33 protein-coding genes (1 of these 33 running past the window's edge) are annotated in these 41476 nt (G+C 42.2%); 6 read left to right on the top strand and 27 right to left on the bottom strand.

Going from position 1 to position 41476, the window contains the following annotated elements; genetic code table 11:
- Window positions 1-96: 96 nt before the first annotated feature.
- From ACFO3D_RS14930 to ACFO3D_RS14910, 5 genes are all read right to left on the bottom strand, one after another.
- Window positions 97-672 carry a GNAT family N-acetyltransferase gene (locus ACFO3D_RS14930; RefSeq protein WP_390297744.1) on the bottom strand — a complete coding sequence of 192 codons (576 nt, stop codon included), beginning with the start codon at window positions 670-672 and terminating at the stop codon, window positions 97-99.
- A 313-nt stretch (window positions 673-985) separates the two neighbouring features.
- Complete coding sequence (locus ACFO3D_RS14925; RefSeq protein WP_390297741.1) at window positions 986-1159, bottom strand: DUF5320 domain-containing protein; 174 nt, start codon at window positions 1157-1159, stop codon at window positions 986-988.
- 179 nt (window positions 1160-1338) lie between these two features.
- The gene (locus ACFO3D_RS14920; protein WP_390297738.1) at window positions 1339-1785 is read right to left on the bottom strand and encodes a GNAT family N-acetyltransferase; all 447 of its coding nucleotides are present in this window, start codon (window positions 1783-1785) and stop codon (window positions 1339-1341) included.
- A 141-nt stretch (window positions 1786-1926) separates the two neighbouring features.
- Window positions 1927-2496 (bottom strand): DUF2812 domain-containing protein, encoded by a 570-nt coding sequence (locus ACFO3D_RS14915; RefSeq protein ID WP_390297735.1) that lies wholly within the window; start codon window positions 2494-2496, stop codon window positions 1927-1929.
- Entirely contained in the window at window positions 2483-2800 is a 318-nt protein-coding gene (locus tag ACFO3D_RS14910) for a PadR family transcriptional regulator (protein WP_390297732.1), read from the bottom strand. The genes ACFO3D_RS14915 and ACFO3D_RS14910 overlap by 14 nt, the downstream gene beginning before the upstream one ends.
- A gap of 959 nt (window positions 2801-3759) precedes the next feature.
- On the opposite strand from ACFO3D_RS14910, the gene ACFO3D_RS14905 reads away from it, so the two are divergent.
- The 5 genes from ACFO3D_RS14905 to ACFO3D_RS14885 all read left to right on the top strand — a co-directional run bounded on the left by ACFO3D_RS14905 (window position 3760) and on the right by ACFO3D_RS14885 (window position 9369).
- On the top strand, window positions 3760-4503 hold the full coding sequence (locus tag ACFO3D_RS14905) for an SDR family NAD(P)-dependent oxidoreductase (protein ID WP_390297729.1): 744 nt from the start codon (window positions 3760-3762) through the stop codon (window positions 4501-4503).
- Window positions 4504-4661: 158 nt separating this feature from the next.
- The gene (locus ACFO3D_RS14900; protein WP_390297727.1) at window positions 4662-5399 is read left to right on the top strand and encodes an SDR family NAD(P)-dependent oxidoreductase; all 738 of its coding nucleotides are present in this window, start codon (window positions 4662-4664) and stop codon (window positions 5397-5399) included.
- Window positions 5400-5440: 41 nt separating this feature from the next.
- A complete protein-coding gene (locus ACFO3D_RS14895; protein WP_390297724.1) occupies window positions 5441-6211 on the top strand; it encodes an SDR family NAD(P)-dependent oxidoreductase in 771 nt (256 codons plus the stop codon).
- Between the two features lie 1338 nt (window positions 6212-7549).
- Window positions 7550-8404 carry a glycerophosphodiester phosphodiesterase gene (locus ACFO3D_RS14890; protein WP_390297721.1) on the top strand — a complete coding sequence of 285 codons (855 nt, stop codon included), beginning with the start codon at window positions 7550-7552 and terminating at the stop codon, window positions 8402-8404.
- A 23-nt stretch (window positions 8405-8427) separates the two neighbouring features.
- On the top strand, window positions 8428-9369 hold the full coding sequence (locus ACFO3D_RS14885) for a metallophosphoesterase (RefSeq protein ID WP_390297718.1): 942 nt from the start codon (window positions 8428-8430) through the stop codon (window positions 9367-9369).
- 211 nt (window positions 9370-9580) lie between these two features.
- Here ACFO3D_RS14885 and rlmD read toward each other — a convergent pair whose 3' ends face one another.
- From rlmD to ACFO3D_RS14805, 16 genes are all read right to left on the bottom strand, one after another.
- On the bottom strand, window positions 9581-10957 hold the full coding sequence (rlmD, locus tag ACFO3D_RS14880) for a 23S rRNA (uracil(1939)-C(5))-methyltransferase RlmD (RefSeq protein ID WP_390297715.1): 1377 nt from the start codon (window positions 10955-10957) through the stop codon (window positions 9581-9583).
- Between the two features lie 111 nt (window positions 10958-11068).
- Window positions 11069-11977, bottom strand: coding sequence for a diacylglycerol kinase (locus ACFO3D_RS14875; protein ID WP_390297712.1), 909 nt, complete (start codon window positions 11975-11977; stop codon window positions 11069-11071).
- Window positions 11978-12124: 147 nt separating this feature from the next.
- A complete protein-coding gene (gatB, locus tag ACFO3D_RS14870) occupies window positions 12125-13555 on the bottom strand; it encodes an Asp-tRNA(Asn)/Glu-tRNA(Gln) amidotransferase subunit GatB (RefSeq protein ID WP_390297709.1) in 1431 nt (476 codons plus the stop codon).
- Entirely contained in the window at window positions 13555-15021 is a 1467-nt protein-coding gene (gene gatA / locus ACFO3D_RS14865) for an Asp-tRNA(Asn)/Glu-tRNA(Gln) amidotransferase subunit GatA (RefSeq protein ID WP_390297706.1), read from the bottom strand. The genes gatB and gatA overlap by 1 nt, the downstream gene beginning before the upstream one ends.
- A gap of 12 nt (window positions 15022-15033) precedes the next feature.
- A complete protein-coding gene (gene gatC / locus ACFO3D_RS14860; RefSeq protein ID WP_390297703.1) occupies window positions 15034-15324 on the bottom strand; it encodes an Asp-tRNA(Asn)/Glu-tRNA(Gln) amidotransferase subunit GatC in 291 nt (96 codons plus the stop codon).
- 185 nt (window positions 15325-15509) lie between these two features.
- The gene (putP, locus tag ACFO3D_RS14855) at window positions 15510-17030 is read right to left on the bottom strand and encodes a sodium/proline symporter PutP (protein WP_390297700.1); all 1521 of its coding nucleotides are present in this window, start codon (window positions 17028-17030) and stop codon (window positions 15510-15512) included.
- 545 nt (window positions 17031-17575) lie between these two features.
- On the bottom strand, window positions 17576-17710 hold the full coding sequence (locus ACFO3D_RS14850; RefSeq protein WP_390297697.1) for a hypothetical protein: 135 nt from the start codon (window positions 17708-17710) through the stop codon (window positions 17576-17578).
- A 13-nt stretch (window positions 17711-17723) separates the two neighbouring features.
- Entirely contained in the window at window positions 17724-18989 is a 1266-nt protein-coding gene (locus tag ACFO3D_RS14845) for a helix-turn-helix domain-containing protein (RefSeq protein WP_390297694.1), read from the bottom strand.
- A 234-nt stretch (window positions 18990-19223) separates the two neighbouring features.
- Complete coding sequence (pruA, locus tag ACFO3D_RS14840) at window positions 19224-20771, bottom strand: L-glutamate gamma-semialdehyde dehydrogenase (protein WP_390297691.1); 1548 nt, start codon at window positions 20769-20771, stop codon at window positions 19224-19226.
- 140 nt (window positions 20772-20911) lie between these two features.
- Entirely contained in the window at window positions 20912-22183 is a 1272-nt protein-coding gene (locus ACFO3D_RS14835; RefSeq protein WP_390297688.1) for a CamS family sex pheromone protein, read from the bottom strand.
- A 3-nt stretch (window positions 22184-22186) separates the two neighbouring features.
- Window positions 22187-24190, bottom strand: a complete 2004-nt coding sequence (gene ligA / locus ACFO3D_RS14830) for an NAD-dependent DNA ligase LigA (RefSeq protein ID WP_390297685.1) — start codon at window positions 24188-24190, stop codon at window positions 22187-22189.
- A 15-nt stretch (window positions 24191-24205) separates the two neighbouring features.
- Entirely contained in the window at window positions 24206-26422 is a 2217-nt protein-coding gene (gene pcrA / locus ACFO3D_RS14825) for a DNA helicase PcrA (RefSeq protein WP_390297682.1), read from the bottom strand.
- Window positions 26423-26434: 12 nt separating this feature from the next.
- Window positions 26435-27127, bottom strand: a complete 693-nt coding sequence (pcrB, locus tag ACFO3D_RS14820) for a heptaprenylglyceryl phosphate synthase (RefSeq protein WP_390297679.1) — start codon at window positions 27125-27127, stop codon at window positions 26435-26437.
- 1119 nt (window positions 27128-28246) lie between these two features.
- On the bottom strand, window positions 28247-28543 hold the full coding sequence (locus ACFO3D_RS14815; RefSeq protein WP_390297676.1) for a YerC/YecD family TrpR-related protein: 297 nt from the start codon (window positions 28541-28543) through the stop codon (window positions 28247-28249).
- Between the two features lie 19 nt (window positions 28544-28562).
- Window positions 28563-29624 carry a DUF3048 domain-containing protein gene (locus ACFO3D_RS14810; RefSeq protein ID WP_390297672.1) on the bottom strand — a complete coding sequence of 354 codons (1062 nt, stop codon included), beginning with the start codon at window positions 29622-29624 and terminating at the stop codon, window positions 28563-28565.
- Window positions 29625-29669: 45 nt separating this feature from the next.
- A complete protein-coding gene (locus ACFO3D_RS14805) occupies window positions 29670-31412 on the bottom strand; it encodes an adenine deaminase C-terminal domain-containing protein (RefSeq protein WP_390297669.1) in 1743 nt (580 codons plus the stop codon).
- A 220-nt stretch (window positions 31413-31632) separates the two neighbouring features.
- Between ACFO3D_RS14805 and hpaB the strand changes: the two genes are divergently transcribed.
- A complete protein-coding gene (gene hpaB, locus ACFO3D_RS14800; RefSeq protein ID WP_390297667.1) occupies window positions 31633-33066 on the top strand; it encodes a 4-hydroxyphenylacetate 3-monooxygenase, oxygenase component in 1434 nt (477 codons plus the stop codon).
- 510 nt (window positions 33067-33576) lie between these two features.
- Here the strand turns inward: hpaB and purD are convergent.
- From purD to purL, 6 genes are all read right to left on the bottom strand, one after another.
- Window positions 33577-34824: a phosphoribosylamine--glycine ligase gene (gene purD / locus ACFO3D_RS14795; RefSeq protein WP_390297664.1), complete on the bottom strand. Its 1248-nt coding sequence runs from the start codon at window positions 34822-34824 to the stop codon at window positions 33577-33579.
- Between the two features lie 21 nt (window positions 34825-34845).
- A complete protein-coding gene (gene purH, locus ACFO3D_RS14790) occupies window positions 34846-36369 on the bottom strand; it encodes a bifunctional phosphoribosylaminoimidazolecarboxamide formyltransferase/IMP cyclohydrolase (RefSeq protein WP_390297661.1) in 1524 nt (507 codons plus the stop codon).
- A gap of 154 nt (window positions 36370-36523) precedes the next feature.
- Window positions 36524-37090 carry a phosphoribosylglycinamide formyltransferase gene (purN, locus tag ACFO3D_RS14785; RefSeq protein WP_390297658.1) on the bottom strand — a complete coding sequence of 189 codons (567 nt, stop codon included), beginning with the start codon at window positions 37088-37090 and terminating at the stop codon, window positions 36524-36526.
- The gene (gene purM, locus ACFO3D_RS14780) at window positions 37087-38106 is read right to left on the bottom strand and encodes a phosphoribosylformylglycinamidine cyclo-ligase (protein WP_390297655.1); all 1020 of its coding nucleotides are present in this window, start codon (window positions 38104-38106) and stop codon (window positions 37087-37089) included. The genes purN and purM overlap by 4 nt, the downstream gene beginning before the upstream one ends.
- 12 nt (window positions 38107-38118) lie before the next feature.
- The gene (gene purF, locus ACFO3D_RS14775; protein WP_390297652.1) at window positions 38119-39531 is read right to left on the bottom strand and encodes an amidophosphoribosyltransferase; all 1413 of its coding nucleotides are present in this window, start codon (window positions 39529-39531) and stop codon (window positions 38119-38121) included.
- Window positions 39516-41476, bottom strand: partial view of a phosphoribosylformylglycinamidine synthase subunit PurL gene (purL, locus tag ACFO3D_RS14770; RefSeq protein ID WP_390297649.1) — the 3' portion only. 259 nt of this gene lie beyond the right edge of the window; only the last 1961 of its 2220 coding nucleotides appear in the window; its start codon lies off the right edge, out of view; it ends in the stop codon at window positions 39516-39518. The genes purF and purL overlap by 16 nt, the downstream gene beginning before the upstream one ends.

The following is a 41476-nucleotide window of genomic DNA, read 5'->3' as shown; positions in this document are numbered from 1 at the left end:
AGTTGAATACCGAACTCAATCCAGCCAATCAGCTGCATAATAAACTCTAACTTTTGGGGGTAACCACCCTTACTGGTTTGCTCTCTTACTTATTGTTTAAACCAATGCATCTTCCCAATCTTTTCTTAGCAAACCCATAACAAGAATATCATGATTCTTGCCAAACCTAAAAAGCTCTTCTCTTAAAGTACCTTCCAATTGAAATCCACATTTTTCATAAGAGGCAATAGCTCTTTTGTTATAACCGAACACTTGAAGTTTCACTTTATTTACATTCATATAATTAAAAATAAAGTCAAGCAAAACTTTCATTGCATCTGTTCCATAACCTTTTCCTTGATAGTCAGGACCAATAGAGATTCCAACATGACAGGTACCATTGTTCCAGTTAACTAAGTAAACAGCGATAGTTCCGATGAATACTTTTTCATCTTTAAGTTCAATAGCAAACATGTAGTCATCTTTCTCAGAACTAATCTCACCCAGAAACTTCTCATGATCTGCATCAGTTGGCGGGAATGGAATACCATCGTTCATTAGTAGACGACTTTCCATCACGTCCTCAACGTTAGAATAGCTCTCGTAATCCTCTTTTGTAATTTTGCGTAGAGTTACTTTATTACCCGTTAAAAAACCCTTTATATACTTCTTGATCAACTTAGATTCCCCCATTTTTTCAGGGATCGCAGTAAAGGGGTTATTTTTACTGTACCCCTGTAACGTTTTGTTCTTTTATACTTGTAAAAACGTCTACTGCAATGCTCGATAACATAGGCCAATCTCCCTTTTTTTGTGATAATTCAAATATAGGCTGTATTAATGTAATTAGTCAACTTCTATCAGTTTCACATGTTAACCTTTACTCTACAATCTGTCGATTGCGGCATAGCCAAATCAAGGTACCTAAGCTAACGCACCAGTTTCTTTAATAAGCTAAAAACTCCTATTGGTTGTTATTATGGAATTAAACCTAAGTTACATCTACTTACTTTTTAACTTTTTCCAGTTCTTCTTCTAATTGTTCAATTCTTTCCTTTAACTCTCTTTTAGACTCATTTTTAGATTGCGTGTATTTTACTATGAGGAATATCCCAACAATAAAAGCAATAAAAATTATCAAATTCAATATTATTATAATTATGGGCATAAAATCTGCCATAGTGATTTCTCCTCCTTTCATTTTTAGCTCTAAAAATTCATTGATTTTTATTATAAATTATTAAATATAACTGCCAATTAGTGAAAAAGCGTTCCTGACCCTGCTGCAGAAACGGCACCCGATTGATGAAAATCATTCGTTTGTATTTTTATGTAATAATCTAACTCGTCAAACGACACTTAACCCTTTTCCCATTCCATTAAAAATTCTTCCTCGGAAGTCTCTTCATCTAATGTTTCTTCTTTTATTACAAAGCCATTTTTCAAATAGAAATCAACGGCTTTGTTATTTTTCTTATACACTTTTAATTGTATATTTTCCCTTTGTCTTTTTATAAAATCTAACAATCCTTTTCCATATCCTCCACCTTGATACTTAATATCTATAAATAATGCAGCCAAATAATTATTCATCATCGATACGAAGCCGACAACCTCTTTTTCATTACTTACAACATAGGTTTCAGACATTAGGATATACTTTTCTTCCATCTCCGTTTGCTGTGATTCCCAATAATTCTTATCAATAAAGTCGTGTGCTATTAAAGAACCTTCATACCATATTTCTACTAATTTATTGACTTCTGTTTTCTTGTTTGATCTAATATTCACCTTATCATCCCTCACATATAAATCTCATTGCTTTATTCAATTAAATGGCCCTATTACGGCACATGTTTATTCGGTTATCGTGCCCGATTGTGGTAGATACATTATCCTCAATTACTTCTCTGGATTAAAAAAGTTCATACTTAAATCCCTAGCATATTATTTTTCTTTTAACATTGAATACTTTCGATAAGCCCTATAGAAACTGCTGCCAAAGAAAACAACCATAAGTACGGGAAGAGACCTCAAAAGGACAAATGGCGTTTCAAATAAAAGTGCCTTCCAAAACAATGAACCTTTCATACTCCAAAGACCTTCAGTTAAATATAATCCCGAATCCTTGTAAATCGAATAAGAAAAAAACAAACACAGCATACCCAACCAAAATGAATACCCCATTAATCTTTTATAATAATTACCCTTTGATTGGCGGTCCGAGAAGATTTCATTTTGATCATTATCTTCTTTTTGCCAATACTGTTTTCCACCCAGCCGGCACCCCACTATATGGGTCCAACCAAAATCTTCATATATCGCTTTGTATTCCTTGAACTTTTTCTTTGGTAAATAATCTTGATAATCAAGTCGCATAACATATCTATTGTCCGTTTTTTTGAAAGTGTATATCCCCAACCCACTAATATTTGTACAGCAATAGCCCTTTTGCAGTTGCTCGTTCAGCCATTGTTCTTCTTTTTCAATATCAAAAAACATGTTAAACATCTTCATTTGAATCATCCCTTCCATACAAGGATAAAATATGCGATAGCCTTTCTTGTTCCATTTTCAAAATGGCGCTTCCTTCCGCAGTTATCATATAAATTTTTCTCCGGCCCGAATTTCCAACAGGTTCAATCCAACCATGCTTATTCAAGTTTTCAATTGCACCGTATAATGTACCAGCCGCTAAACTAACAGTACCATTACTTATTTTTTCTATCTTCTGCATTACGGCATAGCCATGAAGTGGTTCACGCAACGCCAATAAAATATAATGCATGGTTTCAGACAATGGCAATAATTTATGTTTCATGCTCTCACCCTCTATCCAGTTCAACTATATAGTCTGACTTTATAATAATATAATACAGTTCAACTGAATAGTCAACAGCATTTTTAAAGATTAATCGAAGAAACTTAAAATAAAAACTTTATAAAAAAGCAAAAGTTTAATCCAAAAAAGTCGATTTCCATTACGCGGGAAAATCGACTTTTTTTTGTGTTAATCTTATTCAATTAAATGGCCCTTTTCATGATCAGCGACCATTTGCAGTCTAATTACATGTTTCTCCCACGAATTGTTCAAATGTTATCGTTAGAAGTTTCCGAACTTGTCAAAAGCTGATCCGATATCATGATTAAACACGAATGGTTAGAATAACCGCCTGGAATAAAAGGTCGTTAAAAATTAGCGAAGAACAAACAAAAAAAGCTGACAAAGTCACCTTTTAAATTATTCAGTTAAAATCGAGACTGACAAACAAACCCGAAATAGTTCCAACAAATAATCTTCCATAAAATAGCCCTATACAAAAAGACGCGTTTAAGACAAACGCGCCCGTTTGTTGAATTAGAATTGGATTATTAGCACAATCATCTTTATGTACTAACTTTTCAAAGACTCCAAAACACCGATACCTTAGAATTATAAATCTTGCCCCCCTTTAGCAAAAATCCTCCTAAATAAATTTTATCAAAAATTAATTTATTGAACCATCATGCTGAAAAATCTAAAAAAGTTATTCATTATTATGATCCAACAAAATTCATAATAATTCAGTATAATCCTTACTTAATACGACATATTAGTTCAATGTAAACTAAATTTACAGGAATGATCGAAGTGTTTAGAAAATAATATTATCCTTATTTCGAGATTCTTTAATTGAAAACATTTAACGAAAGATGTACTATTAACTTGTTCACAAATTGTCCACAGTAGATGTACATAATGTGAAAATAAATTTGAAATTTTGAAAGGAGAAATTCAGAATGGGTAAACTAGATGGTAAAGTAGTAATCGTTACAGGGGCAGCACAAGGTATGGGTGCTATGCATGTTCGTAAATTCGTGGAAGAAGGCGCAAAAGTAGCGATCACAGATCTTAACTTTGAAGGTGCACAAAAACTAGCCGATGAATTAGGAGAAAACGCAATCGCTCTTAAATTAGATGTTGCTAGTGAAGATAACTGGGTAGAAGTTGTAGCAAAAACAGAAGAAACATTTGGTCCTATCAATGTGTTAGTAAACAACGCAGGAATTGGTATCTTCAAAACATTAGAAGAACTAACTGTAAAAGACTTTGAATTAACATTTAAAGTAGACGAGCTTGGCGTATTTTTAGGAATGCAAAAAGTGCTTCCTTCGATGAAAAGAGCAGGCGTAGGTTCTATTGTTAACATTTCCTCTGTAGATGGTTTGGTAAGTGCGCCAACGGCTATTGCTTATAGTGCTTCTAAACATGCTGTAACTGGTATGACTAAAGGTGCTGCTACTGAGCTTGGACAATATAACATCCGAGTAAATTCTGTACATCCAGGAATTATCAAAACACCTATGGCTGACCAACCAGATGTTGAAGAATATCTTAGACAACTTGAACAAGATATTCCACTAAGAAGAAGAGCAGAAGTAGAAGAAGTATCTAATTTAGTTGTATACCTTGCTTCTGATGATTCTAGCTACTCTACTGGAGCGCAATTTGTTGTTGATGGCGGAATGATTTCAGATTTATAAGTTTTAACTGAAGAAATACAATTTACTTCTAAGTTTGAACATGTTTCGGGTTCAATATAATTATGAAAAATATATGTAGATATAATTCAACATAAAGTTTTGTAATTTTCAAATCGGTGATCTTTTATAACCCATTAATCGAGAGAGGATGTATGAACATGAGCAAACTACAAGATAAAGTAGCTGTCATAACTGGAGGGGTTTCTGGTATCGGTGCTGCAACAGCACGTTTGTTTGCTTCAGAAGGAGCAAAATTAGTTTTAGTAGATTTTAATGAAGAAAAAGGGGCAGCTTTTGAAGCTGAACTAAAATCTGAAGGCTATGAAGTTGTTTTTGTAAAAGCTGATGTAACGAGTGAAGAAGATGTTAAAAATATTTATGAGACAGCATTAAAAACATTCGGCAAAGTTGATATTCTATTCAACAATGCTGGTATCGGTGCTGTAAAACCAACAGAAGAATTAACTTATGCTGAATGGAGAAGAACAGTAGAAGTTGACTTAGATGGCGTATTCTTAGTGGCACAAGGCGCAATTAAAGAATTCTTGAAAGCAGGCAGCGGTGTTATTGTTAATACTGCTTCTATGTACGGATGGGTTGGCTCACCTGGTAGTGCAGCATACAACGCAGCAAAAGCTGGGGTTATTAACTTAACTCGTTCCCTAGGTTTAGAGTACGCTACTCGCAATATTCGTGTAAACGCACTATGTCCTGGCTTTATCGAAACTCCAATCCTTGGGGAAACAGATAGAGATTATCTAACAAATGCAACACCAATGAAACGTCTAGGTAAGGCAGAAGAAATGGCAAAGGCCGTCTTATTCATGGCTAGTGATGATTCTAGCTTCATGACTGGTAACAGCCTAGTTGTTGATGGTGGATATACAGCACAATAGTTATTATTAGCGGAAATTTCAGAAAAAAGGAGTTTTTTAAAATGAATTTTGATGATAAAGTAATCATTGTTACAGGTGCAGCAGGCGGTATCGGGAAAGAAGTCGTACGAAAATTAGCTAATGCTCAAGCGAAAGTTGTATTAGTTGATTTAAACGAAGACGCAATCAAAGCCGTTAAAACTGAGCTTGGTTTAACAGAAGAAAATAGCTTAGCAGTAAAAGTAGATGTTTCTAATGAAGAAAGTGTTAAGAATTATGTAGATCAAACAATGTCTAAATTTGGTCGCATTGATGGCTTTGTAAATAACGCAGGGGTTGAAGGTCCAGCTAAACCACTTGAAGAAATTACAGAAAAAGAATTTGACTTCGTTTATGGAATTAACGTAAAAGGCGTACTTTTCGGTCTTAAATACGTATTGCCAATTATGAAAGCACAAAAATCCGGTGCCATCGTCAATACTTCATCAGTAGCTGGTTTAATTGGTTCTCCTAGCATGGTATTATATAACTCATCTAAACACGCTGTGATGGGTATTAATAAAGTTGCATCTTTAGAAGCAGCCGCATATAATGTCCGTGTTAACACAGTTAACCCAGGTGTAATTAATACACAAATGATGCGTAAAATTGAATCAAACGTTGCGCCAGATGCAGCAGAAGCAGCACAAGCAGCTTATAACGAAGCAGTACCAATGAAACGCTACGGTGAACCTGAAGAAGTAGCTAACGTAATTGCGTTTTTACTTTCTGACGAAGCTTCTTATGTAAGCTCATCTTCATTCACTGTAGATGGCGCTTTATACAACGTGTAATTAAACGAATAACTAGCACATGAGCGGTTCTATAAGGACCCTTCGAGGTAAAAATCCTCCAAAATGAAACCGCACGAATGTTGATATGACAGCATTCGTGCATTTTGCTTTTCTTATCAGCTTTTGGGACAGCTCCCTAAATTGATTATGAGGTACAAGATTTAACTTATTTTAACTAACCCCCCTTAAGTTACTTTATATACAAGCTCAACAATCTCCTCTAAATTTTATATATTTAATTTTCTTTAAAGGTTCTATTCAAGAAATGACCTCATTGCTAACCAAAGCTAAAACATTTCTTCTACCAACCTGCTAGTTAGTTTTTAAGTATATTTCTTCACAATAGCACTCTCATTTTAACATGAATATCCAACCATCTTACTCGACAATATGGCCCGTTCGTATTGCAGAAGACTGTTCTAATTGAAAATCAGTCAAATTTGTATAACAACCATAACATTTTTGATTCCCAAAATTATGTTTTTTATCTTTATTCACCTGAAGGTTTGAAGTGGTAAACAGTCTGTCATTCAATGGTAAAAACTATGGCGAGGTTGGTACATTTCTGTGGCCGTAATCAATTAGTATTCATGACATCATTATACATCTTTTCTAACTGTTCATTACTTAATTTTGTATTCCCCGTAAATTCTAAGCCGTTGTATTCATACAAATGCTCGGAGCTTTTTTCCTTTGCAAATCTTTCAACTGGCGGTCATAAATTGAGCGTTCGCAATGTCAAAGGGAGAAAAACGATGTGCATAACGTATACAAATAGCCAACTATTGTTTGGAGGATGGAAAGAAGTATCAGAAGACAACTGATATTTACGAGGTCCTCCCTTTATAATGACAAAACTTTATTCCAACTCCGAAAAAACAGTGAAGAAACAGGTGAAAAAAAGGCTTATAGGAAAAAATCGAGAAAAGATAGATAGGTAGGACAAGGGATTACATGAAAAAGACCCCGAATTCGCCAAATGTTTATCTTCACGAAAACAGGGTCGGATTAGCAAATGTTTATTTTCACAGCCAAGAGTTTATTTTAGTTAGATACTTTTTTTTCGAGCCTCACACAGCACTCCACGTGCGTAGAGTGCTGACCGTAGAAAAAAATACTTAATAAAATGTAGCGGTGTTTACCTTAAATTGAAATAAAATTATAATACCCTGATAATAATTGCGCAAATGATACCAGGCAATGGTTCTTTATTCGCCTATTTTTCAGCTTGCGACAATATGCCCAAAATTCATTACAGTCTTTTTGCAATCTATTAATTAGCGCTTTATATTCACTATCTACAATTGAGTTATCAAATTGAAAGGAGTGGTAGTTGATATGAAGCGTTTCTTTTTTATTCTCTCTTTAATGTGCATTCTGATGGCTAGTTTCGCAGTTCCAGTATTTGCGACGGAAAAGGAAGGCTCAATCACCAAGCAAGAGCAGCAACAGATAATTAATGTAGCCCACCGAGGAGCATCTGCACATGCACCGGAGAACACTATGGCAGCATTCCAAAAAGCGGTTGAAATGAAGTCAGATTACATCGAAATCGATGTACAAATGACAGAAGATGAAGAATTAGTGGTTATTCACGACACCACGGTAGATCGCACAACAAACGGTACTGGCGCAGTTGGTGATTTGACCCTAGAAGAAATTCGTATGTTGGATGCCGGCAGTTGGTTTAGTGAAGAATTTGCTGGAGAAAAAATTCCCACATTTGAAGAAGTACTTGATGCCTTTCGTGGAAAAGTAGGAATTTTAATCGAACTAAAATCACCAGGGCTTTATCCTGGTATCGAGGAAGAAGTAGCAGAAACATTAAAGGAACGCAATATGGATCGGGCCAATAATGAAAAGATTATTATCCAATCCTTTAATCATGAATCTATGAAACAATCCAAAGCGCTTTTACCAGAAATTCCTCATGGCGTACTAGCAGGAACTAGCTGGGCAGACGTAACCGATGAGCAATTAGCGGCGTTCGCAACATATGCCGATTATTTTAATCCCAATCAGAACATTGTAACACTAGAGTTAGTCAATCGCGTTCATGTAGCAGGAATGCAAATGATGCCATATACATCAAGATCACAAGAACAAGCCGATCGGCTGTTTCACTTAGGTGTAGATGGAATTATCACGGACTATCCAGAGCATGTGTATAATCACCCAGTTAAAAACAACTAATGAAATTAGGAAGGGAATGAATCATGTTTCCTTCAAAAAAAGTACTTACTAGTAAATTAATTGGTTTTGTAGCCTCTGTTGGACTCGCCGCGCCACTGGTTGCCACCACTCCAGCAGCATCCGTATACGCCAATGGCACCGAACAGCCAAAACTGGAATTTGGAGTTATACCTGATGTACAGTATTGTGATTGTGAAGTTAATGGTACACGCTATTACCGCGACTCTGTTACCAAGCTAATTGACGCATCTCAAACATTAAATCAAGAGAATGTCGATTTTACTGTACAGCTTGGCGACCTTATTGATCGAGATGTAAAGAGTTTCTCTACGATTCTACCAATTTTCAACATAATTGAAGGTCCCAAATATCATGTACTCGGTAACCACGATTTTCCTGTAAAGACGGACGAAGTAATTGACATTCTTGGGATGAAAAACCAATATTATGATTTTAAGTACAAGAATTGGCGCTTTGTTGTTCTTGATACAAATGATCTAAGTTTCTACGCAAATCCAAAAGAATCTGAGAAATACGAAGAGGCCGAGGAAATGTATAGTGATTTAGTAGAAAGTAATGCCATCAATGCGAAAACATGGAACGGTGGTATAAGCACTGAACAGTTAACTTGGCTTCAAACTGTACTAGGTAAAGCGGCAAAACGAAATGAAAAAGTAGTTGTCTTTGGACACATGCCAGTCTATCCAGAAAATATACACAATGTTTGGAATGCCGAAGAAATGATAGATGTGCTGGAGGCTAATGACAATGTCGTTGCCTATTTTAACGGACATAACCATGCTGGCAACTATGGCGCACAAAATGGTATTCACTACGTCAACCTACAAGGTATGGTAGAAACCGAAGACGCCACCGCCTACTCTATTATTCGCATCTATAAAAACCGCTTAGAAATCGATGGCTACGGCCGCGAATCAAGTCGAGTATTGGAGATTCAAGAGTAAAGGTAAAGAGAGGTGAACGGGGACTGACCTCGAGGGTCAGACCCTTAACCTAAAAGACGGGTAATGAGATAAACTCGCCCGAGAGTTGAAGAAATTTTAGTTTATTATTACGTGTCTACGTAACAATCTAAGGCAATAGTTAATTGAAAAAATTGAAATTAAAGCAGATGGGACTCCGAGAATCTTTTATAGATTTCTCGAGCCCAACTGCTTAATCTTTCACCCTTTTTATCAATGCTACACATTCAACGTGGCCAGTCTGCGGGAACATATCTACCGGCTGGAGTTCCTGTGTTGAAAAGCCTCCGTCTTCCAGTATACGAAGGTCGCGTGCCAGTGTGGACGGATTACAGGATACGTAGACAATCCGCTTCGGCTGCATATCAATCATGGCTTTAAGTAATTCCTCATCACAGCCTTTTCTTGGTGGATCGACAACAATTACGTCCGGGTCCAAGCCCTGTGCTTTCCACCATGGCATAACCTTTTCAGCTTGGCCGACAAAGAATTCAGCATTGGTGATACCATTCAACTTGGCGTTCTTTTTTGCATCACTGATTGCTTCCGGGACGACTTCCACACCGTATACTTTTTTTGCCTTTTGTGCCAGAAACAGTGAGATTGTTCCAATTCCGCAGTACGCATCAATTACCGTATCTTTGCTGTCAATCTCCGCATACTCCAGTGCTTTATCATATAAAGTCTTAGTCTGAGTAGGGTTAACCTGGTAAAAGGACTTTGCTGAAATTGCGAATGTTGTATCACCGATTTTATCGTGGATATATTCATCGCCCCAAATCACCTTTGTTTTATCCCCCATGATTACATTGGTACGTTTAGCGTTTATATTGTGAACGACTGATTTAATATGCGGAAATGCCTTTGTTAGTTCTTGAACAAGCTCCTCCTGATGCGGCAGTTTCTCTGTTCTCGTCACGAGTACAACCATAATATCTTTTGTTTCTTCGCCTGTCCGCACCATAATATGCCTTAGTACACCTTTATGGACTTCCTCATTGTATGCCCTGATCCCAAGCCTGTTTGCAATATCTCTGACTTTCTTTACAACATCATTAATCACTTCATTATGTGTCGTGCAGGTCTCTGTATTCTCAATAATCCTGTGGCTCCGCTTCTGATAAAAGCCTGTAATCAGCCTGCCGTTCTTTTCGCCAACCGGGATCTGAACCTTATTCCTATAATGCAATGGGTTGTCCATCCCAATAATCGGGTGAACAGGGACATCTTCAAGATGAGCAATTTTTTTCATAGCATTCTTAACCTGATTTTGCTTCATTTCAAGTTGCAGTTTATAACTCATATGCTGAAGGCCGCAGCCATTACACTGGGTATGACAGACGGGGTCAATCCTCTCCGGGCTATGCTTGGTCAGTTCAAGTAGTTTGCCAAAGCCGAAGTTCTTGTTTACTTTGACAACTTTAACGCTCCCCTCTTCACCTGGTAAAGCGTTTGGGACAAATAATGGATAACCGTTTATTTTACCGACACCATTCCCTTCATGGGTTAGATCCTCAAAGGTCAGATTAATTGTTTCATTTTTTTTCACCGGTGCTGTTTGTTTTCCCATTGGTACCTTCCTTTACGTCCGTTTATGTGTTTATCATCTTATCATATCTTCTGTACAAAATTGAATTTAAATCAATCAACCTTACTGTCTGCAAAAAAAGAAGACTGCTCATCAGCAATCTTCTTTTTCTAAAAACTTGTCGGATACAAACATTTCAATGTGCTGCTGTAGATTTTGAAACTCTCCCGGCATTAATCCACCGAATTCTCCGTCAATATTCAGCTGCATTTTTTCGTCAGTACTTACTTTTACATTCTTTGTCTTTGCGTATATCACATGGCTGTCCTCCAGATGAGCACCGCGTAGTGCGAGGCTTGCCACCCGGATGAATTCAGCCAGATTCATCTTTTTCAAAATAAGCAAATCAAAGTAACCATCATCCAGTTTAGCGTCCGGTGCCAGCTTCTCAAAACCACCAACCGAATTGGTATTGGACACGAGGAAAAGCATGATATCATCGTCTACTACATTTCCGTCATACTCAATCTTTGCTCGGATTGGTTTTAAGGAAGGCAGCATTTCCATACCCTTCATATAATACGCAAGTTGGCCAAGCATTGTTTTCAGTTTGCTTGGAACCTCATATGTCAGCTCGGTCAGCTTTCCGCCACCAGCGATATTCATAAAGTACTGATCATTGACTCTGCCGATATCAAGAAGCCGTGTCTCATCCGAAAGAATGACATCGACAGCCTTTTTTATATCACGCGGAATACACAATGCCCTGGCAAAATCGTTGGTTGTACCAACGGGGATAACGCCAAATTTAGGACGATATTCCTGCTCTGCCAGTCCGTTTATCACTTCATTTATTGTTCCATCGCCACCTGCAGCTACCACCACATCATAGCGACGCTCTACTGCAACCCTTGCTGCATTTATTGCATCACCCTCACACGTGGTCGCATGGGCTGAGGCTTCGTAGCCGGCCGTTTCAAACCACATTAATACATTCGCCAAATCGCGTTTGAACGATTCCCGGCCGGATGTTGGATTATATATTATTCGGGCTCGCTTCATAGTGTCTCCTCCCGCATTGCCTTACATCATAATTTCTTTTTTTATACATCAACGTATATCATAGCCCTTTTTTACCGATTTGAAAAGGGCTTAACGCAAAAATATAGACTACTGTCCCGAACGGGGCAGTAGTCTATATGAAACATTTTATCGTTTGTCCAGTTCGGCGGCAAGGATTTTGTTGACCATAGGAGGGTTTGCCTGTCCTTTGGTCGCTTTCATAACCTGACCGACAAGGAAACCTTTTGCACGGTCTTTTCCGTTCTTATAATCGATGATTGATTGTTCATTCTCATCAAGGATCTTGGTAATGATTTCTGTCAGCTGACCTTCATCAGAAATTTGCACAAGTCCCTTTTCCTTCACGATTTTTTCAGGTTCCCCACCATTTTCCACCAACTCTGCAAAGACTTTCTTGGCGATTTTGGATGATATGGTTCCGTCCTCAATCAGCTTAATCATTTTTGACAGTGATTCTGGTGTAATTGCCACCTGATGCAGCTCTTTATTATGTTTGTTCAGGTATCCTGAAACCTCACCCATCAGCCAGTTCGATGCCTGCTTAATGTCAGCACCATTATCTACTGTTTCCTGGAAAAAATCTGCCATTTCTTTGGAGCTGGTCAGTACCCCTGCATCATATTCTGGTAACCCAAGCTCATTCACATAACGTTCTTTCCGCACATCAGGCAATTCAGGGATTTCCTTACGAATTCGCTCTTTCCAAGCTTCATCAATATAAAGCGGAACAAGGTCGGGTTCCGGGAAATAACGGTAGTCATCGGATCCTTCTTTCACCCGCATCAGGATAGTCTCTTTTGTTTTTTCATCGTAACGGCGGGTTTCCTGAAGGATTTCCCCACCAGATAAAAGAACTTTTTCCTGACGTTTCTCTTCAAATTCGAGTCCTTTTTGGACAAAGTTGAAGGAGTTAAGGTTCTTCAACTCCGTCTTAGTACCAAACGCTTCCTGGCCAATTGGACGGATAGAAAGGTTTGCATCGCATCTTAGTGAGCCTTCTTCCATCTTACAGTCCGAAACGCCTGTATATTGAATAATGTTCTTCAGTTTTTCAAGATAGGCATATGCTTCTTCTGGTGAACTCATATCTGGTTCGGACACTATTTCAATTAATGGAGTACCCTGACGATTAAAATCGACAAGTGAATAGCCGTCATCCATATGATTTAACTTACCGGCATCTTCCTCGAGATGAAGACGGGTAATTCCAATTCGCTTCTTTTGCCCGTTTACCTCGATCTCAATCCAGCCGTTCTCACCAATTGGCTTGTCAAACTGGGAAATCTGATATGCTTTCGGGTTATCCGGATAGAAATAGTTTTTCCGGTCAAATTTGGTGTCAGTCGCAACTTCACAGTTCAGCGCCATGGCGGCTTTCATTGCAAAGTTCACTGCTTCCTCGTTTAAAACCGGCAGTACACCCGGGTAACCAAGGTCAATTGGGTTAACATTGGAGTTTGGTTCGTCGCCAAACGCGTTTGGGCTTGGGCTGAATATCTTAGAGTTTGTTTTTAATTCAACGTGCACTTCAAGTCCGATAATAGTTTCGAAATTCATTAGTTGGCACCTCCTAGCTGAGGTCGTTTTGTATGGTGATCGGTTGCCTGTTCATACGCATAGGCAGCACGGTATACAGTACTTTCGTCAAAGTGCTTCCCTATAATCTGGAGTCCAATCGGGAGACCGTCGCTGGAAAATCCGCATGGTACGGAAATCCCTGGTACCCCAGCCAGGTTTACTGGAATTGTCAAGATATCATTTGCGTACATTGTCAGTGGATCATCCACTTTTTCACCAACTTTAAAAGCAGGTGTCGGAGTAGTCGGTCCTATTACCACATCATAGTCTTCAAATATTTTGTCAAAGTCATTTTTAATCAATGTACGGACTTTTTGTGCCTTTTTATAATATGCATCGTAGTAACCGGAACTCAGTGCGAAGGTACCCAACATAATCCGCCGTTTAACTTCTTCACCGAAACCTTCACTGCGCGACATCTTAAACATATCAATCATGTTTTCTGCTTTTTCGGAGCGAACGCCATAACGCACACCATCAAAGCGAGCAAGGTTTGCGGAAGCTTCTGATGAAGCCAGCAGATAATAGGTCGCTACTGCATATTTGGAATGCGGTAAGGATACCTCTTCCCATTCAGCCCCGAGTGACTTGTAGACTTCAAGTGCATTCATTACAGATTCTTTTACCGCCGGGTCAACACCTTCAGCCAAATATTCTTTTGGAACAGCGATTTTTAGACCTTTCACATCGTTTGTAAGTGCTTCCGTGTAGTTTGGCACGTCTACATTGGCGCTTGTAGAATCCATGCTGTCGTGGCCTGCAATAACTTCCAGTACGCGTGCATTGTCTTCCACATTACGAGTGATGGGGCCAATTTGGTCAAGTGATGATGCAAATGCCACCAGTCCAAAACGGGAAACCCGTCCATATGTAGGCTTCAGTCCAACTACACCACAGAAAGCGGCAGGCTGACGAATGGAGCCTCCTGTATCGGATCCTAGGGAGAATAACACCTCTCCTGCTGCAACTGCAGCTGCTGAACCACCACTTGATCCTCCAGGTACATAATCGGTATTCCACGGGTTACGCGTTGGTGTGTAGCTTGAGTTTTCATTTGATGAACCCATAGCAAATTCGTCCATGTTCAGTTTTCCTATTGTTACAGTGTCAGCAGCGTTAAGTTTGCCTACCACTGTCGCATTGTAGAGGGGGTCCTCAAAATTCTTTAAAAACTGACTGCCGCAAGTGGTGCGAAGCGCTTTGGTTACAATGTTGTCCTTAACACCACTTGGCATCCCGAAAAGACTTGCTGATTTATCATCTGCGTCATCAAGTTCTTTTGCCCTGGAGCGTGCATTTTCTTCATCAAGCGTCAGAAAAGCTTTTACCTTGTCATCGACTTCGTTGATCCGTTCATACGAGGTGTTAACCAGATCTTCAACGGTAATTTCTTTATTATGTAACATTTCCTCTAGTTCTTTAATGGTATGGTCAAATAATGACATGTCGTTTCCTCCCTACTCCAATATGGACGGTACACGGAAATGGCCATCCTGCTTATCTGGAGCATTCTTCAATGCTTCCTCTTTTGATATCCATTCCTTTGGCTTGTCCTCGCGCATAATATTTTTAAGATCAAGCACGTGCGTTGTTGGCTCTACATTCTCGGTATCCAGTTCGTTTAATTGTTCTGCATAATCAATAATGGAGCTAAGCTGGCTTGTAAACATATCAGCTTCTTCCTCGGTAATTGCCAGTCTTGCCAGATGGGCAACATGTTTTACTTGGTCTTTTGAAATATCTGCCATAAATGACACCTCCGTTAAAGTTATATGTTATCCCTTTTTTATTTAAGTTTATTTGTTTAGAGACTTATCTCATATAAATTCTATTTAATAATACCACTATTGATAATAGCAGAAATCGCAGTTCATAAGCAAATAAACGAAAAAACCACTTCTCTCCGATGGGAGGGAAGTGGTTGATAGCAATACTATAGTTTTGATTGTGAAACGGTTTCGTCAAATTCAGCTTCTATCTCTGCGGATGGTTTACCAAATATACTAATCAGAACAGTTACAATCAGGTTAAGGAAGAATCCTGGAACGATTTCGTATAAATCAAAGATTCCGCCCGACAGGAAGTCTCCCCAAATAATAACAGTCACTGCACCAACGATGATACCGGCTAGTGCACCGTTACGGGTAATTCCTTTCCAGAACAACGATAGAATAATGACAGGTCCGAATGCTGCACCGAAGCCGGCCCAGGCATACCCTACGAGCGCCAATACGGAACTATCCGGATTTGTCGCAATCAAAGTTGCAATTAGAGCGATTGCGATTGTTGCAAGCCGGCCAATCCATACAAGCTCTTTATCACTTGCTTGTTTACGGAATATTGCTTTATAGAAGTCTTCGGCAAGTGCTGAAGAAGATACAAGCAACTGTGAGTCAATTGTACTCATGATTGCTGATAAAATTGCAGCCAGAAGTACTCCGGCAACTAAAGGATGGAATAATAGCTGCGAGAATGCAATAAAGATTTTCTCTGGGTCCTCAAGCATTTGTATTCCGTTTTCCGTGATGACATTAATTCCGAACTGACTTAACAGCCCAACATCCTGTGTACTGATGAATGCCAGTCCAACAAAACCGGTGAACACTGCACCATAAAGTCCAAGCACCATCCATGTTGTACCAATAAAACGTGCCTTTGGAACATCCTTCGCCGACCGCAGCGCCATGAAACGGACGATAATATGCGGCTGGCCAAAGTAACCAAGCCCCCAGGCTACTGAGGATATAATTGCCAAAATGCCCACGCCTTCAACCATGTTAAGGTGTGATGGATTAATCTGTCCTACTGCATCAACAGCAGTATCCCAGCCACCCATCTCACTGATTGCAACAATCGGCACTATAATAAGGGCGAGAAACATTAGAATACCTTGAATAAAGTCGGTCCATGAAACCGCTAGGAATCCACCAAGAAGTGTATAAGATACAACAACCAGTGAACCTATCCATAATGCAGATGTGTAGGATAAACCAAATGATGCTTCAAATAGTTTCGCTCCTGCCACCATTCCTGATGAAGTATAAAAGGTGAAGAATAACAAGATGACTAAAGCGGAAATAACCCGTAGTACGTGAGATGTATCTTTAAAACGATTTTCTAGAAAATCCGGCACTGTTACCGAATCATTGGCAACTTCTGTATACACCCGCAGACGTTTCGCAACGAACTGCCAGTTTAAATACGCACCAATAGACAGCCCGATGGCCATCCATGCTGAGGACATCCCACTGGCATAAATCGCGCCCGGCAGCCCCATCAATAGCCAACCACTCATATCAGAAGCACCAGCACTTAATGCTGCAACCCCAGGACCCAGTGTACGACCGCCCAACACATAATCAGATAAATTGTTCGTCCGGAAATACATGAAAAGACCAATTGCAAGCATACCTGCTAAATAAACTATAAACGTAATTAGTGTTTCAGTACCCATCTATTTCTTCCTCCCTTCTGTAAAAAGTGTAATGATCGACAATAAAATTAATATTGGCATGGGTATAAATAACCACGCCCATGTTGCACCCGAAATAGCATATTCTACTTCGTTCATTGGCGCACTCCCCTTTCAGAAAATTATCAATTGAGCTACATTTAAATAATAGCACAAGTATAATCATTCCATATACTATTTGTTTTGACAACAGCGTCAGGTTAATTCTAAAGTTTTAGATTTTTTAAAAATCTGCTCAATCGGTTGATGTGTTAGGTCTGCTTGAGTATTTCAAAATGTGAAATAATTTATTTACTCCAAGTTTCGGACAGGTATAATGAAAGAGATAAATTCCATTTTATGGATATAAGTGTTTTTTTTGGTAGTGCTAAAGGAGTTGTATAACCATAGCTTTTCGAATATTATTTCCGAATTTACACAAAAAAAAGCCTGAAACAGTTTCCACACTTTTTCAGGCAAAGACATTTATCGTAATAGGGTAAAAAAATTACTGCGTCAAACATGAAATTGAATGTATTTCCATTAACTTAGAAAAGGGTATTGCCGACAGAAAGTACTGTAGGTTCTCTGTCCATCGCAGTATCTGCAGGGCCGTCTTGCGCCACAGCAAATCCAGCAACCAAAAGAGTGCCTAAAGCAAAAGTAGCCATTAGCTTTTTCATTTTATCCCCTCCTTTAAATCACAGCAATCTGTTCATACGCCAGATTAGCCATTTTATAATATTTTGCTGCATCTTTATATTTTTTAAATTGCTCATAATGTTTAGCAAGCAAATTAGCATAAACAACAATATTTGCGTAATCCTTATGTTGCTTCAGATACGGTATAAAATTGTCTATCAATAAAACTTCCAGTTTATCATGGTCCTTATTTAACGAATAATGATACGTATGGATTACATAATAGAATAATTTGAATTCATTCTTATCGGAGAACTGATCAATCATAGTTAAGCCATAATCTATTACCTTCCTGGCTTCCTCATAATTGGATATTTCATTATATTCTTTTATCAATGAAGAAATGGCTGCCAGTCTTTCAACCAAATCTACTTCTTCATCATAAATTATTTCTCTATAATGCTTAATAGCTTCTTTAGACTCTCCCTTAGTAGAGTACAAATAACCTAAATTCTGATTAGTTAATTGTATAAGTTGTCTATTCTTATTTAACTCTCCTAAATGAAGTGCCAGATGGAAGTGTTTTATAGCTTTATCATACATTCTAATTCGTCTGAAAGATATTCCTAATAGATTATGACATTGTGCACACCTCACAAAATTATATTGCTTTCTGAAAGTATCAATGGCCTTCTCTGCATAATCAATAGCTTCCAGTGTATTTCTTAATTTACTGTGAGTTACTGCAATGACATACTGAATATCTGCTACAGCGTCTTCCGATAAATCTAGTTGGTTTAATTTTTCCTCGGCTAGTTTATACATTCTTAATGCTTGGTTAAATTCACTCGTCAATGAACTATAATTCCCTTTGAATTTATACCAGTAAAATGAATGTAAACTGTCAAAGGTTCCAGACATTTCAGCAAGTTTATTAACCTGGTTTAATGCCTCTTCCATTTCACCTATAACCAGAAAGTACCTTACTTTGTGAATCTCAAACATCACAAGACTGTCAGAATGGTGTTCATACATCAAATCGTTTAGTTCCTGATAGCGCTTGATGATCTCTTCCTTGTCATTCACGTCAAAAAGCATATCATACCATTCCTGGCATTTCCTTCTGATCGTCTCATCAGTTTCGTTATTAAGCTGAATTCCAAGCCGTGTGCACAACAGGCTAATCACGTTTGGGCTTGCCTCAGTTTTCTGATTTTCTATTTTGGATAGGTAAGCATATGAAACAATTCCCTCAGCCAGCTCTGCCTGTGTCATTTCCTGTTTAATTCGGTGCAGTTTGATATAGGGCCCTATTTCCATCTTTATACCCACCTTGCCAGCTGAATTTTTAGTATACCTAATAATATTTCTATATTTATATAATAACATATTTTAAGATAATTCATATTGGGAAAGTTGCAAGGGTTTTACAGTGATTAAGCGTTCAAAAACTTAACAACTTTCCTGATTTGAGGAAAGTCAGACAAAAAAAGACCTTTTTTACAGCTATTTGTGTAAAAAAGGTCTTTTTCAGCATATTCTGCGACTATTTTCTTAGAACATTTCGGAAGTTGTTTTTCCTTGCATATGATGAATCAGGTAATCTGGACCACCGGCTTTTGAATCGGTGCCTGACATATTGAAACCGCCGAATGGCTGGTAACCAACAATAGCAGCTGTACAGCCACGGTTGAAGTAAAGGTTACCAACATGGAAATCTTCACGGGCTTTTTCTTGGTGTACACGGTTATTAGTAATAACTGCGCCAGTCAGCCCATATTCAGTATTGTTGGCAATCTCAATTGCATGGTCAAAGCTTTTAGCTTTCGTTAAACCTACTACAGGACCGAAAATTTCTTCCTGCATAATGCGAGCTTCCGGATCTACATCACCGAAAACGGTAGGATTTACAAACCAGCCTTTGCTGTCATCGCCCTCACCACCGGCAAGAAGTTCGCCTTCCTTTTTACCGATTTCAACGTAGCTTAGAATTTTGTCGTAGGCTCCCTGGTCAATAACAGGGCCCATAAAATGTTTGTTGGAAGCAGGATCACCCACAGATAATTCTTTTGTCAGCTCAACAACACGGTCTTTTACCTGGTCGTAAACATCTTCATGAATTACTGCACGTGAACAAGCTGAACATTTCTGTCCGGAGAATCCAAATGCAGATTGAACGATTGATTGTGCAGCAAGTTCCAGATCTGCTTCATTATCAACCACAATAGTATCTTTACCACCCATTTCAATGATGGTGCGCTTCAACCATTTCTGACCCGAATGTACTTTTGCAGCTCGTTCAAAGATACGGGTTCCGACATCGCGTGACCCTGTGAAGCTGACGAAGCGGGTACGTGGATGGTCTACAAGATAGTCGCCGACTTCACTGCCTGATCCAGGTATGTAATTAATTACACCAGCAGGAAGACCAGCTTCTTCAAGTACTTCCATAAATTTATATGCTATAACTGGAGTGGCACTTGCTGGTTTAAGTAATACGGTATTACCGGTAACCATAGCGGCAACTGTTGTTCCAGCCATTATTGCAAACAGGAAGTTCCATGGTGAAATAACCACTCCAACACCTAACGGAATATAGTGGAACTGGTTATATTCGATTGGACGACTGTTTATTTCAGAACCATCCTTGAATTGAAGCATCTGACGACCATAGTATTCCATAAAGTCGATAGCTTCCGCTGTATCAGCATCTGCTTCCTTCCAAGGTTTACCGCCCTCTTTTACAAGATGTGCAGTGAACTCATGTCGACGTCTGCGTACAATCGCAGCTGCACGGAAAAGAACATCGGCGCGAAACTTAGGATCGGATTTTCTCCAGGTTTCAAAGGTTGAGTCCGCAACCTTCATTGCTTGTTCAGCGAGCTCCTGATTAGCCTTGGATACATATCCGACAACCTCTTCCTTATTGGCTGGGTTGACCGATACAATCTTGTCTTCAGTAGTAATCCGCTCGCCATTAATAATCAGCGGATACTCCTTCCCAAGGTCGGCTTCCACCTTTTTCAGTGCTTGGTGCATTTCTTTCTGGTTTGCTTCTAGTGTGAAATCTGTAAAAGGCTCGTGTTTGTAGGGTACTACCATGAAATAACCTCCTTAGAATTAGATATTTACTCCATGTGTGCGGTTTCATATAACTGCATAAAAAAGGGATGGAGTATTTCCATCCCTCATTCTACCCCATTACCACTAACACTGCAAAGAAACGATTCTGTAAGATTTTGCTAGTTGAAAATGCGTACGGTAGGCTCATTTTTTCCTGCCTCACGGTAAATGACACTCTCCATTTTTTTGGTGGACTTGACCTTTATTTCAAGGTCAAAGTAGTTCGGGAACATTTCTTTGACTAACCCATAAGCATATTGGGTAAACCCGATTACTTCACCCTTTCCGTAAAACTCGATCGGTATTTCCAATGTTAGTTTTTGGAGTTCTTCATTAATATAAAATCCTTCCCCGATCACGCCAACATAGTTTGGAAAGAATTCCTCAATTTTTGCTGCGAAGTTCTGAATGAGTTGCTGATCATCATAGTATTTTTTCTCGGCCTCATCAGAAGGAAATAAAATATAATCCTGCTTGACCTCTTCCCATTCATCAATGGACATGTCGCCGCCTTTAACGCTTGTTTTAACGACGTAGTTCCCAGGTACCGGAGATCCTTGATCTTCTTCTCTGTAAATGGCAATCATAACAGGGACCTTGCTAAGCCCCTCCATTTTCCGGATACGTTCCAGGACTGTCTGGGCTATCTTTTTCCCTTTTTGGACCATGACATCCTTTGGAATGTTGTGGTAATAGCTTGGCCCACCTTGTTGTGTTTGGAAGGAATAGACAGACTTCATCGCTATGCCAATCGACATGCCAGCCAAATCTACCGAATTATCTTCATTCTTTTTCAAAAAGTTTTGTTCCAGAATGTGAGAGAGGTACTTTGGACTGCTTTTATGCTGTTCCTTCGTATTTTTGTATTCCTCCCACGGGTGCTCAATCGTTGGATTAAGTGCCAGTGAGTTTTCATGTCTGATTTCTTCTTTCAATGATTCGATTGCACTTTCCCTTGCACCTGGATTGTTAGACTTATAGGTAGCAACCTGTTCATTGATTACCTCCTGAAGCTGTTCCTTTGTCAGTTCACGTTCCAGCCAGTCATACATCATATCTTCTTCAAGATATTGACCTTCTTCGAAAAAATAAGTTTTCGGGTCGAAATAATCCTTTGATAGACGCCGCAACCCCGCCTCCATCTCGTCAATATCCACACGGTTCCCCATTTGGTTTACAATGACACCACGTGAGGCACTTGGACGATACGGCAAGATTGTGCGGTAATTCTCCTCGGAAGAAACATTACTTGTCACAATTGCTGTCTGCTGTTTTGTTTCATCATCGTTGTTTTTAACAACTTCTTCTTCTTTGTTCATGTTGGGTGTACAGGCTGCCAGTAGCAGAAGGATTCCCAGCAGGCAAAGCCTAATTTTTTTCAAAATCCCCACTCCTTAATTATCTAAAACTTCTCTAAGCTGCTCTTCATTCCAAACGGTAATGCCAAGTTCCTCTGCTTTATCCAGCTTGGAACCTGCATCTTCCCCGGCGACAACAATATCAGTTTTCTTACTAACGCTTCCAGTTACTTTACCACCTAATGTTTCAATTGCACCTTTAGCGTCTGTCCGGGACATAGCTTCCATTTTCCCCGTGAGAACTACGGTCTTCCCAGCTAACGGGGAATCTGCTGCGATGTCTTGCTTCTTTGGTCCTTTGTATTCCATGTTCAGACCTAGGTCTCTCAGTTCATTCAACAAATCTATAACTTTCTCTTCCTCAAAATACCGAACAATGGAATCGGCCATTACTTCGCCCATTTCATTAATGGCGATTATATCACCAAAGGTTGCATGCTGGAGATATTCCATTGTTTCAAAGTGTGCAGCCAACGTTTTCGCTGCTTTAGAACCGACAAACCTGATGCCAAGACCAAAAATCAGCCGCTCAAGTGAATTCTCCTTAGAGGCCGCAATAGAATTCAGCAAATTATCAACGGACTTCTCACCCATCCGCTCCAACTGAAGCAGTTCTTCACGCTTCAATCGATATAAGTCTGCGATGGTTTTGATCAACTGTTCCTGGAAAAGCTGGATGACTACTTTTTCCCCAAGGCCGTCTATATTCATTGCATTTCTTGAAACGAAATGAATCAGTCCTTCTTTCAATTGCGCAGGACAATTCGGGTTGATACATCTCAGCGCAACTTCTTCCTCCAGGCGGACAAGTTCACTTCCGCATGCAGGGCACTCGTCAGGCATGAAGAATTCTTTTTCCTCACCGGTGCGTTTTTCTTCGACAACCCGGACAACTTCCGGAATAATATCGCCAGCCTTTTTAATGACCACCGTATCACCTAAACGGATGTCCTTTTCCCGGATAAGGTCCTCATTATGAAGAGAAGCACGCTTTACTGTCGTTCCAGCTACCTGAACAGGGGCCAGAAGGGCTGTTGGTGTGATAACCCCCGTACGACCTACACTCAGCTCAATATCCCGTAAAGTAGTGAGTGCTTCCTCGGCGGGAAACTTGTACGCGATTGCCCAGCGTGGACTTTTAGCGGTATAGCCGAGTTCTTCCTGCTGGTCCAGATTATCAACTTTTATCACAATTCCGTCGATTTCGTAATTCAGGTTCGGGCGTTCGGCTTCCCAGTATTCAACATACTCGATAACTTCTTCGATTGTGGCGCATTTTTTCCACTCGGGATTGGTTTTAAATCCAAGTTCCTTCATGTATTCAAGCCGCTCACTGTGTGACTCTAAAGTACCAGCTTCCCATTCACCGACTCCGTACAGGAAAATGTCCAGGTTACGACTTGCAGCAATCTTTGGGTCTAGCTGTCTTAATGACCCTGCTGCAGCGTTACGCGGGTTAGCAAAAGGTTCGTCATCATTTTTCAGACGATCCTCGTTAAGCGCCAGAAATGATTTATGTGGCATATACGCTTCGCCACGCACTTCAATCGTGTCTGTTTCTTTTATAGAAAGTGGGATACTACGGATTGTCCGCAAGTTGCTCGTGATGTCTTCCCCTATGGTACCGTCCCCACGGGTTGCACCACGGACGAACTTACCGTCTTCATATGTCAGGGAAACGGCCAGACCATCGATTTTCAGCTCACAGACAAACGTAACAGCTCCATCTGCGCCCTGTGTAGCCCTCTTTGCAAAATCGCGGAGGTCGTCCGCATTAAAAGCATTTCCGAGACTAAGCATTGGGACGTTGTGCTGCACCTTTTGAAAGGCGTCGAGAGGCTCAGCACCAACTCGCTGTGTCGGTGAATCAGGAGTGATCAAATCCGGAAACTCTTCCTCAATTTTACGGAGCTCCTGCATTCGTTTATTGTATTCAGCGTCAGGGACACTTGGTTTATCGAGTACATGATATTCGTAATTATATTGGTTAAGCAGATCTGTCAATTCCTTGATTTTTTGCTGTGCTTGTTGTTTATCCAACGTCCAAGCACCTCCCTATTCCTTCGTTATTGGCGCAAACTTTGCCAGCAGGCGTTTAATGCCTGTCGGTGCAGGAAAAGCAACATCGAGTTCCATCCCGTCGCCTTCACCCTGTACTTTTACCACAGTTCCTACGCCCCATTTTTTATGTTTTGCTTTATCGCCTGGAGCCCATTCCTGACTTTCTGCACCCGTCGTCTGTTGCATCCGCTCCGCACGTCGTTTTACTGGAGCCGGCTTGTCTTTAGGCTTCTCAAAAGAACCGTACATAGTCGCATGAGCCTGTTCGATTCCATCAATCAGTTCTTCCGGAATCTCATTGATAAAGCGACTGATTGGATTCATATTTGTTCGTCCAAATAGAGTCCGCATTTTTGCATGGGTAAGGTACAACTGCTGTTCGGCACGGGTGATTCCCACGTATGCAAGACGGCGTTCCTCTTCCATTTCTTCTTCGTCAAACATCGCCCGGCTGTGCGGAAACACATTTTCTTCCATACCGATAAGGAATACTACCGGAAACTCCAGGCCTTTTGCAGCGTGAAGTGTCATCAGCGTTACCTTTGCATCATTGTCAGGGTCTTCTTCATCCACTTTGTCGATGTCGGCAATTAATGCAAGATCCGTGAGAAACGCAACAAGCGTCTTATCCTCATTTGTTTTTTCAAAGTCTTTGGTTACCGTCATGAACTCTTCCAGGTTTTCCAGCCTGCTCTGGGCCTCGATGGTTCGTTCATTTTTTAGCGTCTGTTCATATCCTGTCCGTTCGAGCACGGCCTCAACCATGTCGGTTGCAGTCAGGAATTCCTGCTGCTGTGTCAACGTCTTTATCAGGTTACCGAATTCCGCAAGCGCATTGGCGGCTTTTTTCGATACGCCGGTAAAATCAACCTCTTTAACCGTCTGATACAAGGAAATACCGTGCTCCGCTGCGTATGCCCGCAGACGATCAACCGATGTTTTTCCAATACCCCGTTTCGGTACGTTAACAACCCGCTCAAAACTGATATCGTCGTCAGGATTAGTAATTAAACGCAGATAAGACGTCAAATCCTTAATTTCCTTCCGGTCATAGAACTTCTGGCCGCCAACCATCTGATAGTCGATGAAAGACTTGGTCAGGGTTGACTCAATTGCACGTGACTGGGCATTAGTCCGGTAAAGAATAGCGATATCATTAAGTGAATAGCCATCCTGCTGGGTAAGCTCCTGTATTTTATCAGTTATGAAAAATGCTTCTTCCTGTTCGGTTGCCCCCTGATAGTAATGAATCTTTTTACCATCGTCATTTTCAGTCCAGAGGTTTTTCGGTTTACGTCCCGGGTTATTTGCGATTACTTTATTGGCCGCCTCAAGGATTGATTTGGTTGAGCGGTAGTTCTGCTCAAGCATTACCACCTGTGCGGATGGATAATCTTTTTCAAATGAAAGGATGTTAGCAATATCGGCACCACGCCAGCCATAGATTGATTGGTCTGAATCACCGACAACACACAAGTTCTGGTAACGATTGGCAAGCTGTTGAACGAGATAGTACTGCGCATGGTTCGTATCCTGATACTCATCCACATGGATATACTGGAACCGGCGCTGATAAAACTCAAGTACTTCCGGCACCCGTTTAAACAAGTGAATTGTCTGCATAATCAAGTCATCAAAGTCCAGCGACTGGTTCTTCTGCAATATCTTCTGGTACCTGGTATACACCTGTGAAACCTGACGTTGAAAAAAGTCTCCAACCTTATTCTCGTATTCCTCTGGAGTGATCAGCTCATTCTTTGCAGAACTGATTGATCCAAGTATTGCGCGCGGCTCAAATTTTTTCGGATCGATGTTCAGATCCTTGAGTATTTGTTTGATAACCGACAACTGGTCACTGCTGTCCAGAATAGTGAAGTTCCGGCTATACCCAATCCGGTCAATATCCCGTCTAAGGATTCGCACACACATCGAGTGGAAGGTTGAAACCCAGATCTCATTCCCGACGGGACCAACAAGCCTACGTACCCGCTCCTTCATTTCACGGGCTGCTTTGTTGGTGAATGTGATAGCAAGAATACTTCTTGGCGATACATCTTTTTCACCGAGCAGGTATGCAATCCGATGAGTCAGCACTCGTGTTTTTCCGCTTCCAGCCCCTGCCATAATCAGCAATGGACCGTCTGTATGTTTAACAGCTTCCTTTTGTTCCTTATTTAATCCGCTTAGCAAGTCTCCTGTCGTCTGACTCACACTGCCACCACCTTATTCCATATCATTTACCGCTTTAACGGTTTTGAGTGCTTTTTTTATATCTTTATAAATAATGTTGCCCACAACGATGGTATCGGCATTTTCTTTCATCTCGCGTGCCTGAAAGTTATTTTCAATACCTCCGCCGTAAAATAACTTCGTGTTCGACAGTTGTGCACTGACTTCTTTTACCAGTTCCGGGTCACCGTATGTACCACTGTACTCCATATAAAATACCGGCAGATGGAAAACATGCTCAGCCATGTAGGCGTACGCCGTAACATCATCATTTTCCGGCAGTGTACAGTTTGTCCGGTCAAACGCTTTGGCTTCATCATTTAAAATACAGTAGCCCTCCACAAACATTTCGTCCCAGTCCATAATGTCCTTGTATTCTTTTATGGCCTGATGCTGCAAGTCCATCATCCACTTCTTTTCTTTGCTGTTCATCACCATGGGAATCAGGTAATAGTCAAACCCAGGCGTAATTGCTTCCATGTCTGAAATTTCCAGTGCACATGGGACAGCGTGGCGACGAATTCGCGAAAGTAGGTCCAGCACCCCATCCAGCGTAATATTATCTGTTCCACCAACAATCACAGCGTCGGTTCCTGATTCACAGATCATGTCGAGATGCTCATCCGAAATTTCTTTGGCAGGATCAAGCTTAAATATATGCTTCCATTCGGTCAGTGTATTGTTCAACGTGTATCCTCCATATTCAAAAAATATTGGATAAGTATTTTTATTACCTCATTAGTCCGAAGCAGACAAATTTGCTCTCATCATTCGGGTCATGTCAACTACAATGGATAAAGAGTAACAAAATTTATATAAAAAGCATTGCTTTATAGTAAACAGGCATTATTTGATTCTATAGTAAATGAATAATGCATTTGTTTCCATTCATTAAGTATACCAAAAATCGGGCTGTGAATTTAGGGGGAAATGATATATTTTTAAGGGAATTTGATGGGAATGCAGGGACAAGCAATAGTGGGATGAAAATGCGGCTTTAAACCTTAGTACTTCAATAATAAATCATTAGAAAACGGGCTGGATTAAACGTGTATAAGTCATATAAAATCCGAACTATCTTCAGTAATAAGATAGTTCGGTTGTATTAGCAAACCTTCGTATAAACTATAAACTGCGACATACTAAAAACTTTAGAAATAGCTTGAGCTTCGCTCCAGCAATACACTTCGCTTTCCGCGGACTCACCACAAGCCTCCTCGATCGCAAAGACCGCTCCTGCGGGGTCTCTTAGGCTCGTTTTTCCGCAGGAGTCTCAGCGTATTGCTTACGCTAATGCCATTATTAATATAGATATACTATGCAACTGGCAAAGGTATCCTCCTGTTTTATTAGGGAAACTATTCAAAGCCGCGGATAAATACAGCACTCCATGGGACGTAACAGTCTGAAGACCCCAAAGTAAGTGCAAATAAGTGAAGGCCGACTAAAATCGGATTTTGCTTCCAACAATGATACGCCCCCCTTACAGGGGCACTTTCCTATTGAATTCTTTGCCTTCTACTACAATCAACTCTATGCTTAGCGCAGGAAATACGCGTAGACTCCTACGGGAAAGCGAAGACGTTGAGACCCCGCAACGAGCGTTCTTTGCGAGCGAGGAGGCTCAGCGCGAGCCCATGGAAAGCGTAGTGTATTTCCGGAGCAACAAAGACGCACCCTTAAAGAGCATTCTGAGTCAAGCGTTGAGTTTGCACTACGTCGCATTTTTTATCAACTTTGAAATATGTTCCAACAATAAAAGGATAACATTATAAGATTTCTTGCCTTATGTCCCAACCTCTTTGTTTACTCAGCGTCCATCAGCCGGTCCAGAACCAGCTTATACCCGTCACTGCCAAAATTGATGCACCGGCGGACACGTGAAATGGTTGCGGTTGAAGCGTTCGTTTCATTCTCTATCACACTGTACGTATGGCCCTCTGTCAGCATTTTGGCCACCTGCAACCGTTGGGCAATTGAATGTATCTCCGACATAGTTGCGATATCATCAAAAAACCGGTAGCATTCCTCACGGTCCTTCAGCGAAAGAATGGCATCAAACAGCTGGTCTAACTGCTTCCCCCGCAGTTTATCAATTTGCATGACGTAACCCCCAGAAAAATTAGTTTAAAATATTTACAGATTTCTTGTCCTCATTAGGGACGATGTTTATCCATGTCTGCCCTGGAACAAATCCGACAGGTTGTCCATCTTTAACAGGGATAATCCGTCCCTCACGATTTTCCCACTGGACCTCCTGAATTTTCCCATTTTGGATCAGATAAGCATCCCCACCTGATTTGATATCTATTGCACGGCGTCCGGCACTGTCAATAACCTTATGATCGGTGAATACAATAAAGACATTTTCTACCTGAATTGGCGTTTCTGAATTCAGTTCGACTGTTTTTTCCCGGTCATTAAATCGCGTATAATTACCGTTTTCCTCATCATATTTGAATTCCACGACTTCCATTGGGTTGTCCGAGTATACGATTTCCACATGATTTGCCGGTTTGCCTGAAATGTTTCCAACTTCTTTCTTATCTAAAAAAGGCAACGGTTTATAATCATGCTTTACGTCATAGCTTTTTTCTTTTGCCACTTCATATACCGCGTCAAACAGTAGATACGAATTGTGTGGCGCCTGCCGGAAAGTTTCACGCTTGAATAGATTACCATCATTATCATATATCGAACCATTTAAATGTTCAATTCCGCGGTTCTTGATCATATCATTTACAAAACCAGCTGCACCATGGTAAACATACAACGCCTCGTAACCATTGGCGAGTTCAAAATAATATTCCCGCGCACTGCGGACTGGTCCGACAATTTCCGGCTGCTGGCTCTGAAACATTGCCAGGAACCTCGTAATTTGTCCTTCTGCAAGGATTTCAAATACAATATCTGCCTTTGATAGCCCGGTCTGTGGCCGTGCTTTTGTATGGTTATTCACCATCACACCAACAATCCGGTCATTAACCGGCTTGTTGGTTTTTACACCGGTCAGCGGATATACATTTGACGCTTCATCGGCGTCAGTCTCCACCTGCTCTTTCTCTTCCACAGCGTTTTCCTTTTCTTTGCCCGTATCTGCAGTCTTTTCCTCCCCATTGCATCCCGCAAGTAGAATCATTGTCAGTAGAGTAATAAGTAAATAGAATAATGACTTCTTCAACATTCCACCCCTATTTTTCTGTTAGTTTCAGTTTCTCTCCATTATAAACTATCGCATGATAGCTGGGAAGAGGACCTCCCGCTTCTTGACATCAAGAATACCCTGCTGGGTGATCCGTATATATGGCAGGTGCGTGGATGACAGGAAAAATATTGTATAGATAGGGTCCTCAAAATGATACCCGAAATCTTCCAGGATTGATTTCAACTTACTTTCTTGTGCAATCAGTGCTATCATGTCTTCGTTAAACATACTGCCGCCAAGCTGAAGTGGTAGTTCGAATATAATCTCACCTTGGTGAGCAAGAACAATTCCTCCACCAAGCTCTTTCATCCGCTTCCATGCGAGGAGCATATCCGGCTTGCTTTTCCCGATAAAGACAATATCACCAGTAGTGGAATAAGAACTTACCAGTGCACCCAGCTTATTCGTGAATCCCTTCAGTGTTGTATTAATCCGCCACTTGCCATGCCGGTCGACAAGCACCAGAAATGCCACATCGTTCGTATCCGGAAGAATGTCCAGTGTGACGTCTGTCTCAATCGCATACGGAGTGATGATTACTTCATTTTTCAGATGCAGCCCAATTGGCACCGAAAACTGCAAATCTTCCATTTTCAAATCCCAGTCAAATTCAACACGGCCGAGACCATATTTTGTCCAATTAATTTCTGGCGGGATATGTTGATCTTCATTATTTTTCATAACCCATTCCCCTTTAGCCAGAACGCTTAACGGGTCAGGATTCTCTTTTTCTTCTAATATATTTATATTCGCTACCCGGCCCGGTGCAATAGCACCCAGTTCATCAATCAGGCCATAATGGATTGCGACGTTATGGGTGGCCATCCGGTATGCATCCGCTACAGGAATCCCTTTGTCAATTGCAATACCGATACAAATGTTCATCAGACCCTTTTCATAGAATCCCGGTGTAGCTCCGTCCGTTGTCATTGTCAGGTGATCGAATGTCTGCAGCCCTTCCTCCAGAATCTCTTCAACCAATTTTGGCAAATCAGGTCGAATGGAAGAATAGCGCAGTCCTACCTGATAGCCAAGCTCCAGGCGGCGGATTGCTTCTTTTCCTGTCATTGCTTCGTGGTCAGCCGAAGCACCAAGCAGTTTCATTTTTGTCAACGTTTTTTCCGATGCCCCTGGGAAGTGTCCTTCAACTGGCTTTCCGAGACGTTTCGATTCCTGAATCCAATACAAAAGACGGTCATCCCCGGCCATAAGGTTTGGCCATGAAGTTAGCTCGCCTCCCTGGATTACAGACGGATGTTCCAGCCAGGAAAGTACTTTATTGGTGCTGAAAAGTTCCTCCTCGTTTTGAAGTGCGGTTTGCGAATCAAACCGCGCCCACCAGTACATGGAAACTGGCAATCTATTAAAGTCTTCCAATAAAGAAAACGCTTTCTTTCTATCCAAAAGAAAATGCCATAGCATATTGTCATTAACCAACGCAGTCGTTCCATATTTAGCTGCATGGAGTGCCAGCGATTCCGGATTATACAATTGGAATGGATGGGCATGCGGCTCAATATACCCAGGTACAAGAAATAAACCGTCACATTCAATTGTTTCGGTCTTTTCATCAGTTTCAGGGAGTTTATCACCAACGTAAACAATTCGGTCATTGAATATCCAGATGTTTCCTTTTAACCATTGTTTAGTATAAGTATTTAAATATGTCCCGTTCTTTAAAAGGATACTAGGTGCTTCGGTTCCATCAATCACCGCAGCATGTTCCCTCAATTCACGGTTTCTCCAGTAATAGCCATTTTCCAACATCGCGCAACGCTCCAATACTAAATTTAGGCTTTTTCTAATAGTAACATATTTTTTCTTTAACGCTGTAAAGTTTCTGTTGATTAAAGTGAAAAGTTTGTGACATAGGTTTGTGGTGCCATTCTGCTGTTTTAAGGAACATAATTCCCGCCCGGCAAATATGATGAAATATAGTGATTTGCCTATTTACAAGACTAATAATTTTCAGGACAGGAGTGTTACCATGCCAGTAATTACGGGACAGGAATATGTGGAACGGATTGACCGGTTAAATTCAGAAATCTGGTTCAATGGCAAACGGGTGAAAGGCAATGTTTCAGACCACCCTGCTTTTAAAGGTGCCATTCAGTCCCAGGCAGCTCTGTATGATATGCAGCACAAAACCGACTTATCCGGACTCCTGACATATCAGTCACCGAAAACCGGCAGCCGGATAGGAACTTCCTATTTAATGCCAAAAACAAAAGACGATCTTGCTAAACGTCGCAAAATGACACAGGAATGGGCCCGCATCAATGCCGGGATGCTTGGCCGAAGTCCCGACTACATGAACACTGTATTAATGACGTTCGCCGCGTCCGCGACAATCCTAGACGGACAGGAAAATTGTTTTCCCGACCGGCTCGTTACATTTTATGAGAAAGCCCGTGAGAAAGACCTGTGTTTTACACATACCTTTATTGAGCCGCAAGTAAACCGTGCGTCATTTTATTTTGAAGAGTCCGATGAACCAATCGCAGCTAAAATAATTGCCGAGAATGACGAAGGAATTATAGTTAAGGGAGCTCGCCTGCTAGCGACAAAAGGCGGCATAACCGACGAAGTACTCGTTTTCTCGCCGGGCGGTATCACTGACAATGCCAGCGCATTTGCATTCTCGGTCCCAAGCAATGCAAAAGGACTGAAGTTTCTGTGCAGGGAATCGTTTGCCGGAGGGGAGTCAGAATTTGATTATCCGCTGAGCTCACGCTTTGAGGAGATGGATTCTGTTGTCGTTTTTGATAACGTGTTGATACCCTGGGACCGCGTATTTTTTTACAAAAATATGATGGTTGCGAACACCTTCCGTTCCAAGAGTGCATTTCTGCCTTTCACCTTACATCAGGTAGTATCCCGGCAGGTTGTAAAAGTGGAATTTCTGCTTGGTCTCGCCCAATCAATTGTTAAGACAATCAATATTGGTGAATATCAGAACGTCAGGGAGAACGTTGCTGAAATTATCACTGCCCTGGAAACGATGCGGGCGTTATTAATCAAATCGGAAGTAAATGCTTCAATCGATAAGTTCGGACTGATGCGGCCGGAACTGGCACCGTTGCAGGTATGTATAAGCACCTTCCCGAAAATCTATCCACGTTTGTCGGAGATTATTCAGCTTCTCGGCTCCAGTGGAATGATCACAATACCAACGGAAGCAGATTTCAGTTCGGCAATCCGGGACGATTTAAATCAATATTTGCAGAGCAAGACAAAGGACGCCGAAGCCCGGGTGAAACTTTTCCGACTGGCGTGGGATTTGACGATGAGCGCATTCGGCACCCGTCAGACACAGTATGAACGCTTTTTCTTCGGCAACCAAATAATCCTGACAAGCGATTTGTATATGCGGTATGAAAAAGATAAGTACGTGGATTGGATAAATGAATTCCTTTCTTGATACCTCTTCTCGTAAACTTTGTTGCTTTTAATATCGAATTAGATATAAAATGCGACATAACAGTCAGCGCAGCTTCGCTCCAGAAATACATTACGCTTTCCGCGGGCAACGCTTCAACTTCCTCGGAAGAAAACCACTTCCTGCGGGATTTTCAGCAGTTGCTTTTCCCGCTGGAGTCTCCATGTATTTCCTTCGCTGAATCTTATTCACTTCTGAAGCCCAATACAAAGATGTGAAACATTTAAACTAGCAGCTGGAATATGCGACAATCCTGCAGGACATCGAGACTAAGAGACCCCACAGGGAGCGTTCTTGGCGAGCGAGGAGGCTCGTGGTAAGCCCGTGGAAAGGGAGTATATACCAGCTTCGTGAACAGAAAACCACTATAATGTTACGTCGCGGTTTATATATTTGGTGTCTAAAGCAACAATCTTTTAGAAAACAGCCTTCTTGATAAAGGGAAAAGCCCAGGGGCCACAATAACTTTGCGGACCACCCTAGGCTTTTGTATTATTTTTGGCCGATATCTTTCCGGTAAAAAAACGCACCAGAATCAGCGTATGGTTCAAGCATTTTATAGGAAGCCTCTGCTGCTTGGTGAACGGTTGCTCCGGTTGCTCCTGCAAGTAATACCCTGCCACCGTCCGAGACAAGTCCTTCAGCTGTTTTCCGTGTTCCTGCGTGTACAATAAAACCGTTTGGTGATTCCTTGACGGATTCAAGCTGCACGCCTTTGTCATAGGAACCCGGGTAACCTGCGGATGCCAGAACAATGCCGGTACAACTTTCATTTTTCCATTCAAGGCTTGGGTCTTTGCCTTCAAGAATATCCATCATAACCTGCGCCAGGTCATTTTTTAATAGTGGTAAAATCACTTGTGTTTCCGGGTCCCCGAAACGAGCATTAAATTCAATAACTTTCGGACCAGTTTCGGTCATCATCAGGCCAGCGTATAAAATTCCGGTGAATGGTCTTTCTTCTTCAACCAATCCATCCGCAGCCTTCTGGAGAACTTCTTCTGTTGTATAACGAAGCGTTTCCCTGGATATGTCCGGCACAGGCGCATAGGCGCCCATTCCGCCGGTATTCGGCCCCTCATCATGGTCCAAAGCACGCTTATGATCGCGGGCAGGTATCATTGGATAAACGGTATTTTTATGGACAAACGCCATCAGTGAGAATTCTTTTCCAACGAGACATTCCTCAATTACTACTTTTGCGCCAGCATCGGCAAAAGTTTTTCCGACCAGCATATCATCGACAGCCTGAATTCCCTCCTCTTCAGTTTGCGCAACGACAACACCTTTTCCGGCAGCAAGTCCATCTGCTTTAATGACAATCGGCGCACCTTTTTGACGGATATATTTTTTCGCCTCATCAGCTTCCGTAAATGTCTGATGCGCTGCAGTTGGAATGTCGTATTTTTGCATGAATGTCTTTGCAAAACTCTTGCTCCCCTCAATCAGCGCCGCATCGCTTGATGGCGCAAATACAGGAATACCTTCTTCGTGAAACTTATCAGCAATTCCTGCGAGCAGAGGGTTCTCCGGCCCGACAATTGTCAGATCAATTTTCTTTTCTTTGGCAAACTCAGCCAACCGGTCAATGTCCATTTCATCAATTGCAATACACTCTGCCTGATGGGCCATCCCGCCATTACCCGGTGCCGCATAAATGGTGGTGACCTGGTCACTTTCCGCCAGTTTCATGACGATACTATGCTCACGTCCCCCGCGTCCGACAACTAAAATATTCATAGTAAAACACCCTTCATATAGTTAGTGTTTGAAATGGCGCATGCCTGTATAAACCATTGCGATGCCATATTTGTTGCACATATCGACTGAATCCTGATCCCGCTTGGAACCGCCCGGCTGGATAATCGCTTTCACTCCCGCTTTCGCCGCTGCCTCGACTGTGTCAGGCATTGGGAAAAATGCATCAGATGCGAGAACCGATCCTTCAGCTTTATCATCCGCTTGTTTAATCGCAATTTCAGCTGCTCCTATCCGGTTCATCTGTCCGGCACCAATGCCAACTGTCTGCAGATCTTTTGCAAGGACAATGGCATTTGATTTCACATGCCTAACCGCCTTCCATGCAAAAAGAAGATCGGCTATTTCAGCGCTCGTTGGTGCTTTTTCAGTTGCAATCGTCAGGTTATCTTGCGTGATTTGCGCTTGATCGCTGTCCTGAATAAGTGCGCCGCCTTTTACAGTGGTCAGTTTATGATAGCTGCTTCGGTTGTTGTCCATTTCCAGCTCAAGCAGTCGGATATTTTTCTTTTTCGTAAGAATGTCGAGTGCTTCTTTGGTGAATTCCGGTGCAATGACGATTTCAAGGAAAATTTCACTTAGCTGATTGGCGACATCTGTATCGATTGTCCGGTTGCATGCAACAATCCCACCGAAAATAGATATTGGGTCAGCCTTATACGCTCTGGTGAAGGCATCATTCAACGTATCTGCAAGCCCGATTCCACATGGATTCATGTGTTTAACCGCAACAGCGGCCGGTTCTTCGTATTCGCCGATGATTTCAAGGGCTGCGTTTGCATCCTGGATATTGTTATAGGAAAGTTCCTTGCCATGCAGCTGATTGGCTGATGCCAGACTTCCCGCTGTATTCCGTGAATTTTTATAAAATGCAGCCTGCTGGTGAGGATTTTCTCCATACCTTAATGTCTGGACTTTCTCATATGTTACCGTGTAATTCTCAGGAAAAGGATCATCGGTAAAATAATCCGCAATCAGCGCATCATATTGTGCGGTATGACGGAATACTTTTGCTGCAAGTTTTTTGCGCGAAGAATGGTCGAATGTCCCCTCCGTCAGGCCTTTAATTATGGACGCATAATCAGACGGGTCGACTACAACCGTCACATCATTGAAACTCTTGGCAGCCGCCCGCAGCATAGTCGGTCCGCCAATATCGATATTTTCAATGATTTGCTCTTCGGTCACTCCTGATTGATCAAGCGTTTGTTTGAATGGATAAAGGTTCACTACCACCATGTCGATAGGATCGATTCCCAGGTCGTTGAGCTGACTCATATGGTCATCATTATCACGTTTGGCTAGCAGTCCACCATGGATAACCGGATGCAGGGTTTTTACGCGTCCATTAAGAATTTCCGGAGAACCAGTAACCTGCTCTACAGGAAGTGCCTCAACGCCTGCTTCTTGTATCGCTTTAAGGGTGCCCCCTGTAGAAATAATTTCGTAGTCTAGTTCGGTAAGTTTCTTTGCAAAATCGGTAATATTGGTTTTATCAGATACACTGATTAGTGCTCGTTTTGGCAATTAAAACACCTCGCTATGATTGATTTATTTTGTGTGGGATGAAACGGAAGGTTTGACTGCAAGCATTAGGACGAAATCGCCTGATTTTGGGGTATTTTCGCCTGATAACGGTGCAAATTGCCTAATAATTAAGCAGCCCTCGTCAATAAAAGTCTTACGAATTCCGCAGCAACTGGTTGATTGTTACAGGATACAGCCTGTGCTCGACCTGCTGAATCCGTTCCTTCAATGTTTGCTTAGTATCCTCAGGGTTAACCTGGACTGGCTCCTGCGAAATAATCGGCCCAGTATCAATTCCCTCATCGATAAAATGGACGGTCACCCCGGTTTCATCAACTCCCGCCTGGTACGCCTGGCCGATTGCATCTTTTCCAGGAAAGGACGGAAGCAGCGAAGGATGAATATTTACAATCCGGTTTTCATAAGTCGAAAGAAGTGTATTCCCAACGATCCGCATATATCCGGCAAGAAAAATCCACTCTACCCCGTGTTCCCGCAGTTCGCGAACGAGCAATGTCTCATAATTCGCTTTAGAGGAATATTCTTTCGCGTTAAATACCACCGATGGCACGCCATACCGTTCCGCTTTTTCGAGAACGGGAGCGCCTGGATTGTCACAAACGAGAACCACTATGTCGCAAATGAGATCATCAAACTCCATTATCGCTTCAAAATTGCTGCCGCTCCCTGATGCGAATACGGCGGCGTTTATTTTTTTCATGATATAAATTGCACTCCCTTATTTGCCGTTACCTCACCGATAACGTTTGCGGTTTCGCCAGCCTCCCGCAAACTATCAAGCGCAGACTCCACATCATTTTCAGAAACGACAATTGCCATACCGATTCCCATATTGAAGACACCGTACATTTCCTCTTCTGTGATGCCCCCTAGCTCCTGCAAAAACGGGAAAACTTCGGGGGTTTTCCAGGCGCTCCGGTCAATCCGTACGCCCAGCCCTTCTGGAAGCATACGTGGAAGGTTCTCGTAAAATCCGCCGCCTGTAATGTGCGATATTCCTTTTACCTGTAACGCATCCATCAATGCTGCAACCGGTTTTGCATAAATCCGTGTTGGTGTTAAAAGAACTTCGCCCAGCGGCTTCTCAAATCCTGCGTAGGTCTCGTTCAAATCGAGCTCCTCAACAAGCTTCCTGACCAGTGAATAACCATTTGAGTGAATCCCGCTTGATGCCAGACCAATCACGACATCCCCTGCAGCAATCGCTTCACCGGTAATCAACTCTGACTTCTCCGCAATTCCGACCGTAAAACCAGCGAGGTCATATTCCTCCTCACCATACATTCCAGGCATTTCGGCGGTTTCGCCACCAATCAGGGCAGCACCCGCATCGACACACCCGTCAGAGATTCCAGCGACAATCTGTTCAATCATTGCCGGCTCATTTTTTCCACAGGCAATGTAGTCGAGGAAAAATAACGGCCGGGCACCTTGTGCGACAATATCGTTGACACACATGGCAACGAGGTCAACGCCAACGGTATCGTGTTTCTGCGTTTCAAATGCCAGCTTCAGTTTGGTACCTACACCATCAGTTCCGGAAACCATAACCGGCTCTTTGTAGTTAAACGAACTCAATTCGAATAATCCAGCAAACGCGCCGACACCACCGAGCACTTCCGGCCTGGACGTCCGGGCAATATGCTTTTTCATTCGTTCAACTGCTTCATAGCCCTTTTCGACATCGACTCCAGCATTCTTATATACATCTGACAAATCCGCCGCCCCCTAACATTTCGTGTACATTATCTCTGTCTGACCATCTTCTTTCACCGGATATTTACCGGTCATACAGGCGGTACAGATACCCTGATGGATTGTTTTTTCCATAATTATCGCACGTTCAAGCCCCTTCTCGGTCAAATAAGCAATACTATCAGCCCCGATGATGTCACAGATTTCTTCTGGTGAGTTATTTGCTGCGATCAGTTCGTCCCGTGTCGACATATCAATACCGTAATAACATGGATTCTGAATTGATGGGGAAGCAATCCGGACATGAACCTCTTTTGCTCCTGCCTCTTTCAGCATCTGAACAATCCGCCTGCTCGTCGTACCACGTACAATTGAATCATCAATCATGACTACTCGTTTCCCCTCGACAATACCGCGTACTGGCGCAAGCTTCATTTTAACCCCTTGCTCGCGAAGCTCCTGCGACGGCTGGATAAACGTCCGTCCCACATAGCGGTTTTTGATGATGCCCATTTCATATGGAAGACCACTCATCTCGGCATAGCCGATTGCTGCCGAAATACTAGAATCTGGAACCCCGACCACAATATCAGCCTCAGGTGCCGGTGATTCCTTAGCCAGTTCAATTCCCATACGTTTGCGGGATGCGTGCACATTCACCTGGTTGACATCGCTGTCGGGACGGGATAAATACACGTATTCCATTGCACACATCTTCCGCTGCTCACGCATGGCGAAGCGGGTTGACTTAATCCCTTCGTCACTTATAGTTACCAGTTCTCCCGGCAAAACTTCGCGCACAAACGTAGCTCCAATCTGATCGAACGCGCATGTCTCTGATGCAACAACATACGCATCACCGAGCCGCCCGATAGATAAAGGACGAATGCCCGTTGGATCCAGTGCAGCAAACATTTTATTTTCTTTTAAAATAAGATAGGCATACGCGCCGACCACCTGATTGAGCGCGTCGGCAATCGATTCCTCGTTCGTCTCCATCCCGCTGCGTTTGATCAGATGGGCCAGCACCTCTGTATCAGATGACGTCTGCAAAATGCTCCCCTGACCTTCAAGCTCGCCGCGGAGTTTATGAGCATTCATGAGGTTTCCGTTATGTGCTAGCGCAAGACTCCCAGCCTGTGAACGAAACAGAAGCGGCTGCACATTTTCGAGAACCTTGCCACCTTGTGTTGAATAGCGAACATGGCCTACCGCGACACGACCAGATAGCTTGTTGAAATCCGCGTGTTTGAATACATCGTTTACCAGCCCCAGACCTTTATGCGCCTTAAGCTCTTCCCCATCGCTAACAACCACACCAGCGCCTTCCTGCCCGCGATGCTGCATCGAATGCAATCCGTAGTACGTTAGTTCAGCAGCTTTCTCATGACCCCAAATTCCGAATACCCCACATTCCTCATTGATGCCTTTTATTTCAGCAAGCATGGAATAGCTCCTTTCCAAAGATCGCAAAGTTTTGTAGCATCCTCCTCAAAAAGAACACCATCGTTCGTTCTGACCGATAAAACGCCGGTACTATTAACTTTTCCAATCTGATTTGCGTCTTTTACCAATGCTTCAAACTTTTCCTGATTCTCCGGTGGGACTGAAACGAGAAACCGTGACTGGGTTTCACTGAAAAGAGCAACCGTGGCATCATCCGATACTTTAGCATCCACGCCTAGCCCATTTCCGTTAAATAAACTTTCAGCAAGCGCAACGCCAAGTCCGCCTTCAGCCAGGTCATGCGCTGATGCCACTGTACCCTGACGAATCGCCTTGAGCAGCTGTTCCTGCCGCTTTGCTTCTTTTTCCAAGTCAATTGCCGGTGCCTTGCCTTCATATTTTCCGGATACGACATTCTGCAGCTCACTGCCGCCAAATTCGGCATAGGTTTCCCCAATCAGGTAAACCAGATCACCTTCCTGCTGAAAATAATTCGGGGTGAGATGATCAAGCGACTCAACCAATCCAACCATTCCAACAACAGGCGTCGGATAGATAGACTTACCTCTTGACTGGTTATAAAGGGATACATTACCACTGATAACCGGTGTACCTAGTACCGAAGATGCAGCGCTCATCCCTTCCACACTTTTTTCCATCTGCCAGAAGATTTCCGGGTTGGTCGGGTTTCCGAAATTCAGCCCGTCCGTAAGCCCGAGTGGACGAGCACCTGAACAAACAATGTTCCGGGCTGCTTCGGCTACAGCAATTTTGCCACCTGTTTCCGGATCAAGATAAATATAACGGGAATTACAGTCAGTCGTGATGGCGAGCGCCTTATCAGTGCCTTTCACACGTACAACCGCTGCATCTGACCCAGGTGCGACAACCGTATTGGTTTGTACCATGGAATCGTACTGATCATAGACGTATTCCTTACTCGCGATCGTCGGTTGCTGAAGCAGCTTTTTCAGCATATCTGCATGATTTTCAACATGTGGTACGGTGTTTTCCATCGCCTGGAAAGCTTTAAAATATTCCGCTTCCTTGGATGGCATATGATAAACCGGTGCCTCTTCAGCCAGCGCGTCAACCGGAATATCCGCAACTACCGATCCGTGCTGCTTCAGACAGAATACCTTTTCCTCGATCACTTCGCCCACAGCTACCGCCTGCAGTCCATATTTTTCAAAGATATCGATAATTTCCTGTTCGCGTCCTTTTTTGACGACCAGCAGCATCCGCTCCTGTGATTCAGAAAGCATCAATTCGTATGCGTTCATGTTTTCTTCACGCTGGGGAACAAGGTCAAGATCCATCTCGAGTCCAGTTCCTGCCTTACTCGCCATTTCACTCGCTGATGACGTCAAACCGGCCGCACCCATATCCTGCATCCCGACGAGCGCATCATTATGGATCACTTCAAGACATGCTTCAATCAACAGTTTTTCCATGAACGGGTCGCCAACCTGAACTGCCGGGCGATCCTTATCTGAGTCCTCCGCCAAATCATCCGAGGCAAATGTTGCGCCATGGATTCCATCACGGCCTGTGGCAGCTCCCGCGTAGATTACTGTATTGCCGATTCCGGCAGCAATTCCCTTTTGTATTTCATCGTGATTTATCAAGCCGACACACATAGCGTTAACGAGCGGATTATCCTCGTAACTGTCATCAAACTGGACTTCCCCGCCGACGGTTGGCACGCCGACACAGTTTCCATAACCAGCAATTCCGTGTACAACCTCATCAAAAAGATATTTGACCCGGTCGGTTGTCAAATTGCCAAAGCGAAGCGAATTCATCATCGCAATCGGTCGTGCCCCCATTGAAAATACATCACGGATAATTCCACCGACACCTGTAGCTGCACCCTGATACGGCTCAACCGCGGATGGATGATTGTGACTTTCAACCTTGAAAACTACTGCCTGCTCGTCACCGA

The sequence above is a fragment of the Virgibacillus kekensis genome (assembly GCF_042654125.1).
In the GTDB taxonomy this organism is placed as follows: Bacteria; Bacillota; Bacilli; order Bacillales; family Amphibacillaceae; genus Lentibacillus; species Lentibacillus kekensis.
The sequence above is the reverse complement of the archived record's forward strand: the minus strand, read 5'-3'. Positions and strand labels throughout refer to the sequence as shown.

Excerpts from the sequence above, each read along its gene's own strand:
- purN (WP_390297658.1), bottom strand. The coding sequence starts at position 37,090 with ATGAAAAAAATAAACGCCGCCGTATTCGCATCAGGGAGCGGCAGCAAT.
- ACFO3D_RS14890 (WP_390297721.1), top strand. The coding sequence starts at position 7,550 with ATGAAGCGTTTCTTTTTTATTCTCTCTTTAATGTGCATTCTGATGGCT.
- ACFO3D_RS14885 (WP_390297718.1), top strand. The coding sequence starts at position 8,428 with ATGTTTCCTTCAAAAAAAGTACTTACTAGTAAATTAATTGGTTTTGTA.
- ACFO3D_RS14875 (WP_390297712.1), bottom strand. The coding sequence starts at position 11,977 with ATGAAGCGAGCCCGAATAATATATAATCCAACATCCGGCCGGGAATCG.
- gatC (WP_390297703.1), bottom strand. The coding sequence starts at position 15,324 with ATGGCAGATATTTCAAAAGACCAAGTAAAACATGTTGCCCATCTGGCA.
- gatB (WP_390297709.1), bottom strand. The coding sequence starts at position 13,555 with ATGAATTTCGAAACTATTATCGGACTTGAAGTGCACGTTGAATTAAAA.
- ACFO3D_RS14905 (WP_390297729.1), top strand. The coding sequence starts at position 3,760 with ATGGGTAAACTAGATGGTAAAGTAGTAATCGTTACAGGGGCAGCACAA.
- purD (WP_390297664.1), bottom strand. The coding sequence starts at position 34,824 with ATGAATATTTTAGTTGTCGGACGCGGGGGACGTGAGCATAGTATCGTC.
- ACFO3D_RS14915 (WP_390297735.1), bottom strand. The coding sequence starts at position 2,496 with ATGAAGATGTTTAACATGTTTTTTGATATTGAAAAAGAAGAACAATGG.
- putP (WP_390297700.1), bottom strand. The coding sequence starts at position 17,030 with ATGGGTACTGAAACACTAATTACGTTTATAGTTTATTTAGCAGGTATG.
- ACFO3D_RS14910 (WP_390297732.1), bottom strand. The coding sequence starts at position 2,800 with ATGAAACATAAATTATTGCCATTGTCTGAAACCATGCATTATATTTTA.
- ACFO3D_RS14845 (WP_390297694.1), bottom strand. The coding sequence starts at position 18,989 with ATGGAAATAGGGCCCTATATCAAACTGCACCGAATTAAACAGGAAATG.
- ACFO3D_RS14805 (WP_390297669.1), bottom strand. The coding sequence starts at position 31,412 with ATGTTGGAAAATGGCTATTACTGGAGAAACCGTGAATTGAGGGAACAT.
- ACFO3D_RS14895 (WP_390297724.1), top strand. The coding sequence starts at position 5,441 with ATGAATTTTGATGATAAAGTAATCATTGTTACAGGTGCAGCAGGCGGT.
- pruA (WP_390297691.1), bottom strand. The coding sequence starts at position 20,771 with ATGGTAGTACCCTACAAACACGAGCCTTTTACAGATTTCACACTAGAA.
- gatA (WP_390297706.1), bottom strand. The coding sequence starts at position 15,021 with ATGTCATTATTTGACCATACCATTAAAGAACTAGAGGAAATGTTACAT.
- purF (WP_390297652.1), bottom strand. The coding sequence starts at position 39,531 with ATGCTTGCTGAAATAAAAGGCATCAATGAGGAATGTGGGGTATTCGGA.
- ACFO3D_RS14930 (WP_390297744.1), bottom strand. The coding sequence starts at position 672 with ATGGGGGAATCTAAGTTGATCAAGAAGTATATAAAGGGTTTTTTAACG.
- ACFO3D_RS14900 (WP_390297727.1), top strand. The coding sequence starts at position 4,662 with ATGAGCAAACTACAAGATAAAGTAGCTGTCATAACTGGAGGGGTTTCT.
- ACFO3D_RS14815 (WP_390297676.1), bottom strand. The coding sequence starts at position 28,543 with ATGCAAATTGATAAACTGCGGGGGAAGCAGTTAGACCAGCTGTTTGAT.
- rlmD (WP_390297715.1), bottom strand. The coding sequence starts at position 10,957 with ATGGGAAAACAAACAGCACCGGTGAAAAAAAATGAAACAATTAATCTG.
- hpaB (WP_390297667.1), top strand. The coding sequence starts at position 31,633 with ATGCCAGTAATTACGGGACAGGAATATGTGGAACGGATTGACCGGTTA.
- ACFO3D_RS14810 (WP_390297672.1), bottom strand. The coding sequence starts at position 29,624 with ATGTTGAAGAAGTCATTATTCTATTTACTTATTACTCTACTGACAATG.
- ACFO3D_RS14925 (WP_390297741.1), bottom strand. The coding sequence starts at position 1,159 with ATGGCAGATTTTATGCCCATAATTATAATAATATTGAATTTGATAATT.
- ACFO3D_RS14850 (WP_390297697.1), bottom strand. The coding sequence starts at position 17,710 with ATGAAAAAGCTAATGGCTACTTTTGCTTTAGGCACTCTTTTGGTTGCT.